The organism is Salinisphaera aquimarina, assembly GCF_042643355.1.
GTDB classification, from domain to species: domain Bacteria; phylum Pseudomonadota; class Gammaproteobacteria; order Nevskiales; family Salinisphaeraceae; genus Salinisphaera; species Salinisphaera aquimarina.
In genome coordinates, this window is sequence record NZ_JBHRSS010000001.1 from 455,418 (window position 1) to 512,194 (window position 56,777).

Genomic DNA, 56,777 nt, shown 5'->3' on the forward strand with positions numbered 1-56,777 from the left:
TGCTGCCGAACGCCGGTGGCCGCTAGGCAGGGACCATCGCGCCACGCAGTTTCTTGATCGCCGCCACTTCGAGCTGGCGGATACGCTCCGCGGACACGCTGTACTTGTCGCCCAGTTCCTGCAGGCCGATCTTGCCGTCCTCGCGCAACCAGCGGCTCTCGAGAATATCGCGGCTGCGATCGTCGAGGCTGGTCATCGCACGGGACAGATTGGCGTGCTGATAGGTCTGCCAGTCGCCCGATTCGGCGTCGCTGGCCGGATCATAGCCATCACCCGCGGACAGATAGTCTTCCGGCGCGTAGTTGTCGTCGTCGCCGGAGGCGCCGAGCGCGTTGTACGACGTATCGCCACCGGACAGACGGCGTTCCATCTGCAGCACGGTTTCGGGCTTGACGCCCAGATCGCTGGCGACGGTCTCGACTTCCTTGTTGTTCATCCAGCCCAGGCGTTTCTTGGAACTGCGCAGGTTGAAGAACAGCTTGCGCTGGGCCTTGGTCGTGGCGACCTTGACGATGCGCCAGTTACGCAGGATGAACTCGTGAATCTCGGCGCGAATCCAGTGCACCGCGAACGAGATGAGGCGTACGCCGACGTCGGGGTCGAAGCGCTTGACCGCTTTCATCAGCCCGATGTTGCCTTCCTGGACCAGATCGGCGAGCGGCAGGCCGTAGCCCGAATAGCCGCGCGCGACGTGCACCACGAAGCGCAGGTTCGACAGAATCAGTTTCTGGGCCGCCTGGATGTCTTCTTCGTCCCGCAGCTTGCGTGCGAGTATCTGCTCGGCGTCCACATCCAGCACCGGAATGCTGGAGACCGCCTGCAGATACGACTCGATGCTGCCCGACGCGAGATTGGGCAGATTCATTTTCGCCGGTGAAAGAGAAATATCGTTAGCCATGTTGCAAAGCCTCCTTGGGACTTTTGCCTGATGCCCCCATTCTAACAAAGAACGGAAGGTCAAGCGGCCGTCCAATAGCGATAACCCTAAGACCCGGCCGTGAACGCCAAGTTCCGCCTATCGTTGCGGCATGTTGTTAAATTTAAGCATGAGTCCGTTAGGCGCTGACTATTTCGGCTCGATCGCCGCCAGACGGCGGTTTACGGTGAGCACGCAGCCGGCCCATCCCAGGCCGATACCGACGCCCAGCACCGTGAATACGCCGCCGATGCCCAGCCCGTGCACGGCGAGCGCGCCGTCGTAGGAACGCGTGAGCGTGGTCAGCGGATCGGCCAGCGCCACAAAACAGACGGCCAGCAGCAGCAGCCCCAGCACCGCGCCGATCAAGCCGTACCAGAAACCGCTGTAGAGAAACGGCCGGCGGATGAAGGCATCGCTGGCGCCGAGCAGCTTCATGACCTCGATCTCCTCGCGCCGATTCTCGATATCCAGCCGAATGGTGTTGCCGACGATGAACAGCACCGCCGCCGCCAGCAGCAGGCCGATGACCCAGGCCGCACGTTCGATCAGCGACAGAATCGCATACAGCCGCGATAGCCAGGCCTGATCGAGTTCGGCGCGCGCCACGCCGGGCTGTTGCCGCAGGGTGTCGAGCAGCTGACCGACGGCGGCGCTCGGCAATCCCGGTCGCGGGGTGACCACGACCACCGCCGGCAGCGGATTGTCGGCCAGCGCGTCGAGCGCGGAGCCGAAGCCCGAGGCCTTGCGGAATTCGGCGAGCCCCGCGTCGGCGGACACGAAGTGCGCGCCGTCGACGTCATCGCGTGCGGCGATCCGCCGGGCCAGGGATTCACCGTCATTGCTGTTGAAGTCGTCGTCGAGATACAGCGACGCCTGTACCGCGCGCTGCCAGCTCTGTGACAACGTATCCAGATTGTTGACCAGCACATAGAGCCCGGTCGGCAGGGCCAGGGAAATGCCGATCACCAGGGCCGTCAACAGGCTGGCCAGCCAGCGTCGATGCAGGCGGCCCAGGCTCTCGATCAGGCAACGCGCATGCGAGCCCAGCCAGCCCTGAGTGGGTGACGCGAGCGTCTTCTGTACCGCGCGCGGCGTCGTGGTGCCGGCGGCGGCGCGATCCACGCGCGCCGGCCGTGACAGGCTGTTGTTGTTTTTCTCGCGTGCCACTAGCGCAACTGCCCGTGGTCGAGCGCGATCCGCCGGTGGCCCATGCGTTCGACCAGATCGATGGCGTGGGTCGAGATCATGATGCTCGTGCCGGCCTCGTTGAGGCGCGTGAACAGCCGCATGATATCTGCCGACAGGGCCGGATCGAGGTTGCCGGTGGGCTCATCCGCGAGGATCAGATACGGGCGATCGACCACCGCGCGGGCAATGCCCACGCGCTGCTGCTCGCCGCCGGACAGGGTGATCGGGAACTTGCGCTCGTGCGACAGCAGGCCGACCGTGTCCAGCGCCGCGCGCACACGCCGGGCGATATCCGCATGGCCGACGCCGCGTATCACCAGTGGCAGGGCGACGTTGTCGAATACCGTGCGATCGAACAGCAGGTTGTAGTTCTGGAAGATCAGCCCCAGGCGTTGACGATAGCGCGGAATCTGGCGGCGTTTGACCGACGCCAGATTGGTGCCGTTGATCACGACCTGGCCGCGGGTGGGGCGCTCGATCAGGCCGATCAGCTTCATCAGCGTGGATTTGCCGGCGCCGGAGTGGCCGGTCAGGAAGGCCATCTCGCCGCGGCCCAGGCGCAGGGACACGTTCTCCAGCGCCATCTTGCCGCCCGGATAGCGCTTGACCACATCCTTGAAGGCCACGATATCGGTCGTCGGCTGAGTCATGCGGGTCGGCTCAGCGGCGCGAGAACAGCGCGTCCATGAAGTTCTCGGACTCGAACACGCCCAGATCCTCGACCGCTTCGCCGACGCCGATGAAGCGCAGCGGCAGGCCCAGTTTCTTGGCGATGGCGAATACGATGCCGCCGGCCGCGGTACCGTCGAGCTTGGTCACGGTAATGCCGGTCAGCCCGACCGCCTCGTTGAAGGCGACGGCCTGCTGCAGGGCGTTGCCGCCGGTGGTGGCGTCCACCACCAGCATGATCTCGTGCGGGGCGTTCTCGTCCTGCTTGCCGAGGACGCGTTTGATCTTCTTGAGTTCATCCATGAGATGACCCTGGGTATGCAGGCGCCCGGCGGTATCGGCGATCAGCACATCGATGCCGCGCGCCTTGGCGCGTGCGAGCGCGTCGAACACCACCGACGCCGAGTCGGCACCACTGCCTTGGGAAACCACCGGCACGTTGTTGCGCTCGCCCCAGCCCTGCAGCTGTTCGACCGCCGCGGCGCGGAAGGTATCGCCGGCCGCCAGCATCACCGAGTGACCGGCGTCCTGGAACTTCTTCGCCAGCTTGCCGATGGTCGTGGTCTTGCCCACGCCGTTGACGCCGACCATGAGAATGACGAACGGTGTGTCCTGCTCGGGAATCTCGAGCGGCCGTTCGCAGGGCGCAAGGATGTCGCCCAGATGCGCGCGCAGGGCACTGCCCAGATCCTTGCCGGTACGCAGCCGGCCGCCGTCGAACATGGTCTGCAGACGGTTCATGACCTGGCTGGTGGCATCCACCCCGACATCGGCCAGCAGCAGCTGGGTTTCGAGTTCGTCGAGCGCGTCCTGATCGACGGTTTCGCCGGGCAGCAGCTTGCGCAGGTCGTAGGTCAGCCAGGAGTCGCCCTTGTTCAGGCTCGCCCGCATGCGGGTGAAAAAGCCCGGTTGCTTGAACTTGGACTTCTTGCCCGGCGTGGGGCGCGAATCGGAATCGACGTTGGCCATTGCGATAGAGTGCTGCGGTCAGGAAACGAACACGGGGCGGCGCCCGGCGATGCCGGCCCGCGCCGGAAACAGGCGCGGGGACGCCGCTCAGTCGGGCGCTACTTTAGCATCGACACCGGGCTGTGGGGGCCAGAACAGAAGGCGTGCCGTGCCCGCGCGGCCGACGATGCGATAGCGGGCGCCGGCGGCATCGAGCGTGGTTCTGAGCCGCTCGACCCCGGCGCCGTAATCACGCACGTCGGCGGCGGTGGCCAGCAGGTGAAAGCGCCGGTTGATGGTCTGGCCGTCGACCATGCCCACCCATAGCGGCAGGCTGCGCCGGGCGGTCACGGTATCGGTCGGCCACAGCCGCAGCACCCAGCGCATGTCGGCGTCCGCCGTGCCGTGAATCATGGTGATCACCGGCCGGTGGCCGTCGTGTATGCGCGGGAGCACCGCCAGCGCTCGGATGCTGGTATCGGGCACCATCCACCGCAGCGGCTGGCCGGCGGTCAGCGGCGGCGGCGGTTGCCAGCCGGCGTTGCGCAGCAGCTGTTGCAGCGCCACGGCGCTACCGGCGGCCTGCAGGTTCAGCGGCGCGCTCTCGCGGCCGGCGATATCCTTGATCCGCGCGTCCAGCATTTCATAGCCAACCCGCGTCCAGCCCTGCACCCGTTGTGTGGACGTGCTGTGGCGCGCCTGTGGTACCCGCTGTGCTGCGTTTTCCGGCAACACCGCCATCAGCAGCGCGATCATCATGCAGCCGGCGAGTACCCCCAGTACCGGTTTGCCCTTAACTGGCCGCGGATGCTGACGGTTGTAGCAGAGCACCAGCATGTTGAGCCAGACGAAGGCACTGGTCAGGCCGATCAGCACATCGCTGGCCCAGTCCAGCCCGAGATACAGCCGCGCGAGGGCGATGAGCATGACCCCGGCCACCGTCACCGAATAATAATAGGGCCGGATCGATGCCGGCCGCCGCGACGCGAGGATCACCCCGGCCAGGCCGTAGACGGTGGCGCACAGGATCAGGTCGCGGCCGCCGCCGGCGAGGAACAGCGGGTCCATGTCGGCGTGATAGAAGAACGCCACCGGCGCGGGAATGGCCAGCCACGCGCGCAGAATCAGCGTCGCCAGCGCAGAGAAACCCAGCGCCGCTACCCAGTGGCCGGCGGCACGGCGGTTGCCCATCAACCCGAGCAGGCCGGCGATCACGCCGGCGAACGGCAGATAGATCAGCGGCGAGCCGATCTCGGCGATGACCCGCGCCACCGCGTCCGAAATCGGCGTGTGCAGGCTCTGGACGAGATAGAAGGTCAGCGCATCGAAGCGCATCGGAAACACCGGCCGCTGCCAGCCCCAGACGGTGAGATAGAGCACGCCGGTGACCAGCAGCAGCAGGGCTGCCGATACCGCGAGCGCGGGGATTTCCGGCTGGCGGGGATCGGCCAGCGCCGGGCCGAGCAGGCCCAGGCGGCGATGGCGCCGGCTCCAGGCCATCAGCTGCTCGGCGTAGCGGCGCGCGGCGACCCGGCCGGCGGCGAGCACGAAGCGCGCGGCGACGGTGGTCACCCAGACGATGACCACCACCGCCAGCAGCAGGATGGCCAGGCGCGTGGCGACCTGAGCGGCCAGATCCAGCGATGCACCGAACACGACGCCCGGCAGGATATAGCAGGGCGCCCACACCGCAGTGGCGATGAGGTCCATGATCACGAATCGCTGCGGCGGCAAGCCGGCGGCGCCGGCCACGGTCGGCACGATCGGGCGCAGGGCGCCGATCAGGCGTCCGAGCACGATCGCCTTGCCGCCGTGGCGGGCCAGAAAAGTTTCGCCGCGGGCCACCAGCAGCGGCGCGCGCGAGAAGCCGGGTAGTGCCTGCAGGCGCCCCCGATAGCGCCGGCCCAGCAGATAGCTGGCGGAGTCGCCGATCAGCGTGCCGATGATGGCGGCGACGAAGGTCGGCAGCAGGGGCAGGGCGTTGGCGCCGATGAGGGCGCCGAAGGCGAACATGAACAAGGCGCCCGGTACGAGCAGCCCGAATATGAACAGCGATTCGCCCACCGCGACCGCGAAAACGAGCGCGAGCGCGGCCAGCGGATGGGCACTCACCCAGGCCAGCAGGGCCTCGAGCAGGCTATGCCCCATCGGAGTCTATGGGTGCGCCAGTGTTGCGAAGGCGATATCGGCTGCATCCAGCGTGCGCTCTATCGCGGTGTCGTCGTGTGCGTGCGATATGAAGGCCGCCTCGAAGGCCGAAGGTGCCAGGTATACACCGTTGTCCAGCATCGTGTGGAAGAAACGCCCGAATGCTTCGGTATCACAGGCCGCGACGTCGTCGAAGCGGCTCACCTGTTCGGCGTCGGTGAAGAACATGCCGAACATCGCGCCCACGCGCTGGGTAAGAAAGCCGATGCCGTGTTTCTGCGCGCGTTCGTTGAGACCCGCGAGCAGCTTGTCGAGCTGCGGCGCGATCGCCTTGTGCACCGAACCGTCGCGCAGCTGGCTCAGCGTGGCGATGCCGGCCGCCATGCCCAGCGGGTGGCCCGAGAGCGTGCCGGCCTGATAGACCGGCCCGGTCGGCGCCAGTGTCTCCATGACGTCCCTGGGCCCGCCGACGGCGCCGACCGGCATGCCGCCACCCACGATCTTGCCCAAGGCGGTGACGTCGGGCCGGACCCCGAAATGCGCCTGGGCACAGCCCGGATGCACGCGAAAACCGGTCATCACCTCGTCGAACACCAGCAGCGCGCCGTACTGGTCGCACAGATCGCGCAGGCCTTCGAGAAAACCCGGAACCGGTGGCACACAGTTCATGTTGCCGGCGACCGGCTCCACCATGATGCAGGCGATGTCGTCGCCGTGGGCCTTGAACGCCTCAGCCACCGAGTCGAGATCGTTGTAGGTCGCGACCAGGGTGTCGGCGACCACCGCTTCGGGCACGCCGGGCGAGCCGGGAATACCGAGCGTGAGCGCACCCGAGCCGGCGTTCACCAGCAGGGCGTCGACGTGACCGTGGTAGTTGCCGGCGAACTTGATCACCTTGTTGCGGCCGGTATGCCCACGCGCCAGGCGCAGGGCGGTCATCGCCGCCTCGGTGCCGGAATTGACCATGCGCACCGACTCGATCGAGTCGACCATCGAGCACACCAGCTCGGCGAGTTCCGTCTCCAGGCCGGTGGGCGCACCGAACGACAGCCCCTTGGCGGCCTGTTTCTGGACTGCCTCGACCACCGCCGGGTCGGCGTGGCCCAGAATCATCGGCCCGAAGGAACCGACATAGTCGACGTATTCGTTGCCGTCGACGTCATATATATAGGCGCCCCGGGCGTGGTCGATGAACGCCGGCGTGCCGCCCACGCCGTTGAAGGCGCGCACCGGCGAGTTGACGCCGCCTGGGATGGTCTTCGCGGCGCGCGCGAACCATTCGGCAGAGCGCGGTCCGGGGCGTCGATGGGAAGGCTGTGCGGGCTCACTCATGGGATGCTCCAGCAAATCGTGGCGAATAGTTGAATCAAATCTCGACAACCGATGTCAGCGCGCGGCGAGCGCTATCTGCGCCAGCGTGCGTGCCGCCGCGCCGCTGTCGGCGGCGTGAAACAGGCCGCCCGCGATCGCGATCAGGTCGGCGCCAGCGGCGCAGACCCGCGCCGCATTATGAGTATCGATGCCGCCGATAGCCACGATGGGCGCGCCGAGCGCGCGCGCTTCGCCGAGCACGGTCAACGGCGCCGCCGGTGCGTCCGGCTTGGTGCGCGAATCGAAAAAACGGCCGAAGCTGATATAGCTGGCGCCTTCATTCAGTCCGCGCCGGGCGCGCGCCAGATCGCTGCCGCAGCTGACTCCGATCAGCGCCTCTGCGCCGAGCGCGGCGCGCGCGTCGGCGACGCTGCCGTCGCTGGCGCCCAGGTGAACGCCATCGGCCTCGATGTCGGCGGCCAGGCGCCAGTCGTCGTTGATGATCAGGCGTGCGCCGTGGCTGCGACAGCGCGTCTGCAATGCCTCGACCAGGGCCCGATCCGGCGCGCTGGCGCGCTTGTCGCGATACTGCAGCCAGCAGGCGCCGGCGGCGAGCACGGCATCCACGCGTGCCAGTTCATCGCCGGCCAGGGTGGTGCGGTCGTAGATCGCGTAGAGGCCGCGTGGATGGGCAAACGACGCCTCGGTCACGGCTCGATCCGCGCGGGCAATGGCAGGCGCAATGGGATCTTCTGGCCGCCGCCGGCAGCAAAGGCGGCGTCAAGGGTCTGCCATGTATAGGCCTGTGCGGCCTGCAGCGCATTCTCTAGCGATTGCCCGTTCGCCAGCTGGGCCGCGATGGCGCTGGCCAGCGTACAGCCCGAGCCGTGAAACACGCCGGGCAGGCGCGGCCAGCGGGCGCTGTGCACGCATTCGCCGTTCATATAAAGCCGGTTGAGCACATCGCCTTCGCCTTCGTCGCCGCCGGTGATCAGGGCAGCCCGGGCGCGTCTCGACAATTGTGCCCCGCAGGCATCGATATCGGTTTCGCCGTTGCACAGCAGGCGCGCTTCGGCCGCGTTCGGTGTGATCACCGCGGCGTGCTCGAACAATTGCGCGCTGAGCGCCAGGCCAACGCTGTCATCGGCCAGTTGGCCGCCGCCTGCGGCGCGCAGCACCGGGTCCAGCACCAGCGGCACGTCGGGCATGGACGCGGCCAGTTCGGCAATGAGCGAGACCTGGGCCGGGCTGCCCACCACGCCGATCTTGATTGCGGCAAAAGACATGTCGGCGCAGACCGTGTTCAGGCAACGGCGAAAGAAATCCTGATCGACGGCCTGCGCGGCGTGCACGTTTATCGTGTCCTGACAGGTCAGCAGGGTCACCAGTGTTGCCGCATGGGCGCCGTTCGCGGCGGCCGATTCTATATCGGCCTGAATGCCCGCGCCGCCGCTCGGATCGTGGCCGGCGATTACCAGAATATTGGGTCGGATCATGCGCGCGAGTCTATCACCGGAGGCAACAGGTGCGATGCCTTATGCACAATATAAACAGCAAGTCGCGAACACCCTGCAAAAAATTTTCGACCCCGGTGGATGGATTCGTGGTGAGCGCTGCAAGCTATTGAATTTAAAAGTGTGTGTCGGGATGGTTACAAAATAGCCGGTTTGGCTAAACGACTGAGAATACGTCTGGTCGAGCGTTTCATCCGAAGACTTTCCACACACTTATCCACAGCTTTTGTGAGTTCTCTCGCTTTCGCTTTCCCACTCAAACGTTTAGGTCGCTTTTCTAATCGATTTCCTGCTGCGCCGATCGGGTTATGCACAGTGTCAACCCGCTTGTGGATTGGCAACGATTTTGTTATGACGCTTTGCGTCACCTCTGGCTGCAGCACAACGCATTGAAATAAAATAATAAAACAGAAAACATCGGACGACGGGTCGGGAAAAGCGCTATCGGCGCGACATTTGCCGTATTGCGTCACGCTTTTGTCCCCAATCTTATCCACAGGCCCGGCGTGCCGCGTCTACGCGGTGGATACGGCTGGTGAAAACGCCGTCGTCGCTCAGTTCGATCAGGCGATAGCCGGGAGCGCGGTCTCGATCCTCTGCGAACGCCGCCGAATGCGGCAGAAACTGGCGCATCGTTGCAGGGGTGACCCAGCAGTCGATAGTGCCGATGGAACGCCGCGCGGCCTGATGAGCATGCCCGCAAACCACGGCGCGTACGCGGGGGTAACCGGCCAGCAGCGTGCCCAGCTCGGCGCCATCGCGCAGGCCGATGGCATCGATCCAGGCGCTGTCCATCGGGCAGGGCGGATGATGTACAAACACGACGGCCGGGGCAGCGCCGGCCCGCAGGCGCCGGTCGAGCCGTTCCAGCTGTGCCGGACCCAGGCGGCCGGCGTCGTCGCCAGGGATATGGCTGTCGAGGGCGTGGAGATCCCAGCCACCCAGCGCCAGTTCGTCGTGGACCCGTGCATGGGTCAGCAGCCGCGCCATCAGCGCCGGGTCGTCGTGGTTGCCCGCCATGGCGAGCACCGGCCGGCCGAGTTGCGCCAGCCGACGGTTGAGCCGGTCGTAGCCGGCGCTGGATTCGTCGTCGACCAGATCGCCGCCGAGTACCAGTGCGTCGTAATCGGGATAGCGCGTGATGGCGTGGGTCAGCACCTGCTCGAACGCCTGTTCGACGTGCCAGCCGTGGAGTCGCGCCTCGGGATCGGCGCGCAGATGCGGATCGGTAATATGCAGGAGTCGCACAGGATTGGAACAGCCGGCTTTGGCCGCTATGCTGCCACGATCGCGATTGTCCGACAGCCCGTCTACGGAGGGAACCGATCCAGCCCATGATAGACGCCGAGCTTTTGGCCTACCTGCGCGACGTGAGCCTGCGTGAAACGGCGGTGATGGTCGCCAACCGGCGGGCGACCGCGCGCGGCGACAACGCGCATCTGCAGATCGATCCGGAGCAGGGTCAACTCATGGCGTTGCTGTTGCGCGCGATCGGGGCGCGCCGGGGTATCGAGATCGGCGTGTTTGCCGGCTATTCGGCGCTCTGGCTGGCCCATGCACTGCCGACCGACGGGCATCTGCTGGCGCTGGATATCGATGCGGAGATCACCCGGCGCGCGCAGGCCGACTGGGAGCAAGCAGGGCTCGCGCAGCGCGTGACGCTGAAGATCGGGCCCGCGCTCGCCAGCCTGGACACGGAAATCGCCGAGGGCCGCGCGGGGGCCGACGACTTCGTGTTCATCGATGCCGACAAGGCCGGCTATCTCGACTACTACGAGCGCGCGCTGGTGCTGGTGCGCGCAGGCGGGCTGATCATGGCCGACAACACGCTCTGGCACGGCCGCGTCACCGACCCGGACGACGACAGTACCGATACCCGCGCGATCCGGGCATTCAACAATCATCTATATGAGGACACCCGCGTGGATATCAGCCTGATACCGATCGGCGACGGCCTGACCGTCGCGCGCAAGCGATGAGCGGTGCCCGCATCGGCGACGAGAGCGCGGCCGAGCGCAACAAGAAGCCGATCTTCGACGCGCTGGCGCCTTGGCTGCGGCAGGCCAAAAGCCTGCTCGAGGTCGGCGCCGGTGACGCCACGCACGCGCTCTATGCGGGCGAGCGTCTGCCGCAGCTGGCTTGGCAGACCAGCGAAGCACCGGCGCATCATCGGCGTCTGGTGGCGGCGCTGGCCGATCGCCACGAAACCCGGCTTGCGCCGCCGCTGGCACTGGACGTGCGCCATGCCTGGCCGGATGTCACTTACGACGCCGTCTACGGTGCCAACGTGGCCCACATCATGGACTGGGCGGCCGTGGAGGCGCTGTTCGCCGGCGCGGCGTCCCATCTGTCGACTGCGGGCCTGTTATGTCTCTACGGCCCGTTCAAGCGCCCCGGCGAGAACCTGGCGCCCGGCAATCGGGAATTCGACGCCGCGCTGCGGGCCCGCGATCCGGCCATGGGCCTGCGCGCCGTCGATGCGCTGGACGCGCTCGCCACCAGCGGCCACATGCGGCGGGTCGCCGATATCGCGATGCCGAGCAACAACCGGCTGCTGATCTGGCAGCGCGACTGAACCACGGACGACTGGCTCATTCATGCCACTCGGCCTGCTCGACCTGGCAGGTTTGCGTAAGGGCAGACGTCCATCGCATGCCGCACGCAAAGACGCAATAAGAAATAGACCTGTTAGTACAGGCTTGGTCTTGCGATTCTTCGCGTCTTCGCGTGAAACGGTTTTGCCTGGACGAGCGGCCGAATCAAGGCGGCGCTATCAATTGACCCGGTTGGGCGTCTCGCCGTCGATGAAATGGCCGATATTGGCAGCCACACCGTCGAGCATGCGCTGGCGTGCGCCGCGGCTGCCCCAGGCGGTATGCGGGGTAACGATGAGGTTGGGCACGTCGGGCGCCAGCAACGGATGACCGGCCGGCGGCGGTTCTGCATCCAGCACGTCGAGCGCTGCGCCCGCGATCACGCCGCGGCTCAGGGCGTCGATCAGGGCATCGGCATCGACGATGCCGCCGCGCGCCGTATTGATGAGAAACGCGCTGTCCTTCATGCGGGCGAGCGCGTCGGCGTCGATCAGATTCGCAGTTTCTTCGGTCAGCGGGCAGTGCAGGCTGATCATGTCGGCGCGTTCGAACATCTCGTCGATGGCCACGCGGCCCGCACGCACGGTCCTGGCGCCCGGGCGTTCGGCCACCAGCACGGTCATGCCGAAGGCTTCGGCAAGCCGGCCCACGGCCTGGCCGAGTGCTCCGTGGCCCACCAGGCCCAGGGTCTGTCCCGCCAGTTCCTCGATCGGATAGTCCAGCAGACAGAAGAATTCGCCGGCAGCCCAGTCGCCGCGCTTGACCGCGGCGTCATAGCTTGCCCAGCGGGTCGCGTGCGCGAGCATCAGAGCCAGTACGTGCTGGGAGACCGCCGGGGTGGCATAGCCGGTGACGTTGACCACCGGAATACCGCGCCGCGCGGCAGCCTCGCGGTCCACGTTGTTCACGCCGGTGGCGGCAACGCAGATGAGCTTGAGCGCCTCGGCGCCGGCAATGGCGTCGGCATCCAGCACAACCTTGTTGGTCACCGCGATATCGACGCCCGCGAGTCGCTGGGCGACGTTGCTAGCGTCGCTATTGTGGTGCCAGCGCCAATCGTCGAGCGCGTCTTCCAGGGTGCCCCAGTCGAGCGCGTCGCCCATCGATCCGGCGTCGAGAAAACAGCCCCGCATTTTCGCTCCTTGGTTTTCGATACAATGAGTTATGCGTCAGCTTAAACGACGCCGACTGTCATGTGTCTGATACGTGAACCTATCGCGGTTTCGGGCGTCGAACGAAAGAGTTGCGGAAAGAATTTGTTTCACGTTTTAATAGTGTATGCTACAGGTGTTCGCCAAAGGGGGCGGAACCAGTATTCCGGGTCAACAATCAAGGCTTACTGAAAAATCCATGATTCGTAGAAAAGAACAACAGGATCCGTCGCTGGGTAACCATCTCCCACCGACCTGCCCGTCCGTCGAGGCGCTAGAGTTCGAACTCGCGTTTCTCGTGCGCCGATTGGAAGCGGCACGCCGCAAATTCAACTTCGGCCTCGAACGTGCGCACTATCTTCTGCTGCTTCTGCTGGAGCGCAACGACCGTCAGTCGGTAGGCGCACTGGCCGAGCAGGTCAATCTCGATGCCTCGACGGTGACGCGTCAGGTCGCGGCCATGAAACAGGCCGGGCTCGTCGACAAGCTCGACAATCCCGACGACCGGCGGGGTGGTTTCGTGATGATCAGCGAGGCAGGGCGCGAAGCGGCCGCACAGGTGCGTGATCGCCGTCTGGAACGCGTCGAGCGCGCATTCCACGACTGGAGCGAGGAGGATCGTCAGGATTTCGCGCGTTTGACCGCACGCTACAACGACGCCATGCGCGACGCCCTCAACGAAGACTAGGCTGGCCTTACGGGGGCCGTCCATGATCGTTGAATAGCGTTTGCGTCGTCGGCTCGGCGTGCTGCGGGTTCAGGCGCTCGCGGCGTCCTGTGTCTGCGGTGTGGGCAGTCCGAGTTCCTGCCACAGCCAGCACGTCGCGTCGCTCTTGTTGAGACTGTAGAAATGCAGCCCCGGCGCGCCGCCGGCGAGTAGCTGCTCGCACAGTCGCGCCGCCACGTCGCGGCCGAATTCCCGTACCGATGCCTTGTCGTCGCCGAAGCTCTCCATGGGCTTGGCGATCCAGCGCGGAATCTCGGCGCCGCACATGGCCGAGAAACGGGCAATCTGCGGGTAGTCGATGATCGGCATGATGCCGGGCACGATCGGTATCTCCACGCCGCGGGCGCGTACCGCGTCGACGAAACGAAAATAAGCGTCGGCGTTGTAGAAATACTGGGTCATGGCCGAATCCGCGCCGGCGTCGACCTTGCGCACGAAATTGTCCAGATCGACCTCGGTCGAGGGGGCCTGCGGGTGATACTCGGGATAGGCGCCGACCTCGATATGAAAATCGTCGCCGTGGCGTTCCTTGATGAAGGCCACCAGTTCGTTGGCGTAATTGAATACGCCCGGCTTGTGCATGCCGTCGGGCAGATCGCCCCTGAGTGCGACGATGCGTTGCACGCCGGTCTGCTTGTAGGAGTCCAGCAGTTCGCAGATCGACTCGCGGGTGCCTTCGATACAGGACAGATGCGGTGCTGCGGGCACCGACGTGGTATCGAGAATGCGCTCTACGGTTTCCAGCGTGCCCGAACGCGTGGTGCCGCCGGCACCAAAGGTTACCGAGAAGAACGACGGGCCCAGGGCGGCCAGTTCCGTAATGGCCTGGTCCAGGCGCGCGGCACCCTTCGGGCCTTTCGGCGGGAAGAACTCGATGCTGAAAGCGGTCTGCGATACGTGCGTCATGGATCTCGAAGTCTGCGCTGAATACGGCAATCCGGCCGGCGGTTACTAAAAACCCGGCTCACGCGCTGCGTGGACCGGGTCGTATTGCGTCACCTTTTGAACAAGGCGCCGTCCATCAGTAGCGGTAATGGTCCGGCTTGTACGGGCCTTCGACCGGTACGCCGATGTAGTCGGCCTGCTCGGGGGTCAGCTCGGTCAGGCGTGCGCCAAGCTTGCCCAGATGCAGACGGGCGACCTTCTCGTCGAGGAACTTGGGCAGGACGTAGACCTTGTTCTCGTAGTTGTCCGGACGCTGCCAGAGCTCGATCTGGGCCAGCACCTGGTTGGTGAACGAGGCCGACATCACGAAGCTCGGATGACCGGTGGCGCAGCCCAGGTTCACCAGGCGACCGGCGGCCAGCAGGATGATCTTCTTGCCGTCGGGGAAGGTGATGTGATCCACCTGCGGCTTGATCTCTTCCCACTCGTAGCCCTCGAGCGAAGCGACATCGATCTCGTTGTCGAAATGACCGATGTTGCACACGATCGCCTGGTTCTTCATGCGCTCCAGATGACGATGCTCGACGACGTGGAAGTTGCCGGTGGCGGTGACGAAGATGTCGGCCATCTCGACGGTGCCCGGATCGTCCAGGTTGACCACGCGATAGCCTTCCATGGTCGCCTGCAGGGCGTTGATCGGATCGACCTCGGCCACGCATACGGTCGCCCCCAGGCCTTTCAGCGACTGCACCGAGCCCTTGCCGGTGTCGCCGTAGCCGACCACGATCGCGGTCTTGCCGGCGATCATCACGTCGGTGGCGCGCTTGATGCCGTCGACCAGCGACTCACGACAGCCGTACAGGTTGTCGAACTTGGACTTGGTGACCGAGTCGTTGACGTTGATGGCCGGGAAGGTGAGCGTGCCGTTCTTCTCCATCTGATACAGACGCAGCACACCGGTGGTGGTTTCCTCGGTCACGCCGCCCATGGCGTCCAGGCGGGTCTTGTAATAGCCGGGCTCGTTGGCCAGGCGCTGCTTGATCGCGGCGAACAGCGCTTTTTCCTCGGCGCTGCCGGGGTTGTCCAGCACGGAGGCGTCGGCTTCGGCCTTGGCGCCCAGCGAAATCAGCATGGTGGCGTCGCCGCCGTCATCGAGAATACGGTTGGGCACGCTGCCGTCCGGCCATTCCAGGATGCGGTGGCAGTACTCCCAGTACTCGTCCTGGCTCTCGCCCTTGTAGGCGAACACCGGAATGCCGCGCTCGGCGATGGCGGCCGCGGCGTGATCCTGGGTGGAGTAGATGTTGCAGGACGCCCAGCGCACATCGGCGCCCAGCTCGATCAGGGTCTCGATGAGCACCGCGGTCTGGATGGTCATATGCAGCGAGCCCGCGATCTTCGCGCCGGCCAGCGGCTGCGAATCGGCGAATTCCTCGCGCAGGGCCATCAGGCCCGGCATCTCGGTCTCGGCAATGGCGATCTCGCGACGGCCCCAGCCCGCCAGGCCGAGATCGGCGACGAGATAGTCGTTGTTCATTTTTTCGGCAGGTGCGCTCATGGCGTACTCCTTGAAAAGGTCTTGTATCGATGACGCGCACTTGCGCGCCGATGCCGCGATGTCACGGCAGCGTTGTCTGTGATGAACCGGTTACGCGGCGGCGATCCCGGCCGCGTCGGCCAGCGCATTGGCGCGATCGGTGGCTTCCCACGGCAGATCGACATCGTTGCGCCCGAAATGACCGTAGGCCGCGGTGGCGCGATAGATCGGCTTGGCCAGATCCAGCATCTTGAGGATGCCGTAGGGGCGCAGATCGAAATGATCGCGGATCAACTGAGTGAGCTTGTCGTCGGTGACCTTGCCGGTGCCGAAGGTCTCGACCGAGATCGAGGTCGGCTCGGCGACGCCGATGGCATAGGAAACCTGTACTTCGCACTTGCCGGCCAGACCCGCGGCGACCACGTTCTTGGCCACATAACGCGCGGCATAGGCAGCCGAGCGGTCGACCTTGGAGGGGTCCTTGCCGGAGAACGCACCGCCACCGTGGCGCGCCATGCCGCCGTAGGTGTCGACGATGATCTTGCGGCCGGTCAGGCCGGCGTCGCCCAGCGGGCCGCCGGTGACGAAACGGCCGGTCGGGTTGATATGCACGACCGGATTGTCGGACAGCCAGTCGCCGAGTACGGGCTTGATGATGGATTCCATCACCGCTTCCTGCAGATCCTTCTGCTCGATATCCGGCGAATGCTGGGTCGAGAGTACGACCGCATCGATGGCCACCGGCTTGCCGTTTTCATAGGCGAACGTCACCTGTGATTTGGCGTCCGGGCGCAGCCACGGCAGTTCGCGCGACTTGAACAGCTCGGCCTGCTTGCGCACCAGCCGATGGGCATAGGTGATCGGCGCCGGCATGAGCACTTCGGTCTCGTCGCAGGCATAGCCGAACATCAGGCCCTGGTCGCCGGCGCCCTGTTCTTCGGGACGGGTGCGGTCCACGCCCTGATTGATATCCACGCTCTGCTGGCCGAGCGCGTCGAGCACCGCGCAGGTGTCGGCATCGAAGCCCATGGTGGAATCGGTGTAGCCGATATCGCGCACAACCTGGCGTACCAACGCTTCGGTGTTGATCTGGGCGTTGGAAGTGATTTCGCCAAACACCATGACCATGCCGGTCTTGGTGGCGGTTTCACAGGCCACGCGGGCCATCGGGTCCTGGGCCAGATGCGCGTCGAGCACCGCGTCCGAGACCTGATCGCACAGCTTGTCGGGGTGGCCGGCGGAAACCGACTCGGAAGTAAACAAATAGCGACTCATATTCAATATCCCTCTATCCGGATAGGCGAATGATAGTACACGGCAGGCCGCTGCCGCAAAGAATTTAACGCCGGAGTGCGATGGACGTCTGACAGCGGGTGAACGCGAATGGTTGCGTCGCAACGATGACTGCAATTAATGTGACATCAAACAATGGCACAATAGCTACGGCGAGTGGCAACACCGATATGGCCGTAACCCCGGAGGAATCAATGTTTTCACGCAGGTTATCCAGACAGGCGTCGGCCGTCATCACCGGGGCGGGCAGCGGCATCGGCCGCGCTTTCGCGCTCGAACTCGCCGCTCGTGGTGGGCGCGTGGTGTGCTCCGACATCAATCGTGTGCAGGCGCAGGCCACGGTGGCCCTGATAGAAAAAGCCGGTGGCCGCGCACTGGCGACGGTCTGTGATGTGACAAAACTCGCCGACGTCGAGGCCTTGGCCGCGACGGCCGAATCCTGGTTCGGCGGTCCGGCCGATCTGGTCATCAATAACGCGGGCGTGGGGGCCGGCGGTCACGCCATCGGCGAGATGACAATGGCTGATTGGCAATGGGTGCTGGACATCAACATGTGGGGCGTCATCCACGGCTGCCACGTATTCGCACCAAGACTTCGCGAGGCCGGGCGGGGCGGCATCATCAATGTGGCCTCCACCGCGAGCTTTGCGGCCGCGCCGCGCATGGGCGCCTACAACGCCAGCAAGGCGGCGGTGCTTGCCGTGACCGAAACACTCGCCGCGGAACTGGCGGATACGCCCATCCGCGTCACCGCGCTGTGCCCGACCTTTGTACAGACCAACATCATGAAGGCCGGGCGGATCAGCGCGTCGTCGTCGAAGATCGCCGACAACCTGATGCGCTGGACCGGCGTGCCGGCCGAGAGCGTGGTCAAGAGCGCGCTGGCCGGACTCGATCGCCGTCAGCTCTACGTGTTGCCGCAGTTCGATGCGCGCCTGGTCTGGCGCCTCAAGCGTCTGCTGCCCGCCGGCTATACCAGGGGCGCCGGTTTCATCAACCGGTTTGCCGCAAACGACACGCCCGATCGTGCCCGCGCGTCGGCTTCGGAATAACCAGTAGCAGCAGGAGAACCGCATGGATATCGATCTCGACAAGATGCTCGCCAAGGTCAAGGCCAGCCAGTGGGCGCTGGCCGACATCGACTGGGACGCCCCGGGCGCCGAGCTGATCACCGACGAACAGTGGCCCAAGCTCAAGGCCTTCATGTCCGATCTGATGTGGATCGAGCACGTCGGCGCACGCGGCTTCGCCGCCATGGCGCGCAAGGCCGAAGACCCGACCCTCAAGCAGATGTATACCTATTTCCATGCCGAGGAGCAGCGCCACGCCAACGCCGAGATGGCGCTCATGCGCCGCTGGGGCATGCTCGAGGAAGACGAGATTCCGCTGCCCAACATCAACCTGCGGCTGGTAATCGACTGGTTGGATACCCAGTCCGACAGGATGCCGCTGGAAGTGCTGGGGTCGGTGATCCCGATGCTCGAAGTCGCCCTCGACGGGGCGCTGTGCACCTTCCTGCTCGAGCAGGTCGACGACCCGGTCTGCCACGACGCCTTCAAGCGCATCAACGACGACGAATCCCGCCACCTGGGCGTGGGTTTCCACGTGCTCGAAATGCAGGGCCACGGCAAGGCGTATCGGCTGGGCCTCAACTTCATGGGCACGATCCTCAACCCGCGCCTGATCGTCGGCATTGCGACCTACCTGCCGCTGCTGTCCCGGATGCGCGACAACGTCGCGGCGATGGGGCTGCCGGAAGAAAAACTCTACAAGGCAATGAAGAAGTACGAGCGTATTGGCGGCCGGACCGAGGACGGACGCCGCAATCCGTGGTTCCAGCTGATCAGCCGTCACGGCCGGCTGGTGGTCGATCGCGGCAACAAGCTCTATCACGGGCCGGTCGATGCCATGGTCCGGCTGACAGACTATTATCCGCGTGCGTTGCTGCGACCCGTGCCGACCTGGGTCAAGGAACTCACCTACAAGAGCGCGGCATGAGCGCGGTCAACGGTCACGCTGCGCGCAAGACGCCCGCAACGCGCAAGGCCAGGGTGCTCGATGTCGCCATCATCGGTGCCGGTTTTTCCGGGCTCGGTACGGCCATCCGTCTGCGCGAGCAGGGCATCACCGATATCGCCATCCTCGAGCGCGGCGACGATGTCGGCGGCACCTGGCGGGACAACACCTATCCGGGTGCGGCCTGCGATATTCCCTCCAATCTGTACTCGTTCTCCTTCGCCCAGAACCCACGCTGGTCGCGCGGCTATTCGGGCAGCGCCGAGATCCTCGACTATGTGCATCATCTGGTCGATCGTTTCGAGTTGCGCCCGTTGATGCGTTTCCGGCACAACGTGAAAGGGCTTGAGTTCGACGAGGCCCGCGGGGCCTGGACGATCAGCATCGCCGGCAAGAGGAACGTCCACGCGCGTTGCGTGGTGGCTGCCCAGGGCCCACTCGCGAATCCGTCGCTGCCCGACATTCCCGGTATCGACAGCTTCGGCGGCGAGGTCATCCACAGTGCCCGCTGGGATAACGACTACGATTTCGACGGCAAGCGCGTCGCCGTGATCGGCACCGGCGCCAGTGCGATCCAGATCGTGCCCGAACTGGCCCGGCGTGTGGATTTCCTCAAGGTCTTTCAGCGCACGCCGGCGTGGATACTGCCGCGGCTGGATTATTCAGCCCCTGACTGGAACAAGACCCTGTTCGACAAGTGGCCCGCCAGCCAGACCGCAGTTCGCAACGCGCTGTTCTATGCGCACGAGGCCATGGCCACGGGCGTGATCTGGAATACGCCGGTCACGCGTCTGCTCGAAGGTTTGGCGAAGGCCTTCCTGCGTCATCAGGTGCCGGATGCCTGGGTACGCCGCCAGCTGACGCCGCAGTACCGTATCGGCTGCAAACGCCTGCTCATCTCCAACGATTACTACCCCGCGCTCATGCGCGACAACGTCAAGCTCTATGACTGGCCGATCGACAAGATCTGCGAAAAAGGCATTCGCAGCGCCGAAGGCATCGAACACCAGGTGGACTGCATCGTCTTCGCCACCGGTTTCTCGGTGCCCAAGGCCGCCGCACCGTTTCCGATCACCGGCGCGGGCGGGCGCCAGCTCGACAACGAATGGGCACGGGGTGCGGCGGCCTACAAGAGCGTGAACGTCGCCGGCTACCCGAATCTGTTCATGACCCTCGGCCCCAACGCCGGCCCCGGCCACAATTCCGCGCTGGCCTATATCGAACCGCAGATCGACTACATCGTGCAGGGCATCGGCACGATCCTGGAGTACGACCTGCGCGCGCTGGACGTGCGCGCGGATGCCCAGGCAAAACACAACGCGGAGCTGCAGAAACGCCTGGCCAGAACCAACTGGAATTCCGGCTGTTCGAGCTGGTATCTCACCGAAGACGGGTTCAACGCCACCATGTATCCGGGCTTTGCCACCCAGTACCGCGCGCAGATGAAAGCCTTCGTGAACGCCGACTATCGCGCCATCCGCCACAATGCGGAGTTCTCGAGAACCGTGGACGCGTAACGAAACAATAGTGGGCCCGACGCGCCTCGCTCGGCAGCGAGCGGCTTGAAGCAACTCGTCCAGGGCCCTCGGGAGCACGCCCGGCCGCGACCACGTCGTGCCGCCGGCGGGGACGTTGCCTTGAGTTCGAGGCAGCGTAGCCCCCGAGATATCGAATCCGGATCTATCGAAGTAATGGCGACCGGCTTTTGCCTGAACAGGGGCATGAAAACAAAAAAGCCGGAACACATGCTGTCGCATATGCCCCGGCTTTACCGCACAACAACCCGACCTCAGGGATGAGGTTTAATTGTCTTAGCCAATATTGCGCTTGCGGACGACGTAACCCAGGCCGAACAGGCCGAGGGCGAACAGTGCAAGCGAACCCGGCTCCGGCACGTCCTTGATGGACTGCAAGGTAACGCCGCCGTTGTTGCCGACGAGATACAGGTTGCCGAAGCCGCCGTTGGGCAGCATGAACTCGCTACCGGCGATCAGGAAACTGCCCAGACCCATGTCACCGGCGGTGCCGGTCAGCGAGCCGAACAGTACGGAGTTCTCGTGATTCGGCTGACCGATATAGAAGTCGACGATATCGCCTGCGTCCAGTGAGCCGATGGTGAACAGGATGTTGTTGTCGAAGAAGCCGGCGTTGTCTCGTGCATAGCGAGCGAAATCAACCGACAGGAATTCATTCCTGTCCAGGGTGTTGCGCATGTTGGCATCGACCGAGACACCCACGCCGTATTTCGCCGAGTTGCCGGCAAAGCGACCGTCACCGTTGTACTGAAAGACATCCCGCTCGCGGAAGTTGTTGGTCTGGGCGAACGGCGCGTTGTAACCGAAAGCGCGGACACGCAGGCCGTCGAACGTGGACTGGCTGCCGAAGTTGACATCGGCACCGGCGTCGTTGAAGAAGTCGATCTGCGTCGCAGACGCGCTGCCGGCAAAGGCAAAGCCGGCCACGATGGTGGTCGCGGCAAGGAATGATTTCAGCATAAGGTCCCCAAGGATAAATTGTTATGTAAAGAAGCGTGCTCCCGGCCACGTAAGCAATCGCCGTGCCGGTTTTTAAAAACTATAGAAAACAAAGAACTGAGCTTTTCAGGGGCCGTTGTCGCACCTTGTCCGTAAGGTTTTTCGACAGCAGTGCTGGATTGCAGCCGGCTGTGTACGACCCCGCCGGCTGACGAGGCGCTTGGGGGCGACCATGTCGGTCTGGGTGGCTTTGAGCTCCGGAAGCCGGAACTGCTGATTGTCCCTGCTTAGTCGGCGACTTGGCCTGTGTAAGTATTTCCTACGGGGCCGTTGGCGCGAGGTTGGTGCCGATGGAATGCATGCAGCCGTAGATGGCGTCCAGGCTGGGCGCGGCCACGTGCGTGTTGGTGCTGTCGGACAGCATTCGACTGCGATAGGGTTGGAACAGAATAAAAAACAGAGGTGAACCGCTGGCATTGCGACTGTGGCTCAGGCCCGGCGATGACGGCCGAGCTGCCATGTCGTCTACGACCACTAGCAAAGCGCTTAAGCCCAATCGCTCGAATAATCGTCTCGTCGATATTCAGGCGCGCAATTCGTGTCGGCATAGCACGCGAAGCTGGCATAAACCAATGATTTGTCGGGATTAGCGTAGGCGCTATATCGATTGAGATGTGCGTGCTATACCTACAAATGTCGTCTAGTTGGCGCTAAAAAACACTCGAGTTAGAGAGCGGTTGCGACAAATTTGCGGTAGAAAAAGACGAAAAATAATGATATCTACGAAGCGACAGCGAGCTGGCGCATAACGTAGTTGATGCGACATTACGAAGTCGCTTCGGTTACCGGCCTTTTGCGCCTTTAATCTGTTTGTTTCGACGACAGCGATAACGGAGTCGTGCAGTGTCGTCTAGCGCCCGTTGAAGCGACACCGGAGTGCAGCGACGATCTACGTTGATAGGCAATCAGGCAGTGCTCTGCTGACGTTGACTCTCGGTTATAGCGTCGTTTGACTAAATGGGTTGGGCCGCATATTGACCCGCTCAATGATAAGCATACAATGTATGTATGATCGAATTCGAATGGGACGCAAAGAAGGCGCGAGCTAACGCCAAGAAGCACGGCGTCTCTTTTAGCGAGGCGCAGTCCGTGTTCTATGACGAATACGCTCGCCAGTTCTTTGATGAGGAACACTCTGAATCGGAAGAGCGTTTCATCATGCTCGGGCTGAGCGATCAATCACGAATTCTCGTCGTATGCCACTGCGAGCGATCTCAAGGACAAGCCATTCGCCTGATATCAGCCCGTAAGGCAACTGCTTGTGAGCGCAAGCACTACGAAGGTCCAAAGCCATGAAACAGGAATACGATTTTTCGAAAATGAAGTCTCGTAAGAATCCTTACGCTGCGAAATTAAAGCGGCAAGTGACGATTCGTATGCGAGATGATGTCATCACGTACTTCAAAGGCATGTCCGAAGAGACCGGCATTCCTTATCAGAGCTTGATTAACCTATATCTTAGGGATTGTATGGCTACCGGGCGTCAGCCGGATCTTTCCTGGAAATAATGGCGCCCAACAGGTCGCTGCAGTTGGCCGCCCAAAGCGCTGCCGCGCTTTGGGTACCCTCCGCGCTTCGCGCTCCGGCCGACCATACCCCGGTTTTAGTAGCATTTCGATCCAGAGTCCAAGGGTTCAAGTTGCCGCTTTTGCGGCGATCTGCGCTGCATAGTCAGCGGGTGTCAGCCCGCTCAGTTCTTTCTTCGGACGCTCCTCGTTGTACTCGCGATGCCAGCCTCGGATGATCGAGGCGGCGTGAGCCAAGCTCACGAACCAGTGCTCGTTCAAGCATTCATCTCGAAAACGGCCGTTGAAAGACTCAATATAGGCATTCTGATTCGGCTTGCCGGGTTCGATCTGCTTGAGCTGAACGCCGTTTTCAAGTGCCCAGTTCAGCATCGCCTTGCCGATGAATTCAGGGCCATTATCTGATCGTATGACCGTCGGTAGGCCTCGGGTGAGCGCCAACTCATCCAGCACACGAGAGACCTGCATACCGCTCATCGACCGACCGGGCACCAGCGCGACGCATTCGTGGGTCGCATCATCGACGATGCCCAGGCACTTGATGGCACGACCATCGGCCACCCGATCGAACACAAAATCCATCGACCAGACTTCGTTCGCCACCTTCGGTCGGCCCAACGGCTGACGATCGGCCACCGGCACCTTCTTTCGCCGTCGCCGCCGAACCTGCAGCGCCTGATCGGCATAGAGTCGTTCGACACGCTTGTGATTGACCGCCCAGCCGGCCTGGCGAAGCTTGAGATAGATCATCGGCGCGCCGTAGCGCCGATAACACTGGGCCAGACGCAGGATCTCGGCGCGTAAGCGCGCGTTTCGATCCGGCACCGGCTGATACCGGAACGCGCTCGCGCTCATCGCGGCGACGGCCAGCGAACGTCGTTCGCTGAGTCCGCGCTGGCTCATGAACCGCACCAGCTCGCGCCTGGCTGCTGCGGTTACCATTTTTTCGCAAGGCCTCGCGCGTGACTTCGTTTTCGAGCAGCGACTCGGCAAGTAGCTTTTTGAGGCGGCTATTCTCAGCCTCGAGGACCTTCAATCGCTTGGCGTCCGATACGTCCATGCCTCCGAACTTGTTCCGCCAGGCGTAGTAGCTGCCTTCGGAAAAGCCGTGCCGGCGGCAGAGCTCCTTGACCGGCGTACCCGCTTCCGCCTCTTTGAGAAAACCGATGATCTGTTCTTCGGTGTACCGCTTTTTCATGTCCAATCTCCTTTGGATGATTGGACTCTAGATCAGCGTGCTACTCAATTGCGGGGTATGGTCGCAGCCACGTCTTGCATTGCCATATTTGCAGGCGCGTCTATTCCACGCATGACATCTAGCCGTTCCACAGGGCAGGGCGGCATGCTCTTTCCGGGTCACGACGCTTGCCTATCTGCTTGCCGTCGCGCTGATCTGTACCGCGATCCGATATCAATAGGGCTGAGCTGTCACCTCGGATCAAACAGGCGTGCGCCGGGGCCGGCCCGGGATGCGACGTCGTCGGGATTGCGTAGCGGGCAGATATCCAGCGACAGGCAGCCGCAGCCGATACAGCCGTCGAGTTGATCGCGCAGCTTGGTGAGTTTGTCGATGCGCTCGTCGAGGTCGTCGCGCCAGCGGTCGGATAGACGACGCCAGTCCTTTGCGGTCGGCGAGCGTTTTTCCGGCAGGGCGTCGAGTGCGTCGTGGATCTCGGCCAGTGGAATGCCGATGCGCTGGGCCACCTTGATCACGGAGACCAGACGCAACACGTCGCGTGAGTAACGCCGCTGATTGCCGGCGTTCCGGCGGCTGTGGATCAGGCCGCGGGTTTCATAGAAGCGCAGCGCGGACACGGCCACGCCGCTGCGCTCCGCCACCTCGCCGATCGAAAGCGTCTTGTGGATGGCCTGTGTCTCGCGGCTGCTCATTGCTGATCTCCCGGCTTTGGCAGTGCTTTCGGCTCCATGCCACGGGGCGGATAGCCCATGTCGTGGTGCCGCGCGCGGCCAGACGATTACGTCCCGGACCGCGGATGGGCGTCGATCCGGCCATCCGTTTGGTTCGCCACGACCTGCGTTCTGAACGTTCGAAAAAAATATTGACCCAGCTCTTGACCTAAACAAAGGTTGAGGTCTGATGATGTCGGCGTCAACCTGAAAATGAGCTGGAGCCGACATGTCGATAGCGACCAATATTTGCCTGATTTACGGCAGCGCCCGCGAGGGCCGCTTCTGCGATACCGTCGCCGGATGGGCCCATCACGAACTCGATAGACGAGGTGATTTTCGCGTGAGTATCGTGGACCCGCTGGATGGGCGCAGCTCCGGTGAACGCAACGCCACACTCGCCGAAGCAGACGCCTTCATCGTGGTGACGCCGGAATATAACCATTCCTTTCCCGCGCCGCTGAAGACGATCATCGACGGCGCCAAGAGCGAATGGGAGGCCAAACCCGTGGCCTTCGTGTCCTACGGCGGCATTTCCGGCGGGCTGCGTGCCGTGGAACAGCTACGCACGGTCTTCGCCGAGTTGCATGCGGTAAGCGTGCGCGATCAGGTGAGCATCGCTTTTGCGGGTCGTGCATTCGATGAAGCCGGCCGGCCCAGGGACGCACAGGGCGTGGGCGAGGCGTTCGCGGTGATGCTCGACCGGCTCGTCTGGTGGTCGGATGCCCTGGCGCAGGTTAGGGGCTGTTGCCGTTTCGTGCGAGCGCCACGTTGGAGTCCTCAAATCGTATCAGGCAAGGCGCGAGTCGCCGGTCGTGGTTAGCCACGATCAAGACTTGCAACGCTGCCTGATGCGATTTGAGGCCCAACCCTTCGGGACAAGGGCTGTTTTGCGGCAATACAGCGTTACAGCGCGCTTGCGTAGAATGACTACGCGGCGCTTGCTGCGCCTCGTCTTGCCGCAAAACAGCTCTTGGCGCGGTCTCGTACGAAACGGCAACAGCCCCTAGAGCGCGGCGTCCTTATCGGGAAGCGGCGTGAGAACTCAGCCACAGATTGTCGCAGCCGGAAAGCCGCCCCTCTGGCGTGCGCCGCCCGAACATGCGGTGATCACGGCCGCACGCGATGTGGCACGTTATCGATTCATGGATCGATTCGACGATCAACAGAACGGAGTCTGCTGATGTCAGTTTCCCAGTTATCCGCGGACAGCGACGCGCTGATGGTCGCCGACGCCATCGATCTGCCGGCTTATCTCGAGCGTATCGGTTACCACGGACCGCTCGTGCCGACACCCGAGCTGCTGGCAACGCTGGTCGAACGACATATGGCCGCGATCCCGTTCGAGGCGATCGACGTGCTGCTCGACCGCGGCGTCGACCTGGCGCCGTCGGCGGTCGATACAAAGATGCTCGCGGGCCAACGTGGCGGCTACTGTTTCGAGCACGCCAGCCTGCTGCGGCGGGCACTGCTGGCGATCGGTTTTCCGGTGGAGTCGCATCTCGCCCGGGTCTGGGTCCACGGCGGTCTCGAGGCGCCGGTGCCAGCGGCCACGCACGCGTCGTTGAAGGTGAGCGCCGGCGAACGGTTGTGGCTCGTGGATGTCGGCTTCGGTGGCTTCATGGCGAACCAGCCGCTTGTCTGGCAGCCCGATACGCCGCAACAGACACGCTTTGGCGCGTTCCGGATTACCGAAACGGCCCATGGCTTCATGGTGGAATCGCAGCACCGCGGTCGCTGGTCGCCGCTGTACGAAATCCTGGACTTCGACTGGCAGCCGGTCGATTTCGAGATGGCGAACCACTACGTCGCCGAACATCCCGCGTCGCATTTCCGGCACGAGCTCATGGTTGCGCGCACGCAGGGTGACAGCCGCAGCACGCTCGCCGGCAATCGGCTGAAGATTGCGAGCGTCGATGGCGCCTGCGACGAGCGCAGGCTGGATGCCGACGGCCTGGCCGATGCGCTCGCCACGGTATTCGGCCTGCCGGTCGCGGCCGACTGGCGGCCGCTGCTCGAACGCGTTGCAGCCGGCACGGACTGATCGGTGAGCGCCCAGGCGCCGTACCGCGCTGTTCGATCCTGTGCGCTCGCGCAATACTGAGCAATATTGTCCAAGATATCCGTACCCGCCGGCGTTACCGTGCCTGTAAATCGGGTCGCGACGTCCCGAGGAGCAGGCCATGGAATCGGACAACCAATTTCGTTTCGTCAAGAGCACGCATCTGCCGGAGCTGACCGTGCTGCACGCGGCCATGGACGGTTTCAGCTATGACCGGCACGCGCATGAGGAACACGCCTTCGGCGTGACCCTGACCGGGCGACAGGACTTCTTCAGCAGCGGCGTCCACCACCGCAGCACGCCCGGCCATGTCATCCAGCTCAATCCCGAGGAGGTGCACGACGGCCATTCCGGCGGCGACGAACCGCTGAGCTATGTGATGGTGTATATCCATCCGCGTCATCTCGAACCGTTGATCGCCGAAGCCGCGGGCATCGCGCGGGTCGATGATTTCCGTGTGCGCGAGACCCTGATGCGGGACCCGGTGCTGCGCGGGCACATCACGGAGCTGGCGCGGCTGGTGTCCGGCGGGACGGGTAGCCGGATCGAGCAGGAGCAGGCGCTCTACGGCATCGCTTCCCGCGCCGCCCGGCACGCCGGCCAGTTCGAGCCGGACGCGGTGGCGACCCGGCCCGACGTGCTGCTCCGACGGGCCCGCGATTACATCCACAGCCATGTCGCCAGCGACCTGTCGCTCGAGGAGATCAGCGAGGCGGCGCATCTGTCCAAGTATCACTTTCTGCGCCTGTTTCGACGCCAGTTCGGCATGACGCCATATCGATATGTGCTCAATTGCCGGATCAACGCCGCGCGCGCGGAGCTGGATACAGGCGCGTCGCTCAGCGACCTGGCGTACCGGTACGGCTTCGCGGACCTGAGCCATTTCAACCGGCGCTTCAAACGGGTCTACGGCATGACACCGAAGCGCTATCAGGAAAGTATCACCCGCTGAATCGGGACACCCCCATGATCGGAATATTCGCGTACGCCATCGGCGTGATGTACACGCCGGGGCCGGTGAATCTGCTCGGCCTGAATACGGGACTGAACGGCCAGTTCCGCGCCTCGACAGGATTTTTCTTCGGCGTCGGGCTGGCGATGCTGATCCTGCTGCTGGCGTTCGGCTGGGCCGGCGCGGCCTGGGTTCGCGGCGACGCGCTGGTCTATATCAGCGCGCTCGGTTGCCTCTATATCGGCTATCTGGCGCTCAAGATCGCGCGCGCCAGCGTGACCATCGATACCAAACGGCAAACCGCGCGGGCGCTGCGTTTCCGGCAGGGCCTGGTGATGCAGTTGCTCAACCCCAAGGGCATCGTCGCCACGTTGCCCATCGCCACTATCCAGTTCCCCGGCGCGGGCATCCACGGCGCCGGTCTGGTGCTGTGGTCCGCGGTGCTCGCCTTGCTCGCGGTCGGCGCGCCCGGCAGTTATTCGCTGGTCGGCGATCTGCTTGGCCGGCGCATCGGCGATCCGAAATACTTTCTCTGGTTCAACCGGGCGATGGCCGTGCTATTGCTCTATGTGGCGGCGGCGATTGCCTATGAGCACGTTTATCTGCCACTGGTGGCCTGAGAAGGCGGGCCTTGGTCGTAATGCCGTTCATTTAAGCGTTGCATAGGCGACGAGCGATATTGAGAGTCCGGTTTTCACGTGATGGAAGCCGAATCTTTTGTATCCTGGCGAGAAAACCCGTGCTGGGGATAGCGGCCGTGCGAGATTTCAGACTTTCTGCCAACGATCGGCCTGAGATCACGCGCTGTAGCGCGACTTCTCTTGGTTCGCTTGCTCCAAACAAGGGCATGTAGACCAATACGCCAAAACGTTAAAGCCATCTGTGCGTCTGAAAAACAATGCTCTACCCGTAGATCGAATCAGCGCGCAGCGCGTAATCCGACCCTAGTCTGTCGAATCCAGCCTCATTGCGATAGGCTCGAACCGGAACATCAAGAACAGCTCGGAGCCGATTGCCGGGAGGGGATTGTGAAACGATTGATACCGATTTTGTATCTGCTGCTAATGCCAAGCGCAATCTGGGCCGCCGAGCCTTGGTACTACGGGGTTTGGACGGTTGTTGGTTCGGATAGCCCGGGTATTAGTGCGATGACGACCGAGGAAGCGAAATCTTGGGACGGTTCGGTCGCGCACTACACGGCCGACATCGCCGAGTTCAGGAAAAATGAATGTAGCGATCCCGTGTATCGGTCGACCGAACAAAGCGCAGCGGAATTTTACGACTACTACAGGTTCGATCCGGCGAAGTTGGGGATCGATGGCAAATCGATTGAGACAATCGAAGTCGGTTGTCCGGATGATTGGATACAGCCTGGATCAAAACTGTTGAAAGTCGATAGCAGGACCGCTTATACGAGCTGGGATGGTGTCTATTTCAAGCTGAATAAACGCTAGCAGCATGGCGGGGTACGTCGACAATAGCCTCGTCAAGGATCGCAGATATCGTAGATCAAGGGGCGGGGTAGGTTGCACTGCGTTTAGGCTTCTTGATGCAAAAATTAAGGGGCATCGCGCATCAGCGTGAAACCCAAGCCGGATCGAAGTAGGCCGCTACCGACAACCCAGCAACCAGATTACCGGGAATGATCCGTGAGTAGGGCTTGTTGAACTTGAGAAATAACCAGCAGATACGGCATCCGGTCGACCACCACGCTGACCTGCTCGTCTTGGGGGCGGCTATGCTTGGGCTTGGGCACACGAGTCTCTAGACTAGGCGGTCTGGACTCCTACAACGAGACACAGCATGTCGCTCACCGATTCCACCATGATGCCGCTGGGCAAGAAAGCGCCGGCTTTCGATCTGCCGGATACCGTATCCGGCGAACAGAAGACGTTTGCCGATATCGCCGGGCCGAAAGCCACGGTGGTGATGTTCATCTGCAACCACTGCCCCTATGTGCTGCACCTGATCGACGAAGTGGTCAAAGTCGCGGAGCACTTTCAGCCGCAGGGCATTGGCTTTGTCGCGATCTCGTCCAACGACATCAGCACGCGGCCCGAGGACGGCCCGGAGCAGATGCAGGTGTTTGCCGAGAGTCGCGGTTTCACCTTCCCTTATCTCTACGACGAGAGCCAGGAAGTCGCCAAGGCTTACGATGCCGTTTGCACGCCTGACTTCTTTGTCTTCGACGCCGACGGCAAGTGTGCCTACCGCGGTCAGTTCGACGAATCGCGGCCGAAGAATGGCGTGGCGGTCACCGGCGCGGAACTGCGCGCTTCGCTCGACGCCATCCTCGAAGGCGACATGATTCCTGGCGACGTGCAGGTGCCCAGCCAAGGCTGCAGCATCAAGTGGAAGGCGGCCTGATCCGTAAGGGCTGAGCAAAGCTGCCGCGCCATGGCGGACAGGCAATATCTCATGCTGCCATGGCGCGGTGGTTGCCGCTGCGGCGAAAACGGCTAAGCGGTTTTGAGCGCCTCGGTCGTGTTCGCCTGACAATATGGCGACTGCCAGCAACGACCCGCCCGCGCGTTCTCGCAAGAGCGCTGATCGATACTGATCAGTTCAGCTGTGCGTGCCGGGGCGCGGGCGATCGCGCGGATATCCGCTGACAGCGCGCCCGAATGGACGCTGACGCCGTGGCGTTCTTCCTTCCGGCCACGTGGACACAGTGGACATACCGGTGGGCGGGTCGAGACCTTCGCCGCCAACGATATCCGTGCCTCACAGTTCCGATGTGTTCGCTCGCTCAGGCCCGCGGTTGCGCCATGCGTCTCCGTCTGGCGGTTGTCCGTCACGGTTGTAGTGTGCGTTGCCCGCCGCGACACTCATCGGTCGTCCTTAAGCGTATTCCCCGCGGGCGCCCGTTTGCTGACGGGTTAATAATTTGCGCGCCATGCATGACGTCGCCGACGGTGCGTCCGGTGTATGGTTGGCATCGATTTCAATGACCTGCCAAGCGTTCGAGGAGAGAACATGCTCGACAAGACCCAGACCTATCCCGACGTCTCGCTGCTGATCAACGGTGAGTGGAAAGCCGCTGAAGGCGGCGACACGCTCGCCGTCATCAACCCCGCCACCGGCGAGACCATCGGCCACCATGCCCGTGCCCGCCAGGCTGATCTGGACGCCGCCTTGGAAGCGGCCGACGCCGGCTTCAAGCAGTGGCGTGCGGTGCCCGCGGTCAAGCGCGCGGCGACGCTGAACAAGGCCGCAGCACTCCTGCGCGAGCGCGCCGACGACATCGCCCGCCTGATGACCATGGAGCAGGGCAAGCCCTTGGCCGAAGCGCGCGGCGAAACGCTGGGCGCGGCCGGTACGCTGGACTGGTTCGCGGAAGAGGCCAAGCGTATCTATGGCCGCGTGATCCCGGCGCGGGCCGCCAACGTTCAGCAGATCGCGAGCAAGCATCCGGTCGGTCCGGTGGCCGCCTTCACGCCGTGGAACTTCCCGCTCAATCAGGCCGTGCGCAAGGTCTCGATCGCGCTCGCCGCCGGTTGCTCGATCATCCTCAAGGGCCCGGAAGAAACGCCGGCCTCGGTGGCCGAACTGATCCGCTGCTATGTCGATGCGGGGGTGCCCGCAGGCGTGGTGAATCTGGTCTTCGGCGTGCCCGCCGAGATCTCCGAATACCTGATCCCGCATCCGGTGATTCGCAAGATCTCTTTCACCGGCTCCACCGCAGTGGGCAAGCAGCTGGCCGCGCTGGCCGGTGCGCATATGAAGCGCAACACGATGGAACTGGGCGGCCATGCGCCGACCATGATCTTCGACGACGCCGACATGAAGACGGCGGTGAAGATGGCGAGCATCGGCAAGTTCATGAACGCCGGTCAGGTCTGTATCGCGCCGACGCGTTTCCTGGTGCAGGAAGGCGTGTACGAGGAGTTCGTCGATCAGTTCGTCAAGGCGGCCGGTTCGATCAAGGTCGGTAACGGCCTGGAAGAGGACACCCGCATGGGCCCGCTGGTGCATGACCGGCGCCCGGGCGCGGTCGGCGACATGATCGACGACGCCAGGAAGCAGGGCGCCGACGTGCGGCTGGGCGGCAAGGCGGCCGACGGTCCCGGCTATTTCTTCGAACCGACGGTGCTGACCAATCTCACCCCCGAGATGAAGATCATGAACGAGGAACCGTTCGGCCCGGTCGCCGTGTTCAACACGTTCAAGGACACCGACGAGGCGATCGCGGAAGCCAATCGCCTGCCTTACGGCCTGGCGGCCTACGCCTTCACCTCGTCGATGAAGACCGCGCATCGGTTGGGTCAGGAAATCGAGGCCGGCATGATCTCGATCAACCATCTGGGTCTGGCCCTGCCGGAGACGCCGTTCGGCGGCGTGAAGGATTCCGGCTACGGCTCGGAAGGCGGCAGCGAGGCGATCGAGTCCTATCTCGAGACGCGTTTCGTGACCACGGCCGCGATCTGATCGCGACTGCGGGCGACCCGCTCGGTAAAAAGCCGCGCAGAGTGACCTGCGCGGCTTTTTCGTTTCCGGGTGGTGGAACGTCAGCCTGGCATCAGGCGCGACATGACTTTCCAGTAGTTGACCGGGATCAGACGCGAGATCACGGAGATGATCTTCGCGTCCACGCCGATAAGGCAGCGCCCCTTCTTCTTGCCCAGATCGTCGAGGATCTTGCGGGCCGCCTGGTCGGGCGTCGTCCGGGCCAGCTTGTCGACGAAATCGCCGGCCGATTTGGATTGGTCGCTGCTGCCGTCGGGGCCGACATAGAAACGCGCCGAATGGGCGATGGCTGTCTTGATGCCGCCCGGATGCACGCACATCACATGCAGGCCGCTGCCCGCGGTTTCATGGCGCAACGCTTCGGTGAAACCGCGTACCGCGAACTTGGTCGCGTTGTAAGTGCCTTGCGTGGGTACGCTGATGATGCCGAATACGCTGGAGACGTTGATCAGCGCGCTGCCGGTGTTTTCCTGCAACAGCGGCAGGAATGTCTTGGTGCCGTGAACCACGCCCCAGAAATTGATCCCCATGATCCACTCGAAATCGTCGTACTCGGTATCGGAGATGGTCTGGGAGTGGGCCACCCCGGCGTTGTTGACCACCAGATCGACCCGCGCATAGTGTTCGACGACCTGATCGCGGAACGCGTCCATCGCGCGGCGATCCGCGACATCCACGTGGGCGGTGAATACCGTCGTATCGCCGCAGGCCGCACGTGTTTGTGCCAGGCCGTCGTCGTCGACGTCGCACAGCGCCAGCCTTGCTCCACGCCTGGCGCACAGCGTGGCGAGGCTGCGGCCGATGCCGGACCCGGCGCCGGTGATGACGACGACTTTACTGTTCAGGTCTTTCATGAGGGTCCTTGTTGGGCCGGGTTCTGCAGCATTGGATCGGTGGGGCGATCGATTGGCGCGACGCTGCCGAATCCGCGTACTTGCGCGCTAACGAGCGGCAAGTTGAAATCTGACATTAGATATTGTCAAAGTTACTTCTGACACCGTTTGATGTCAATATGGGCGCATGAGCAAAGCGTCAGCGACACAACCCGCGGGCAAGGGTCGGGCCTACGGTGGCCGCAGCCTTGAGGAACGTCGGCGCACCCGGCGGGCGCAGTTCGTCGAGGCCGGCATCACGGTGTTCGGCCGCGACGGTTTTCGCGCCGCGACGGTAAAATCGCTGTGTCGCGAGGCCGGGCTGACCGAGCGCTATTTCTACGAGTCGTTCGGCAACGGGGAGGCGCTGTTCGCCGAGGTCTACAAGACGCTGGTCGCGCGCCTGCAGGCCGATGTGGTGGCGGCGATCGACGCCGCGCCCGCGGACCCCGAATCCACGGCGCGAGCCGGCCTGCGGGTGTTCTTCGAGACCATGTATCACCAGCCGGGCGCGGCGCGCATTCTGCTGATCGAGATCTTCGGCATCAGCGGTGAGATCGACAAGCTCTATCGAGGCACCACGCAGAACTTCACCCGCATGCTGCAGGAACTGGTGGGTTCGATCTTTCAACTCGAACGGGCGCGTGGCACGGATCCGGCGATCGTGTCGGCGGGCCTTGTCGGGTCGACCCTGCATATCGCGATGTACTGGACGCTCAGCCGGTATCGCGATCCGCTGGATGTCGTCGTGGAGTCGAGCCTGGCGCTATACGTGGCTGTGGCCCGTCATCTGCATCCGGCTGCGACGACGCCCGACGCGTAGGCCGCACCGTCACGCCAGACCAGGAAAAAGCCGCGGCATGAACCGCGGCTTTTGCGCTGGCGGCGGGGCGGGTCAGTGATGGGTCGCGTAGGCGGCCTCGGCGTCGTCGACCAGCTCGTCGAGCTCGGCCAGCAGATCGGCGTTGTTCTGCTGCCAGGGGTGGAAGCTGTACTTGAAGTAGCTGGCGAACTCCGGAAGCATCCTGCGGATGAAGCCGGGCTTGCCGAACATGAAGTTGGCTAGCTTCACATGGCCGCGCCAGCCCTGCTTGCGGCAGTTTTCGTCGGCTTGCGCCATCTGCCAGTAGAAGCTCATCAGCACCGGCCAGAACAGGGCGGTGGCCAGCGTCATCGCGAAGCTGCGTTCCGCCCAGTTGCGCGGCCCGCGACCGATGCACTTCTCGTAGACGTCGTAGGCGACGGCCTTGTGCTCGACTTCCTCGAGCGCGTGCCAGCGCCACATCCGCTCGAAGTCTTCCTGTGACCCGGCCATCATTTCCGGATAACGCAGCAGCATGTCGCCCATGAGCGCGGTGTAGTGTTCGAGCGCGATGGTTGCGGCCAGCGGCATGGACTTCCAGCTGCTGTTCTTGATCCGCTCGAGCAGATTCCAGGTGAAACGGTCGAGCTTGTGGGCCGGCAGGCCCGCGTTTTCCATCAGTTGGTTGTATTCGATGTGCTCGCGCGAATGCATGGCTTCCTGGCCGATGAACGCGGTCGCCGCCTTGCGTAGATCCGGGTCGGGGATCTCGTCGCGATAGCTGCGCACGGCGTCTATGAACATGCGCTCGCCGGCGGGGAACAGCAGCGACATCGCGTTCATGAACTGGGTGACGTTGGGGCCTTCCTTGTGCCAGTCGCTGATGCGATCCGCCGGCGGCAGGAAGTGCAGATCACGCCGCTCGGGCATGACGTTGACGTGCTCGCTGTGCGGGATAGCGCGCGTCTTGTCTTGCATGTCTGTGGCGTTTTTGCTCATGGCGTTCCTCCGTGCGGGATTGTTGTCGCGGCGCGTGATGCGTGCGCCCAGATGGCTAGTGGTGGCTCGCGTAGGCGGCCTCGGCGTCGCCGACCAGTTCGTCGATTTCGGCCAGCAGTTCGGCGTTGTTCTGTTGCCAGGGATGGAAGCTGTATTTGAAGTAAGCCAGATACTCGGGCAGCAGCTTGCGCAGATAGCCGGGCCTGCCGAGCATGAAGTTGGCGAGCTTCAGGTGGCCGCGCCAGCCGGCCTTGCGGCAGCCCGGGTCGGCCGCGGCCAGACGGCGATAGAACATCATCACGTGAGGCCAGAAAGTGGCTGTGGTGGTGAGCATGATCGCGCTGCGCATGGCGTAGGCCCTGGGCCCGCGACCGACGCATTTTTCGAATACGTCATAGGCCACGGCCTTGTGTTCGACTTCCTCGAGCGCGTGCCAGCGCCACATGCGCTCGTAGTCCTCCTGCGAGCCGCCCATCTGCTCGGGATAGCGCAGCAGGGTGTCGCCCATCAGCGCGGTGAAATGCTCCAGCGCGATAGTCATCAACAGCGGGGTGACCTTCGAGCTGTGCTTCTTCACGTACTCGGTATGCGCCCAGACCTGGGCGTCGAGTTCGCTGGCGGGCAGCCCGGCGGCATCCATCAGCTGGTTGTACTCGGTGTGCTCGCGCGAGTGCATGGCTTCCTGGCCGATGAACGCGGTCGCGGCCTTTCTGAGATCCGGATCGGGAATTTCGTCGCGATAGGCGCGTACGGCATCGATGAACATGCGCTCGCCGGCCGGGAAGAACAGCGACAACGCGTTCATGAACTGGGTCACGTTCGGGCCGGCCTGGTGCCAGTCGCAGATGCGATCGGCGGGTGGCAGAAAATGCAGGTCGCGCTGCTGCGGCATGACCGGGCCGCTGTAGCCGGTGCCGTTGTTATCGAGTTCCGTTGCGGTCTTGCTCATGTCAGCTGTCCTGTGTGGATGCGCTCAGGCCGTGGGCCCTGGACGCGCAGGGGATTGGGCCGCAGGGAGCGTTGGCGACGCCGGTCCGTGGCGGCGAATGAACCGCACGCAGTGCTCGGCGATCGACTGCGGATGCGTGAGCACCGCCCAGTGGGCGGCGTCGATCGGGGTTACGGTCAGGTCCTCGACCCAGCGCTCCAGGCCGTGGGCAAACCCGGGCCCGACGAAGGCGTCGCGCAACGGGGTGATCAGCTGAACCGGGCACTGCGCCGTGCGTGCGCGCGGCTTGAACAGACGCGCGGCGACGTTCGCGCGGTAGAGCTTGATGCCATGAGCGCCGTCTTGCGCCAGCGTCGGGTTGACCGGCAGCGACTGGCCTTCCAGGCGCTTCGAGATCGTCGGCCAGCGTCTGACGAGCACGGTCCGCCAGATCAGGCTAGGCAGCAGCGGGACATGAAACGCGGCGATATACCAGGATCTGCGCGCCTGCTTCTTCAGCGCGGGCCGATCGGTTTGCCATTGGCCGCGCAGCCAATGGCCGACGTGGTCGAGACAGGGACCGGACATCGATGTGAAGCTGGCAATACGATCGGCGAGTCGCGGGTCGGTGACCGCTTCCCAGCTCTGGATCGAGCCCCAGTCATGGGCGATCAGATGCACGGGCGCGTCCGGGCTGGCCCAGTCGATGACGGCTCGCAGATCGGCTTCGAGATAGGCGAGGAGATAGGCCCGCGTTGCCCGTGGACGTGTCGACGCCCCCGCACCGCGCACGTCGTAGCTGACGCAGTGAAACGTCTGCGACAGCACATCGATGACAGGGCCCCAGACGGCATGAGTGTCGGGATAGCCGTGCACGAATACGAGGGTGGGCGCGCTCGAATCGCCGCGGCTGTGGCAGGCCAGCTGCACGCCGTCTCCCCGAATCGAAATCGATTCGTCGGCTGTCGGCGCGTTGTGAAGCGCATGCGTCATTGACATGTTCAATGTAATCGTTACATCAAACAATGTCACAACAGTTTTGTGAGCGCAACTGCAATGTTGCGATGCCGCATCAATGGTCTTTTCAGGCCCTCACGATGCGAGCCGTGGCCTAACGGGCGTCGTGCAGATGCTCCATCAGCAAGGCCAGGCGATCGCCCAGGTGCTGATCGGCGGCCTTGGCCATGGCGCGTGCGACTTCCGGCAATACCGCCATTTCCACAAGTGGCCGGAAGCGCCAGATGAGATCGGCGAGTGCAGGCATGTCCTCCGACGGCGGCAGCTTGCCTTCGCCGTAGCGGTCGAACACATGAATGGCGACCAGTCGCACCATTTCGTCGGCCGCCTGTTCGACGTTGCGTCGCAGATAGGCGACCACGTCGAGCATTTCCTCGAGCGGAATACCGACCTTCACCAGTTCGGCGCCGGCATGCAGCATGCGCGGACTGGGCACGCGATAACGCATGCCTTCGGGCCGGACCACGTCGAGTTCCACGGCTTTCTTGAGCGCGCTGCGCGAGAATTTGCCGCCGAATTTCTTGAGCAACTCCGGCATGGTCACGTAGTCGGGCACTTCGTCCGACCAGGGGCTGGCCACGGCCGTCTCCAGGCCGAGCAGGCTGCCGATGTCGTTGCCGCGTTCCCAGCTTTCGATCAGCTCACCGATATTGGCCAGGGTGTAGCCACGTTCGAGCAGGCGGTTGATGATGCGCAGGCGTGACAGGTGGGCGTCGTTGTAGATGCCCTTGCGGCCGCGGCGTTCGGGCGGCGGCAGCAGGCCGCGATCCTGATAGGCGCGGATATTGCGCACCGTGCTGCCCGTCTCGCGCGCCAGCGCGTCGATGGAGAATTCCGGTGTGGCCGCCTCGGTCTCGGGCTCGGCCGGCGTCTGATCATTGCGGTACGCGCGTTTCATCGTTAGAGGATAGCCCGCTGCCGGCACCGCGTCATCCGTTGACAGCCGCGGGCGACCCGGACAACGGCGTGCCGCCGACGGCTCAAGCGCACTGTTCGGCAAGCTCGGCCCGGCAGGCGGCGATCTCGTCGATGGTGAGCACCGGCATGTCGTGCTGGCGTGCGTAGCGTTCGATATCGGCATTGCCGGCCATCGTGCCGTCGTCGTTCATCAGCTCACAGAGCACCGACGCCGGACGCATGCCGGCGAGAATCGCCAGATCGAGCGAGCCTTCGGTATGGCCGCGGCGTTCGAGCACGCCACCGGCCCGGGCACGCAGCGGAAACACATGGCCCGGACTCACGATCTGGTGATCGCCTTCGAGCGACTCCAGTGCGGCCTTGATCGTGGTCACCCGGTCGATCGCGGATACGCCGGTGGTCACGCCGTGGGCGGCTTCGATGGAGATAGTGAAGCCGGTGCCGTGACGGGCCTGGTTGTCGCTGACCATGGGCGGCAGGCCGAGCGCGCTGACGCTGGCGCCGTCCAGCACCAGGCAGACGATGCCGCTGCCGTTGCGGATCATCTTGATCATGGTGTCGGGTTGCAGATTTTCCGCGGCGGCGACGATGTCCGCTTCGTTTTCGCGGTCGGCGTCGTCGAGCAGCAGTACCGGGAGGCCGGCCTGAAAGGCAGCGATCGCGGCGGCAAGCCTGGGATGGCGATGGGAATCAATCGATGGCATGAAACGTCCTCTTGTAACCGAGTCAACGTTTCAGGGCAGCAGGCGCACAGGCGTTGGCAAACACTAGGCCGGCCGCAGCGGTCGCGCGTCTTCTTTCATCCGGACTATGACCGTCGGCTCTGGAATCGCACCAGATCTGCTGACCTTCGACCGAGACGATCGAAGCGCTCGCGGGCTTGCCGTGAAAAACGGCTTACCGCCGGTGGGGAGTTACACCCCGCCCTGAAGACGGCGCGAGTATAGCCCATCGTGTCTGTATCGAACAGCTATTTCCCGCGTATCGACTCGCCCCTGTGTCGACGACAGCCGATGCTAGTATCTGCCTCCAACGCCACCGAACGATGAGAGCAGGGCGATGACGCCGAGCCTGGAGACCAAGCTGCCCCGCGTGGGCACGACCATTTTCAGTGTGATGAGCCAGCTCGCGCTCGAGCACAATGCGGTGAATCTCGGCCAGGGGTTTCCGGATTTCGCGCCGCCGGCGCGACTGACCCAGGCGCTGACCCGCGCGATGGCGGATGGGCACAACCAGTATCCGCCCGGCATCGGTCTGCCGGCGCTGCGCGAGCAGATCGCGCACAAGACCGAACGCCTTTATGGTCGTGCCACGGACGCGGCCACGGAGGTCACGGTGACGTCAGGGGCAACCGAAGCAATTTTCGCGGCCATCGCGGCGGTCGTGCGCGCCGGCGACGAGGTCCTCGTGCTCGACCCCGCCTACGACTGCTACGAACCCGCCATCGATCTGCAGAACGCGACCGCCGTGCGCGTGCCGTTGACGCTGCCGGACTTTGCGGTGGACTGGCAGCGGGTGCGCGACGCGATCACGGCCCGGACGCGCCTGATCATCGTCAACTCGCCGCACAACCCGACCGGCGCGGTGTTCAGCGCGGCCGATCTCGATGCGCTGGCCGATGCCCTGCGTGACACGAGCGTCTGGGTGCTCGCGGACGAGGTCTACGAACACATGGTCTTCGACGGCGCGGCGCACCAGAGCGTGGCCCGGCACGCCGAACTGGCCGAGCGCAGCTTCATCGTGAGCTCCTTCGGCAAGACCTATCACTGCACCGGCTGGAAAGTGGGGTATTGCATCGCGCCCCCCGCGTTGACCGCCGAATTTCGCAAGGTTCATCAGTACCTGACCTTTGCCACCTTCGGCCCGGCGCAGTGGGCGTTCGCGGATATGCTGGCGGCCGAACCCGAGCATTATCTGCAGTTGCCGGCGTTCTATCAGCACAAGCGGGACGCGTTTCGGGCCATGCTCGCCGAGACCCCGCTCACGCGGCTGGATGTGCCGGGCGGCTATTTTCAGCTGGTCGACTATTCCGCGGTGCGCGATGTCGACGACGTGACTTTCTGCCAGTGGCTGGTACGCGAAGCGGGTGTGGCTGCGGTGCCGTTGAGCCCGTTCTTCGAGACCCCGCCGGACACCCGCCTGCTGCGGCTGTGTTTCGCCAAGAATGATGCGACGCTCACGGCCGGCGTCGAGCGCCTGGCGCAACTGCGGGCATGAAAAAGGCCCGGCTATGCCGGGCCTTGCAGGTCTGCACCGTGCGTTTTTTTACAGGGCGATTTCACCGCCGTCGTCGCGGCTGATTGCCAGTGTCGCCGAACGCGGCGGCACGCCATCGGTGTAGTCCGGAAAGCGACCGCCCGGATGCTGCACGTTGGCGAACAGCGTCTTGGCATCGGCCGACAACTCGCTGCCGGTCATCTCGCAGCCCTGCGGGCCGACCAGGAAGCGCTTGAGGCTGGCCTGATTGTCCGGTGTGATGGTGCGATCGCCGGACAGCGCTGCCGGAATGACGGCCAGCATCTGGTCGTTGGTGGCGTCGGCGACTTCGTTGCCGCCGTTGTCGGTCTGAATCCAGAGCACGCCGCGCCGATCGAACCATAGGCCATCGGGGCCGGCGAATTCGTTGTCGGTGGTCAGGCCGGAGCGGTTGATATTGTCGTCGGCGCTGGCCGGGGCACCGAATACGAAGATGTCCCAGGTGAACGTGGTGGCTGCGGGATCGTTGCCGGCTTCGGTCTGGCGGATGATATGACCGTAGGTGTTGTTGGCGCGCGGGTTGGCGGCATTGACCGCTTCTTCGCCGTCGCTACCCCGGTCGCTGTTGTTGGTGAGCGTGTAGTACACGTCGCCGCTGATCGGGTCCACGGCGGACCACTCGGGGCGATCCATCGGCGTGGCGCCGGCCAGATCGGCCGCGATGCGGGTGTTCACCAGCAGTTCGGCCTGGCTGGCGAAGCGGCCGGCCAGTGTCGCGCTCTTGCTGACATCCAGCGGCAGCCATTTGCCGGTGCCGTCGTCGTCGAAGCGGGCGACATAGAGCGTGCCGCGGTCGAGCATGTCCGGCGCCGGGCTGGCGGCATTCCAGGCGTCTTCGGTGACGAACTTGTAGCAGTATTCGCCACGGGCATCGTCGCCCATGTAGAAGGCGATCTGCTTGCCTTCGGTGATCAGGCTCGGCTCGACGCCTTCATGCCGGAAACGGCCCATCGCGGTGCGTTTTCTGGGCGTGGACGACGGATCGCCGGGGTCGACTTCGACCACCCAGCCGAAGTTGTTGACTTCATTGCGCCAGTCGTCGGTCGCGCCCGAGCCGTTGGCGGTGACGTCGAAACGGGCGAACTCGCCGTTGTCTTCGTCGGTCGCGTCATCGGAGACCGCGGCCCAGAAAAAACCGAAGCCGACGTCGTCGATGCCGTAGCGCGACAGCGCGGGGCTGGTATCGGTGGTGGTGAAATAGCCCTGGATATTTTCCTCGCCGGACAGATAGGTGCCCCAGGGCGTGAAGCCGCGGCCGCAGTTGTTGAGCGTGCCGCGCGTCGCGGTCCCGTCCGGGCTGTAAGGGGTGACCAGATACTCGGAGCCGGCCACCGGGCCAGACATCGCGATATCCGTCATCGCCGTGATGCGGCGGTTGAAGCTTGACATCTGATGCGCCCAGCGCCCGTTGCCGTCGCGGGCGATCTGCACGACCGACATGCCGTGTGCCGCCATTTCGCGACGAATCTGCTCGGGGTCGTTGGGCATGCCGTCGCCGTCGACGCTGCGGCCCGCGGGCAGCAGGTTCTCGCGGGTGATGTTTTCGTGGTTGACGACCAGAATACCCTGATTGGGGCTGTCGTCGGCCTGAAACAGGTACATGCCGTCGTGGTGCATGCCGGTTTGGCCGGCCTGATCGGCCGCGGTATTGGTGGCCGGGTCGAATGCGGCGGCGCCGGCGACGATGGGCGTCCCCCAGGCCAGCAGGGTGTCCACGCTGTAGCCGTCCGGGACGACCACCTGATCGGCCAGTGAGCGGGGCACGGAGTCGAACGACAACGTCTGCGAGGAGGCCGGCGGCGTGGTGCCGGTTCCGGCGTTGTGGTCGCCATCGTCGGAGTCGTTGTTGTCGTCCGAGCAGCCGGCCAGACCTGCGCCTGCAAGAATTGTGGTGGCGGCGAGACCGAGGCCGCCGCGCAATGTGGCGCGTCGGCTCAGGCGCGATTCCAGCAGTCGCGACATGCTCGGCGAATCGCTCTGCGAGCGCACGGGTTCGTTGCTTTTGACTTCGGCTTCGTCGATCTCGATGCGAGGCAGGCGAAAGCGCGGACGGTTATGGGTCATGAATGGTCTCCCTGGTTCGATTGGTCTATGGCCAACGTTGGCAGCGACAAACCCTAGAGACCCGCTGTTACGAGACGGTGAAAAACCGACTCATATGACGGTTTTTTATTATTCCTGTTACTTGTTGCGTGCGGTGGAGCGCTGTAAAAAAGCCCCGGCCGGAGCCGGGGCTTCGTCTGCTTCAGAGAAACATCAACGAACCGGGTCGAAGTGGCGCATCGGTCGCACGATGATCCATTCTCTAGCGGTCGCCGACGTGCCGCACTTTATGTGTCGCTGCTGGACGCCGGCGCGGCACTGCTCTGTTTGAAGTAGCCATTCGTGCCGGCCGGGAAGAAGCCGCCTTGATTGGCTTCGTCGGCGGTGAGATAGACCACGTTCAGCACATCGTCCGGGGTGCGTCCATAGGCGACGCCGTTATCGTCCAGCGGCACGATATTCGATGCCTGGCCGGTCGCGCCCATTGGCACGTCGTCTGTCGGCGCAATGCCCTGATCCTTGTCGGCCGCCCCACCGTCGTCGAAGCTGTCTCGGGCGTTGGAAATGGTCTGCACCGTATTGAACAGATCCTGATTGCCGCTACGACGCGCCTGGGAATAGAGAATGGTACGAATCAGTCCGGAGTGATAGGACTCGGCCGCGAGGAAGCCTGCGGCCACCGACAGGATGTTGGGGTCCTGAATCAGCGGTGCGGCGCCCTTGTACGCCGTGACGCCGACGTCTTCGAAGATGAATGCGGCGAGCAGGAAGTTGGTCGGGTTGGCGGTGTAGTCGAAATCCGCGCCCAGAGCTGCCCTGAACGCCGTATCGAGCGCAATCTGCGGTTCGGCGACGGCGGCCGATCCCAATGCGCCGCGCAAGGTCTTGACGTGATCGTATTCGTCGACCGCGATCTCGTTGGCGTATTCACGGACGATGGTGCCGAACATGGCATCGTCGGGGTCGGCGAAGTTGACCATCGCACCGCCGGATACGGTGCCCTGCATACCTGTGCCGGTGGTCATCTCGCGCGGGATACCCGAACCAGTGGCCGCGTACAGATAGAACTCGGCTTCGAGATACTCGAGATTCAACGCGAAATTGAGAATGTCGATGTCAGTGAACGGATTGGTGTCGCCATCCTGTGCCATCGCGGCATTGTCGTAATCGCTGTTGCACGCCGCCAGCAGCGTGCTGCCGATCAGACCGGCGGAAAACATGCCGGTATTGGTCAGAAAGCGGCGACGCGCGTTGTTGATCTTGCCGGGGGTCAGAATGCGGCTCGCTGCCTGCCCAATCAGATCATCGTCTTTCACTTCGTCGGTCATAGCGGGATCCCTCTGCTTGTTAATGTGCGTTACATTTTTATTTCGCAACGAATTACGGGTTACGGACAGCCATCTCCAGGGCCTGGCGCGTGAGCAGACCACCACAAAGTGGCGAGCACGTCGCAGGGGCGTATCAAGGATGTTGCGCTGCGGTAACCCCAAATACCGTCGAAGCCTGACGCTAGCACAGCTGGATCTTTTTATGTTTTCTATTTCAGTGTTTTAGCCGCACGGTGCGTGTCGATACTCTTGTAATCGAGGAATCCGATATTGGGATAAAAATCCCAAGATACTGAAAGAGCATAATTTTTAACCATGTCTTTGCATAAGAAATAATTATAAAAATATGTTGATCGTAAAGAAATAAAAATGCTTAAACTGGTTGTCCGGTAACCATTTCCAACACAAGTCGGCTGTTCGGGAGTGATCGGCGTTCCGGCTGTTGCTGCCGTCGAACGAGCCCTGGCCATGTTGCCCGCTACAACGCTTTAATAGACAATGGCCGGCCTTTGTCAAGCTGCGCCAGAGGTTTATCCATGCCCGCACGCCGCGATCTCGCCAACGCCATCCGAATTCTGGCCATGGACGCTGTCCAACAAGCCACTTGCGGCCATCCGGGCATGCCCATGGGCATGGCGGATATAGCTGAAGTCCTGTTCAACGATCATCTGAAGATGAATCCGGGCAATCCGGACTGGGCCGACCGCGACCGTTTCCTGTTGTCCAACGGGCATGGGTCGATGCTGCAGTACGCGGCCCTGCATCTGGCCGGCTACGATCTGTCGATCGATGATCTGCGTGATTTTCGCCAACTCCATTCGAAGACCCCGGGTCATCCGGAGAACTTCATGACGCCGGGGGTCGAGACGACTACCGGGCCGCTGGGTCAGGGGCTGGCCAACGCGGTAGGCATGGCGCTGGCCGAGGCGGCGCTCGGCGCCCGCTTCAATCACGACGACGCCCGAATCGTCGATCACCGCACCTGGTGTTTCGTGGGCGACGGCTGCCTGATGGAAGGCATTTCCCACGAAGCCTGCTCGCTGGCGGGCACGCTGGGCCTGGGCAAGCTGGTCGTGTTCTACGACGACAACGGCATCTCGATCGACGGCGAGACCGAGGGCTGGTTCACCGACGATAGCGCGTCGCGCTTCGAAGCCTATGGTTGGCAGGTGATACGCAACGTCGATGGCCACGATGCCGAAGAGATCAAGACGGCGATCGATACCGCCAAGAAGGAAACCCGCAAACCCACGCTGATCTGCTGCAAGACGGTGATCGGCTGGGGCTCGCCCAATATGCAGGGCACGGCGGGAGCGCACGGTGCGGCGTTGGGCGACGATGAAATCGCGGCGGCACGCGCCGAGATCGGCTGGAAAGACACGACGCGTTTCGCCGTGCCCGACGATATCTACGCCGGCTGGAACAAGCGCGAGGCGGGTGCGGCCGCGGAGAAGGCCTGGCAGGGTGCGTTTGCCGACTACGAACAAAAACATCCGCAGGACGCCGCCGAATTCAAGCGTCGCCTTGCCGGTGAGATGCCGCAGAACTGGTCGGCCCTGTGTCGTCAGTTCATCGAAAAGACCCAGTCCGATGGCAAGCGCACCGCCACGCGCAAGGCATCGAAAGCAGCGATCGGCGCCTATGCGGCGGCGCTGCCCGAGTTGCTGGGCGGTTCGGCCGATCTGTCCGGTTCCAACGGAACCGATTTCGACGGTCATCGTGCGATCACCGCGCTCGACTACAGCGGCAACTATGTCTATTACGGCGTGCGTGAATTCGGCATGACCGCCATCACCAACGGCCTGAGTCTGCACGGCGGCTTCACGCCGTTCGGTGCCACCTTCCTGACCTTCTCGGACTATGCCCGCAATGCGGTCCGCATGGCCGCGCTCATGCGTTCGCGCAATATTCTGGTCTATACCCACGACTCCATCGGCCTGGGTGAAGACGGCCCGACCCATCAGGCGGTCGAGCATGTCGCGAGCCTGCGGCTGATTCCCAACCTGCATGTCTGGCGCCCCGGCGACGATGTGGAAACGGCGGTGGCCTGGCAGGCGGCGATCGAGCGCGCGAACGGGCCCACGGCACTGGTGCTGTCGCGCCAGGATATGGACCATCAGACGCGTGACGCCGACCAGATCGCGGCGATCGCCCAGGGTGGCTATGTGCTGCGCGAGCCCGAAGGCGAGGCACAAGCGCTGGTCATCGGCACCGGCTCGGAGCTGGAGCTGGCCGTGGCCGCGGCCGAACGGCTGAACGCCGAGGGCATCGGTGTGCGGGTCGTGTCCATGCCTTGCCTGGAGGTCTTCAACGCCCAGAGTGCGGCGTATCGCGAATCGGTGTTGCCGGCCGGCATTACCGCGCGTGTCGCGGTCGAGGCCGGCGTCTCGGACAGCTGGTATCGATTTGTCGGTGCGGCCGGTCAGGTGATCGGTGTCGACGATTTCGGCATGTCGGCTCCGGCCGAACAGGTTTACGAGGCGTTCGGTGTCACCGCAAACGCGGTGGTCGAGGCGCTCAAGTCGCAGGTGCGGGGCTAGTTCAGTCGCCCGGCACGGGTTTATCAGTCAACGAAGAGGTAGTTATGGCAGTCAAAGTCGGTATCAATGGTTATGGTCGTATCGGTCGCAACGTGCTGCGCGCACTCTATGAGGCCGGTCGCACGAACGAGATCCAGATCGTGGCGATCAACGATCTCGGCAACGCCGAGACCAACGCGCATCTGACCCAGTACGACACCGCGCACGGCCGTTTTCCGGGCGAAGTCTCGGTAGAAGGCGACAACCTCGTCGTCAACGGCGACAAGATCAAGGTGCTGGCCGAGCGCAACCCCGCCGATCTGCCCTGGGGCGATCTGGGCGTGGATATCGTGCTCGAATGTACGGGCCTGTTCGCCAGCGAGGAGAAAGCGAGCGCGCATCTGAAAGGCGGCGCCAAGAAGGTGCTGATTTCCGCGCCCGCCGGCAAGATGAAAACGATCGTCTACGGCGTCAATCACGACACGATCAACGCCGACGACAAGATCATCTCCAATGCGTCCTGCACCACCAACTGCCTGGCTCCGCTGGTCAAGCCGCTGCACGATGCCTTCGGTCTGGAATACGGGCTGATGAACACGATTCACTCGTACACCAACGATCAGGTGTTGTCGGATGTGTATCACTCGGATCTGCGTCGTGCCCGCAGTGCCACCCAGAGCATGATCCCGACCAAGACCGGGGCCGCCGCGGCCGTGGGCCTGGTGATGCCGGAGCTCGACGGCAAGCTCGACGGCTTTGCCGTGCGCGTGCCGACCATCAACGTGTCGATGGTCGATCTGACCGCGCAGGTCTCCAAGGACACCACGGTGGAAGAGGTCAACGCCGTGCTCAAGAAGGCCGCCGATGGCCCGCTCAAGGGCGTGCTCGCCTACAGCGAAGCGCCGTTGGTGTCGCAGGACTTCAACCACGATCCGGTCTCCTCGACCGTCGACGCGGAACTGACCAAGGTTATCGGCGGCAAGATGATCAAGGTCTGCTCCTGGTACGACAACGAATGGGGTTTCTCCAACCGCATGCTCGATACCGCGCTGGTGCTCGCCAAGGCCTGATCGTCGAGTCCGTAAAGCAACAACAAGACCGAGGAATGCGACCATGACCGCCATGCTGAAAATGGAAGACGTCGATCTGGCCGGCAAGCGCGTGCTGATCCGTCAGGATCTGAACGTGCCGTTTGCCAACGGCGAGGTCAGTTCCGCGGGGCGTATCAAGGCGTCGGTGCCGACCATCAAGGCGGCGCTGGAAGCGGGTGCCCGGGTGATGGTCATGTCGCATCTCGGTCGGCCTAAGGAAGGCGAGCCGGACAGCGAGCACAGTCTCGCCCCGGTCGCCCGCTATCTGTCGGAGTTGCTGCGCATGGATGTGCCGCTCGTGACCGACTGGCTCGACGGCGTCGAGGTCGGCGAGGGCGAAATCGTCATGTGCGAGAACGTGCGCTTCAACGTCGGCGAGAAAGCCAATGACGAGGCGCTGGCGAAGAAGATGGCGGCCCTGTGCGACGTGTTCGTGATGGACGCCTTCGGAACCGCTCATCGCGCCCAGGCCTCGACCGAGGGCGTGGCACGGTTCGCGCCTGTCGCCTGCGCCGGACCGTTGCTGGCCGCCGAGGTCGAGGCGTTGACCGCCGCGCTCGGCGACCCGGCGCGCCCGCTGGTCGTGATCGTCGGGGGTTCCAAGGTATCGTCCAAGCTGGAGCTACTTGAGAGTCTGGCGAACGTTGCTGATCAGCTGATCGTGGGCGGCGGCATCGCCAACACCTTTCTCGCGGCCGCCGGCCATAACGTCGGGGCGTCGCTCTACGAACCCGATCTGCTGGGCGCTGCGCGCCTGATCGATCGTGAAATTCGTAATCGGGGCGGCGAGATTCCGTTGCCCACCGATGTCATCGCGGCGACCGAAGTCTCGCCCGAGGCGCATCCGGAAGTACGGCCGGTCTCCGAAGTCGAGAGCGACGAGATGATTCTCGACGTGGGACCGGACAGTCGCGATCGTATCGCCCGAATTCTGCAGGACGCCGGTACCATCGTCTGGAACGGCCCGCTGGGTGTGTTCGAGATCGATCAGTTCGGCGGTGGCACGCATGTGCTGGCCCGTGCGATCGCCCGCAGCGAGGCGTTTTCGATCGCCGGTGGCGGCGATACTCTGGCGGCCATCGAAAAATATCGCATCGAAGACGATGTATCCTACATTTCTACCGGCGGCGGTGCCTTTCTGGAATTCCTGGAAGGCAAGACGTTGCCGGCCATTGCCGTTCTCGAGGAACGCGCGAAGGGCTGATCCGCCCCGCGCGCGCACCGCGGCCCGATTTTCACTGCAACGATAAGCCTATGACCATCCAATTCGCCGGCAGCGAACGCTATGTCGCCACCGATGATCTCAAGCTTGCGGTCAATGCCGCGGCCACTTTGCAGCGTCCGCTGCTGATCAAGGGCGAGCCGGGCACCGGCAAGACCATGCTGGCCGAGGAAGTTGCCGCCGCGCTTAACAAACCGTTCTACCAGTGGCATATCAAGTCCACGACCAAGGCCCAGCAGGGTCTGTACGAATACGACGCCGTGTCGCGTCTGCGCGATTCGCAGCTCGGTGAGCAGAAGGTCCACGACATCGGCAACTACATCGTGCCCGGGCCGCTGTGGGAGTGCTTCACCGCGGATCAGCAGCCGGTGCTGCTGATCGACGAGATCGACAAGGCCGATATCGAGTTCCCCAACGATCTGCTGCGTGAAATCGATCGTATGGCGTTCGACGTCTACGAAACCCGCCAGACCATCGAGGCGCGTTTCCGGCCGATCATCATCATCACGTCCAACAACGAGAAGGAACTGCCGGACGCCTTCCTGCGCCGCTGCTTCTTCCACTTCATCTCGTTTCCGGACAAGGACACGATGCGCGAGATCGTCGACGTGCATTTTCCGGACATCAAGAAGAACCTGCTGTCCGACGCCATGGATCTGTTCTTCGACGTGCGCGACGTGCCCGGTATCAAGAAGAAGCCGTCGACCTCGGAGCTGCTGGACTGGCTCAAGCTGCTGCTGGCCGAGGACATCCCGGCCGAGGCGCTGCATTCCAAGAACGCTCGCGATGCACTGCCGCCGCTGCACGGCGCGCTCCTCAAGAATGAGCAGGACGTGCATCTGTTCGAGCGTCTGGCATTCATGACGCGACGCTGATGTGGTATCCGGCTAACTCCCGCGTAGGTCGGATTAGCCGTAGGCGTAATCCGACATCCTGCCGCGAACCCGTTTGTCGGCTTAGGGCCTTGCGGCCTAAGCCGACCTACGTGTGTGGTTTCCAATCGTAGCGCCGCGAATACGCCATGCTGATTGAATTCTTCTACGAACTACGTGACGCCGGGCTCAAGCCGTCGGTGACCGAATACCTGACGCTGCTGGAAGCGCTCAATGCGCACGTCGGCGGCATGAGTGTCACCAATTTCTATTACCTGTCGCGCGCGACGATGATCAAGGACGAGGCCAAGTTCGATCGCTTCGATCAGGTGTTCGGGCATTATTTCGACGGCATCCAGGCCGCGACCCAGGATCTGACCACCGATATCCCGGATGAATGGCTCGAGAAGATGAAACAGCTCGAGTTGAGCGACGAGCAGAAAGCTCAGATCGAGGCCATGGGCGGCTGGGACAAGCTCATGGAGACGCTCAAGAAACGCCTGGAAGAGCAGGGTGAGCGTCACGAGGGCGGCAGCAAGTGGATCGGCACGGCTGGCACATCGCCGTTCGGCGCCTACGGCTTCAATCCGGAAGGCATCCGGATCGGCCAGGATGGCTCGCGTCATCGCCGGGCGGTCAAGGTCTGGGACAAACGCGAATTCGCCAACCTCGACGGCGGCCAGGAAATCGGTACGCGCAACATCAAGATGGCGCTGCGCAAACTGCGCCGCTTCGCCCGTCAGGGCGCCGAGGATGAGCTGGATCTGGACAACACCATCCGCTCGACCGCGCGTAACGCCGGCCATCTCGATCTGAAGATGCGTCCGGAACGTCGTAATGCGGTCAAGCTGCTGATCTTCTTCGATGTCGGCGGTTCCATGGACGACCATGTGGCCACCTGCGAAAGCCTGTTTTCGGCGGCGCGCGCCGAGTTCAAGCACATGGAGTACTTCTATTTCCACAATTTCCCCTACGAGGGACTGTGGAAGGACAATCGTCGCCGGCGCAGCGAGCAGCACCCGACCTGGGATGTCTGTCATACCTACACCACCGACTACAAGGCAATATTTGTCGGCGACGCGACAATGAGCCCATACGAGATCGCGTATCCCGGCGGCAGCGTCGAGCACTGGAACGCAGAGGCCGGGGCGGTGTGGCTGGATCGTCTGCTCGAGAGTTTTCCGGACGCCGTGTGGCTGAATCCGGAACCGCGAGAGCGCTGGGATTACACCCCCTCGATCAAGATGACACGCGAACTGATGGGCAATCGCATGTACGAAATGACGCTGGATGGTCTCGAGGCCGCGATCGGGAAGCTTGCCCACTAGGAGGCTGTCGGACTCAGCATGAGTCTACTGCGCAGGCGGGACAGCGGCATGGATCCCCCCGATCTTTCGTTACGTCGCACCACGATGCGCCTCAAGATCACGACAATTGCTGCTCACTGTCCCACCAGGCTCGCTACGAACCCCCGAATCCGACAGCCTCCTAGCGGCTGTCGATTGTTGCTTCGTTAGGGCAGCGGTCTATTGACGCTGTTAGGCTCGCGCTATCCTGTGCTTGCCCTGTATCGCGGTACCGATGTCCATGACGGCTTCGTCAGCCACCACCCCTGTTTCACTGCGCACGCCGTGGCGGATGCCGTCGATGGCCGGCCTGCGGCTTGCCGCGAGCATCGGTCTGTCCGGGCTGGGGTGCCTGCTGCTGGCGATGATGGCCGCCAATGCATGGGTGGTGAGTGCGACCCGGGACCATATCTTCGACGATATCGACCGCCTGGGCGCGCACGATGTGGGCGTGGTGCTGGGAACCAGCCCCTATACGCGCTACGGCAATCGCAATCTGTTGTTCACGCATCGAATGATCGCCGCGGCGGAATTGTATGCGGCGGGTCGGGTGCGGCATCTGCTGGTATCGGGCGCCAATCCGGACAGCACCTACAACGAGCCGCGCAAGATGTATCAGGCGTTGCGGCGGCTGGGCGTGCCCGATGCCGCGCTCACGCTCGACTTTGCCGGCTTTCGCACGCTGGATTCGATCGTGCGGGCCAAGCGTATATTCGGGCTCGACAACTATGTGATCGTGTCACAGCGTTACCATGACTACAGGGCGCTGTTCATCGCGCGCTACAACGGTATTCACGCCGTGGCGTACAGCCGGCCGGAGGAGGATCGCAGGCAGCCGCTGCGCGCCGAGGCCCGCGAGTATCTCGCCCGGGTCAAGGCGGTGGTGGATCTGTTTCTGTTGTCCACGCGGCCCCGGTTTCTAGGACCGCCGAGGCCGATCGAGATCGAACCCGTCGAGCCCTTCGATTTCCTGATCCGATCGGAGCTGATCGATCCGGACGGCATGCTCTACGGCAAACCGCCATCGCCGAAAGAGGCCGGCGATGCGGCGGGTCCGGATGGCGATACGCAGGCCGCCCAGCCGGATTAGGGGATTAGTCGGTCGGCTCGAAGTTCGAGCAGCCGGTGGTCTGAACGGTCGTCGAATGCAGCGATTCGCTGCCCAGCGAACTGGTATCGAAAATACCGCTGAGCAAAGCGTCGACGATCGGTTGCCAATCGCGCTTGGCATTGTAGATATCGGGGTGGCGCAGTACGCATTCGTAGTTGCCGGACATGAACGCCATGATCATGTCGGTGGCATCCTGCGGCGCCAGCGGCTCGTACAACTGCTTCTGTGCCGCGATTTCGCTGCACAGCGACAGCATGACGGCGCGCGCGTCCTCGAACATGGCGCCCATGAGTGCATCTGCAGGGTGCCCCTGTTCGGTGATTTCGCAGCGATGTAGGATGATGTGGCAAACACGTCTGTGTTGGGCATCGGTGGCCAGCCGGTGCAGTCCGTGCAGCATCATCTCGCGCAACAGCCGCAGCGGCTCGTTGCCGGGTATGTGCTGGCTCAGGCATTGCCTGAGATCACGTAGTGGAAGGTGGGTGCGTGACAGCATGGCTTCGAGCAGTGCCCGTTTGTGGGCGAAATGCCAGTAGATGGCGCCGCGGGTCACGTCGGCGCGCGCGGCAATACGCTCCAGCGACGTCTGGGAAACACCGCGTGCCTGCATTTCGATCTCTGCGGCGTCGAGTATCCGCTCGCGCGTCTGTGCCGACTCGAACTTTGTTTTGCGTGCCATAAGAACGTCATTCGCCCCTGTTACAAGCCGCGATCATAGCGCAAAAATAACTTACATACATACGAGAATGTATGTATCATGTCGTTCACTCTAGCAGCAAAATTCCGGATTGGGGATACATCCTATGCACGACCTGTATTCAATGCCCGCGGGTCGGGCGTTCGGACTGCGTGTGGTATGCGCTCTGGCCGTGATGCTGGCGCTGACCGCGTGTGGCAGCAGTAGCGGGGAGCAGCAGCAGCCACAGCAACCGCCGCCCATACCGGTGGACGTGACCACCGTGCAGCCGCATACCGTCGACGTTTACGCGGAGTATCCGGGCCGCGTCGAGGGCAAGCGCACCGTGCAGGTGCTGGCGCGCGTGGAAGGCATCCTGGAAAAGCGTCACTACACCGAAGGCCAGGTTGTCAAGGAAGGGCAGTTGCTCTACTCGATCGATCCGAAACCCTTCCAGGCGACGGTCAACCAGCGCAAGGCCGAACTCGCCAGCGCGAACGCCAGCCTGAACCAGGCACAGCGCCAGTACAATCGTGTCCAGCACCTCTACAAGGTCAATGCCGTCAGCGCAGCCGAGCGCGACCAGGCGCTGTCCGATCTGGAAACCTCGCGTGCCGCGGTTCAGCAGGCGAAAGCCAACCTCGACAGCGCCCAGATCGATCTGGGCTATACCAAGGTCAACGCACCGCTGACGGGCGCGACCAGTCTGCGCGAGATCGACGAAGGATCACTGGTGTCCAACGGCACCCAGTTGACCACGATCACCCAGCTCGATCCGGTGTACGTGCTGTTCGCGTTGCCCGAGGACGATGCCATCGCCCGCGGCAAGGCGTTGTCGGAAATGGGATCGGAGTCGAGTGACGAGGCCACGCGCGAAGCCACGATCATCCTGCCGAACGGGCAGCCGTTCCCGGTCAAGGGTGTGGTCGATTTCACCCAGAGCACGATCAATCCGGACACCGGTACGGTGCAGCTGCGCGCGGTCGTGAAGAACACCAACAACGCGCTGATGCCCGGCCGTTATGTGCGGGCGCGTGTACGTCTCGAGACGCGCAAGAACGCGCTGGTGGTCCCCAATATCGCGATCTCGGACGGTCGTCAGAGCACCCAGGTCTATGTCGTGAAGAACGGCAAGGCCGAGGCGGTCGACGTCGAACTGGGGCCGGACGTGGAAGGCGGGCGCCTGATCAACAAGGGCCTGTCGGCGAACGACAAGGTGATCATTTCCGGGCTGGGGCAGGTCAAGCCGGACGCGCCGGTGCAGATCAAGCAGGCCCAGAACGAGGGGTCGGCCCCTGCGGGCGCGGGCGATGCCACGGATGCGGCCGACACCGGGTCGACGTCGCAGGGTGGCCGCTCGGCGGTCGCGGATATCGACGATTCGACGCTGCGCCTGAAGCTGCATGAGTTGGCCGCTGACGCACCCCTCGGCGAGATACCCAGCCGTGCCTACGCTGCTGCCTCTGTCCAGAGTCGTTAGTCATGCTGTCAAAATTCTTCATCGACAGACCGGTCTTCGCGACGGTTATCGCGATCGTGATCACGATCGCCGGCATCATCTCGATGCGCACGCTGCCGATCTCGCAGTATCCCGACGTCGTGCCGCCGGAAGTCGTGGTGAGTGCGAACTATCCGGGCGCCAGCGCCGAGGATATCGCCGATACCGTGGCCGCGCCCCTGGAGCAGCAGATCAACGGCGTCGAGGACATGCTCTACATGACCTCGACCTCGTCGGACTCCGGCACGCTGCAGATCTCGGTGACCTTTGCCATCGGCACGGATCCGGATCAGGCGACCATCGACGTCAACAACCGCGTGCAGTCGGCGTTGTCGCAGTTGCCGGATACGGTGCGTGCCACCGGCGTGACCGTGCGCAAGCGTTCCACCAGCATTCTGCAGGTGATCACGCTCTACTCGCCGGATCAGAGCTTTGACACGACCTATATCAGCAACTATGCGCTGGTTAACATCATCGACGCGATCAAGCGTATCGACGGCGTGGGTGATGCAAGGCTGTTCTCGACCGAAGACTACTCGATGCGCATCTGGCTCGATCCGAGCAAGATGGCGCGCTATCGGCTGACGCCGGCCGACGTCCAGGCCGCGATCCGGGAGCAGAACTCGCAGTTCGCCGCCGGCAGTTTCGGGGCCACCCCCAACGGCGACAGCAAGACCGCGTTCACGTACACCGCTTCCACGGAAGGGCGTTTCACCAACGTCGATCAGTTCAAGAACATCATCCTGCGCACGCAGGAGAATGGCCAGGTGCTGCGCCTGAGCGATGTCGCCCGGGTCGAACTGGGCGCGCAGAGTTACGCCACCAGCCACAGTTTCAACGGCAAACCGGCGGTGCCCGCGGCGATCTATCTGTCGCCGGGCGCGAATGCGCTGGCCACGGCCGAGCGTATCCGCGCACGTATGGACGAACTCGGGCAGACGCTGCCCAAGGGGCTGGCCTACGATATTCCGTTCGATACCACGAAATTCGTGGAGGCATCGATCGAGTCAGTGATCGAGACCTTCATCGAGGCGATCGTGCTGGTCGTGATCGTGGTATTCCTGTTCCTGCAGAACTGGCGCGCGACGCTTATTCCGTTGCTGGCAATACCGGTGGCGTTGATCGGCAGTTTCGCGGGCATGCTCGCACTCGGGTTCTCGATCAACCTGTTGACGCTGTTCGGGCTGATTCTGGCCATCGGCATCGTGGTCGATGACGCGATTATCGTGATCGAGAATATCGAACGCAACATGACCGAGGAGGGATTGCCACCACGACAGGCGGCGATCAAGGCCATGGAGGAGGTCACCGTTCCGGTGATCGCGGTCGTGCTGGTGCTCAATGCGGTATTCATACCGGTGGGTTTTCTCGGCGGACTGTCCGGCGAGATGTATCGGCAGTTCGCGATCACCATTGCGGTATCGGTCACGATTTCCGGTTTCGTGGCGTTGACGCTCACGCCGGCGTTGTGCGCCCTGTTCCTCAAGCCGAGCAAGGAAAAACGCGCCTTGCCGTTTCGATTGTTCAACAAGGGCTTTGCCAAGGCTACCGGCGCATATCTGTGGGGCGTGAATCTGCTGCTCAAGCGCGTGATTCTGGGCCTGGTTCTGTTCGTCGGCGTGCTCGTGGCCATCTGGCTGGTGTCCGCACGGGTGCCGTCCGGGCTGCTGCCGCAGGAGGATCAGGGGTATATCTTCGCGATCTATCGCCTGCCGCCGGCGGCCTCGCTGCAACGCACGAGCGATGTCAGCCATGAACTCTACGAGAAGGTTCACGCCAGCATGCCGGGCGTGGGTGGTGTGGTCAGCGTGCCGGGCTACGATTTTCTCGCGGGCGCCCAGCGTACCTATGCCGGTATCGCGTTCCTGACGCTCAAGGACTGGGGCGATCGCGGCGGCGAAGGCCAGGATTCGTTCTCGCTGGTCAATCAGACGTTCGGCATCGGCGCGCAGATTCCCGATGCCCAGATCATCGCCTTCAATCCGCCGCCGATCATCGGTCTGTCGACCACCGGCGGTTTCGAAGCCTATCTGCAGAATACCCAGGGTGGTGACTACAACTCACTCCAGCAAGCGGCAAACAAGCTGGTCGCGGCGGCCAGTAAACGCCCGGAACTGACCCAGGTGCGCACCACGCTGACCACCGACGTACCGCGTTACAAGATCAAGGTCGATCGCGAGAAGACCAAGGCGCTGGGTGTGCCCATCGGCGATCTGTTCGCCGCACTCCAGTCGACTTTCGGCCAGCTCTACGTGAATCAGTTCTCGCTGCTGGGCCGGAACTGGCAGGTCAACGTGCAGTCGGACGCGCCGTATCGCCAGAAGCCGGAGGACTTGGGCAAGGTGTATGTGCGCTCCGATTCCACCAACGAGATGATTCCGGTCAGCTCTCTGGTGAGCACCGAACGCACGACGGCCGCCGACGTGGTCGAGCGCTTCAATATCTTCCCCGCGGCCAAGATCATGGGGTCGCCGGCGCCCGGCTACAGTACCGGTCAGGCGAACGCCGCGATCAAGGAGGTCGTGCGGGACGCGCTGGGGTCGGGCTATCGCTTCGAATTCACCGGTACGGCATATCAGGAAGAACGCGCCGGCAGCTCGGGCAGCATTGCCTTCGCGCTCGGCGTGGTGATGGTGTTCCTGATTCTCGCGGCCCAGTTCGAGAAGTGGACATTGCCGCTGGCGGTGATCACCGCGGTGCCGTTCGCGGCCCTGGGCGCCTATGTCGCCGTGTGGCTGCGAGGTATCGACAACAGTCTGTACTTCTCGGTCGGACTGCTGGTGCTCATTGGCCTGGCGGCGAAGAACGCGATTCTGATCGTGGAATTTGCGGTGATGGGTCGCGAGGAAGGCAAATCACCGGCGGCGGCCGCGTACGAGGCGGCGAAGCTGCGTTTCCGGCCGATCGTGATGACGTCGCTGGCATTCATC

The 56,777-nt window shown here is 63.3% G+C and carries 51 protein-coding genes and 1 riboswitch (1 of these 52 only partly in view); of the genes, 25 read left to right on the forward strand and 26 right to left on the reverse strand.

Annotation, left to right across the window (positions count from 1 at the left end; all coding sequences use genetic code 11):
* Positions 1-22: 22 nt before the first annotated feature.
* From rpoH to ACFOSU_RS02165, 9 genes are all read right to left on the reverse strand, one after another.
* Positions 23-898: an RNA polymerase sigma factor RpoH gene (gene rpoH / locus ACFOSU_RS02125; RefSeq protein ID WP_380685981.1), complete on the reverse strand. Its 876-nt coding sequence runs from the start codon at positions 896-898 to the stop codon at positions 23-25.
* Between the two features lie 168 nt (positions 899-1,066).
* Positions 1,067-2,086 carry a permease-like cell division protein FtsX gene (gene ftsX, locus ACFOSU_RS02130; protein WP_380685983.1) on the reverse strand — a complete coding sequence of 340 codons (1,020 nt, stop codon included), beginning with the start codon at positions 2,084-2,086 and terminating at the stop codon, positions 1,067-1,069.
* Positions 2,086-2,757, reverse strand: coding sequence for a cell division ATP-binding protein FtsE (ftsE, locus tag ACFOSU_RS02135; RefSeq protein ID WP_380685985.1), 672 nt, complete (start codon positions 2,755-2,757; stop codon positions 2,086-2,088). Before ftsE ends, ftsX begins: the two co-directional genes overlap by 1 nt.
* Before the next feature lie 10 nt (positions 2,758-2,767).
* A complete protein-coding gene (ftsY, locus tag ACFOSU_RS02140; RefSeq protein WP_380685987.1) occupies positions 2,768-3,745 on the reverse strand; it encodes a signal recognition particle-docking protein FtsY in 978 nt (325 codons plus the stop codon).
* A gap of 87 nt (positions 3,746-3,832) precedes the next feature.
* A complete protein-coding gene (locus ACFOSU_RS02145; protein WP_380685990.1) occupies positions 3,833-5,872 on the reverse strand; it encodes a VTT domain-containing protein in 2,040 nt (679 codons plus the stop codon).
* A gap of 6 nt (positions 5,873-5,878) precedes the next feature.
* Positions 5,879-7,204, reverse strand: coding sequence for a glutamate-1-semialdehyde 2,1-aminomutase (hemL, locus tag ACFOSU_RS02150; RefSeq protein ID WP_380685992.1), 1,326 nt, complete (start codon positions 7,202-7,204; stop codon positions 5,879-5,881).
* Positions 7,205-7,258: 54 nt separating this feature from the next.
* Positions 7,259-7,894 (reverse strand): thiamine phosphate synthase, encoded by a 636-nt coding sequence (gene thiE, locus ACFOSU_RS02155; protein WP_380685994.1) that lies wholly within the window; start codon positions 7,892-7,894, stop codon positions 7,259-7,261.
* A complete protein-coding gene (thiD, locus tag ACFOSU_RS02160; protein WP_380685996.1) occupies positions 7,891-8,679 on the reverse strand; it encodes a bifunctional hydroxymethylpyrimidine kinase/phosphomethylpyrimidine kinase in 789 nt (262 codons plus the stop codon). Before thiD ends, thiE begins: the two co-directional genes overlap by 4 nt.
* Positions 8,680-9,186: 507 nt before the next feature.
* Positions 9,187-9,945, reverse strand: a complete 759-nt coding sequence (locus ACFOSU_RS02165) for a metallophosphoesterase (protein WP_380685998.1) — start codon at positions 9,943-9,945, stop codon at positions 9,187-9,189.
* A gap of 86 nt (positions 9,946-10,031) precedes the next feature.
* Here ACFOSU_RS02165 and ACFOSU_RS02170 point away from each other — a divergent pair, with 86 nt between their 5' ends.
* Entirely contained in the window at positions 10,032-10,676 is a 645-nt protein-coding gene (locus ACFOSU_RS02170; RefSeq protein WP_380686000.1) for an O-methyltransferase, read from the forward strand.
* Positions 10,673-11,272, forward strand: a complete 600-nt coding sequence (locus ACFOSU_RS02175) for a DUF938 domain-containing protein (protein ID WP_380686002.1) — start codon at positions 10,673-10,675, stop codon at positions 11,270-11,272. The genes ACFOSU_RS02170 and ACFOSU_RS02175 overlap by 4 nt, the downstream gene beginning before the upstream one ends.
* 198 nt (positions 11,273-11,470) lie before the next feature.
* Here the strand turns inward: ACFOSU_RS02175 and ACFOSU_RS02180 are convergent, their stop codons facing one another.
* The gene (locus ACFOSU_RS02180; protein WP_380686004.1) at positions 11,471-12,424 is read right to left on the reverse strand and encodes an NAD(P)-dependent oxidoreductase; all 954 of its coding nucleotides are present in this window, start codon (positions 12,422-12,424) and stop codon (positions 11,471-11,473) included.
* A 217-nt stretch (positions 12,425-12,641) separates the two neighbouring features.
* On the opposite strand from ACFOSU_RS02180, the gene ACFOSU_RS02185 reads away from it, so the two are divergent.
* Positions 12,642-13,130, forward strand: coding sequence for a MarR family winged helix-turn-helix transcriptional regulator (locus ACFOSU_RS02185; RefSeq protein ID WP_380686006.1), 489 nt, complete (start codon positions 12,642-12,644; stop codon positions 13,128-13,130).
* Between the two features lie 69 nt (positions 13,131-13,199).
* Here ACFOSU_RS02185 and metF read toward each other — a convergent pair whose 3' ends face one another.
* The 3 genes from metF to metK form a co-directional block, all read right to left on the reverse strand.
* Entirely contained in the window at positions 13,200-14,075 is an 876-nt protein-coding gene (gene metF / locus ACFOSU_RS02190; protein ID WP_380686008.1) for a methylenetetrahydrofolate reductase [NAD(P)H], read from the reverse strand.
* A gap of 115 nt (positions 14,076-14,190) precedes the next feature.
* The gene (ahcY, locus tag ACFOSU_RS02195; protein ID WP_380686010.1) at positions 14,191-15,612 is read right to left on the reverse strand and encodes an adenosylhomocysteinase; all 1,422 of its coding nucleotides are present in this window, start codon (positions 15,610-15,612) and stop codon (positions 14,191-14,193) included.
* Positions 15,613-15,702: 90 nt separating this feature from the next.
* Positions 15,703-16,866: a methionine adenosyltransferase gene (metK, locus tag ACFOSU_RS02200; protein ID WP_380686012.1), complete on the reverse strand. Its 1,164-nt coding sequence runs from the start codon at positions 16,864-16,866 to the stop codon at positions 15,703-15,705.
* 212 nt (positions 16,867-17,078) lie between these two features.
* Here metK and ACFOSU_RS02205 point away from each other — a divergent pair, with 212 nt between their 5' ends.
* The 3 genes from ACFOSU_RS02205 to ACFOSU_RS02215 are packed head-to-tail and all read left to right on the forward strand — an operon-like array spanning position 17,079 to position 20,417.
* Entirely contained in the window at positions 17,079-17,936 is an 858-nt protein-coding gene (locus ACFOSU_RS02205) for an SDR family NAD(P)-dependent oxidoreductase (RefSeq protein ID WP_380686014.1), read from the forward strand.
* A gap of 22 nt (positions 17,937-17,958) precedes the next feature.
* On the forward strand, positions 17,959-18,882 hold the full coding sequence (locus ACFOSU_RS02210; RefSeq protein ID WP_380686016.1) for a ferritin-like domain-containing protein: 924 nt from the start codon (positions 17,959-17,961) through the stop codon (positions 18,880-18,882).
* A complete protein-coding gene (locus ACFOSU_RS02215; RefSeq protein WP_380686018.1) occupies positions 18,879-20,417 on the forward strand; it encodes a flavin-containing monooxygenase in 1,539 nt (512 codons plus the stop codon). Before ACFOSU_RS02210 ends, ACFOSU_RS02215 begins: the two co-directional genes overlap by 4 nt.
* Positions 20,418-20,711: 294 nt before the next feature.
* On the opposite strand, the gene ACFOSU_RS02220 is transcribed toward ACFOSU_RS02215, so the two are convergent.
* Together ACFOSU_RS02220 and ACFOSU_RS02225 are read right to left on the reverse strand one after the other, a co-directional pair.
* Entirely contained in the window at positions 20,712-21,395 is a 684-nt protein-coding gene (locus ACFOSU_RS02220; protein WP_380686020.1) for a PEP-CTERM sorting domain-containing protein, read from the reverse strand.
* Between the two features lie 298 nt (positions 21,396-21,693).
* Positions 21,694-21,894 (reverse strand): hypothetical protein, encoded by a 201-nt coding sequence (locus ACFOSU_RS02225; RefSeq protein WP_380686022.1) that lies wholly within the window; start codon positions 21,892-21,894, stop codon positions 21,694-21,696.
* A 548-nt stretch (positions 21,895-22,442) separates the two neighbouring features.
* Here ACFOSU_RS02225 and ACFOSU_RS02230 point away from each other — a divergent pair.
* Entirely contained in the window at positions 22,443-22,730 is a 288-nt protein-coding gene (locus tag ACFOSU_RS02230) for a BrnT family toxin (protein ID WP_380686024.1), read from the forward strand.
* Positions 22,727-22,942, forward strand: coding sequence for a BrnA antitoxin family protein (locus tag ACFOSU_RS02235; RefSeq protein WP_380686026.1), 216 nt, complete (start codon positions 22,727-22,729; stop codon positions 22,940-22,942). Before ACFOSU_RS02230 ends, ACFOSU_RS02235 begins: the two co-directional genes overlap by 4 nt.
* Before the next feature lie 126 nt (positions 22,943-23,068).
* On the opposite strand, the gene ACFOSU_RS02240 is transcribed toward ACFOSU_RS02235, so the two are convergent.
* Positions 23,069-24,158, reverse strand: a protein-coding gene (locus ACFOSU_RS02240; RefSeq protein ID WP_380686445.1) for an IS3 family transposase whose coding sequence is annotated in 2 segments (ribosomal slippage) — positions 23,069-23,906 and positions 23,905-24,158 — 1,092 coding nt in all. Because the reading frame shifts where the segments join, the coding sequence is not laid out codon by codon here.
* A 230-nt stretch (positions 24,159-24,388) separates the two neighbouring features.
* Positions 24,389-24,850, reverse strand: coding sequence for a redox-sensitive transcriptional activator SoxR (gene soxR, locus ACFOSU_RS02245; protein ID WP_380686028.1), 462 nt, complete (start codon positions 24,848-24,850; stop codon positions 24,389-24,391).
* Between the two features lie 247 nt (positions 24,851-25,097).
* Between soxR and ACFOSU_RS02250 the strand changes: the two genes are divergently transcribed.
* The 7 genes from ACFOSU_RS02250 (at position 25,098) to ACFOSU_RS02280 (ending at position 32,310) form a co-directional block, all read left to right on the forward strand.
* Positions 25,098-25,691, forward strand: a complete 594-nt coding sequence (locus tag ACFOSU_RS02250; RefSeq protein WP_380686030.1) for an NADPH-dependent FMN reductase — start codon at positions 25,098-25,100, stop codon at positions 25,689-25,691.
* A gap of 360 nt (positions 25,692-26,051) precedes the next feature.
* Positions 26,052-26,912, forward strand: a complete 861-nt coding sequence (locus ACFOSU_RS02255) for an arylamine N-acetyltransferase family protein (RefSeq protein WP_380686032.1) — start codon at positions 26,052-26,054, stop codon at positions 26,910-26,912.
* A gap of 139 nt (positions 26,913-27,051) precedes the next feature.
* Positions 27,052-27,882, forward strand: a complete 831-nt coding sequence (locus ACFOSU_RS02260) for a helix-turn-helix transcriptional regulator (protein WP_380686034.1) — start codon at positions 27,052-27,054, stop codon at positions 27,880-27,882.
* Between the two features lie 14 nt (positions 27,883-27,896).
* The gene (locus ACFOSU_RS02265; RefSeq protein WP_380686036.1) at positions 27,897-28,502 is read left to right on the forward strand and encodes a LysE family translocator; all 606 of its coding nucleotides are present in this window, start codon (positions 27,897-27,899) and stop codon (positions 28,500-28,502) included.
* 408 nt (positions 28,503-28,910) lie between these two features.
* On the forward strand, positions 28,911-29,336 hold the full coding sequence (locus tag ACFOSU_RS02270; RefSeq protein ID WP_380686038.1) for a hypothetical protein: 426 nt from the start codon (positions 28,911-28,913) through the stop codon (positions 29,334-29,336).
* A gap of 349 nt (positions 29,337-29,685) precedes the next feature.
* The gene (locus tag ACFOSU_RS02275; RefSeq protein WP_380686040.1) at positions 29,686-30,249 is read left to right on the forward strand and encodes a thioredoxin family protein; all 564 of its coding nucleotides are present in this window, start codon (positions 29,686-29,688) and stop codon (positions 30,247-30,249) included.
* 609 nt (positions 30,250-30,858) lie between these two features.
* Entirely contained in the window at positions 30,859-32,310 is a 1,452-nt protein-coding gene (locus ACFOSU_RS02280) for an NAD-dependent succinate-semialdehyde dehydrogenase (RefSeq protein WP_380686042.1), read from the forward strand.
* Positions 32,311-32,390: 80 nt separating this feature from the next.
* Here the strand turns inward: ACFOSU_RS02280 and ACFOSU_RS02285 are convergent, their stop codons facing one another.
* Positions 32,391-33,203, reverse strand: a complete 813-nt coding sequence (locus ACFOSU_RS02285) for an SDR family NAD(P)-dependent oxidoreductase (RefSeq protein WP_380686044.1) — start codon at positions 33,201-33,203, stop codon at positions 32,391-32,393.
* Between the two features lie 166 nt (positions 33,204-33,369).
* On the opposite strand from ACFOSU_RS02285, the gene ACFOSU_RS02290 reads away from it, so the two are divergent.
* Positions 33,370-34,044 carry a TetR/AcrR family transcriptional regulator gene (locus ACFOSU_RS02290; protein ID WP_380686046.1) on the forward strand — a complete coding sequence of 225 codons (675 nt, stop codon included), beginning with the start codon at positions 33,370-33,372 and terminating at the stop codon, positions 34,042-34,044.
* A gap of 72 nt (positions 34,045-34,116) precedes the next feature.
* Here ACFOSU_RS02290 and ACFOSU_RS02295 read toward each other — a convergent pair whose 3' ends face one another.
* The 5 genes from ACFOSU_RS02295 to ribB form a co-directional block, all read right to left on the reverse strand.
* A complete protein-coding gene (locus tag ACFOSU_RS02295; RefSeq protein WP_380686048.1) occupies positions 34,117-35,022 on the reverse strand; it encodes a metal-dependent hydrolase in 906 nt (301 codons plus the stop codon).
* A gap of 55 nt (positions 35,023-35,077) precedes the next feature.
* Complete coding sequence (locus tag ACFOSU_RS02300; protein WP_380686050.1) at positions 35,078-35,971, reverse strand: metal-dependent hydrolase; 894 nt, start codon at positions 35,969-35,971, stop codon at positions 35,078-35,080.
* Positions 35,972-35,995: 24 nt separating this feature from the next.
* Positions 35,996-36,943 (reverse strand): alpha/beta fold hydrolase, encoded by a 948-nt coding sequence (locus ACFOSU_RS02305; RefSeq protein ID WP_380686051.1) that lies wholly within the window; start codon positions 36,941-36,943, stop codon positions 35,996-35,998.
* A gap of 118 nt (positions 36,944-37,061) precedes the next feature.
* Positions 37,062-37,865 (reverse strand): MerR family transcriptional regulator, encoded by an 804-nt coding sequence (locus ACFOSU_RS02310; RefSeq protein ID WP_380686053.1) that lies wholly within the window; start codon positions 37,863-37,865, stop codon positions 37,062-37,064.
* Between the two features lie 82 nt (positions 37,866-37,947).
* Positions 37,948-38,589: a 3,4-dihydroxy-2-butanone-4-phosphate synthase gene (gene ribB / locus ACFOSU_RS02315; protein ID WP_380686055.1), complete on the reverse strand. Its 642-nt coding sequence runs from the start codon at positions 38,587-38,589 to the stop codon at positions 37,948-37,950.
* 83 nt (positions 38,590-38,672) lie between these two features.
* Positions 38,673-38,823: riboswitch (FMN riboswitch) on the reverse strand.
* A gap of 121 nt (positions 38,824-38,944) precedes the next feature.
* On the opposite strand from ribB, the gene ACFOSU_RS02320 reads away from it, so the two are divergent.
* Positions 38,945-40,102 (forward strand): methionine aminotransferase, encoded by a 1,158-nt coding sequence (locus ACFOSU_RS02320; RefSeq protein ID WP_380686057.1) that lies wholly within the window; start codon positions 38,945-38,947, stop codon positions 40,100-40,102.
* Positions 40,103-40,150: 48 nt separating this feature from the next.
* Here ACFOSU_RS02320 and ACFOSU_RS02325 read toward each other — a convergent pair whose 3' ends face one another.
* Complete coding sequence (locus tag ACFOSU_RS02325) at positions 40,151-42,103, reverse strand: PhoX family protein (protein ID WP_380686447.1); 1,953 nt, start codon at positions 42,101-42,103, stop codon at positions 40,151-40,153.
* 368 nt (positions 42,104-42,471) lie between these two features.
* Positions 42,472-43,512 carry a ferritin-like domain-containing protein gene (locus ACFOSU_RS02330; protein WP_380686060.1) on the reverse strand — a complete coding sequence of 347 codons (1,041 nt, stop codon included), beginning with the start codon at positions 43,510-43,512 and terminating at the stop codon, positions 42,472-42,474.
* A 536-nt stretch (positions 43,513-44,048) separates the two neighbouring features.
* Between ACFOSU_RS02330 and tkt the strand changes: the two genes are divergently transcribed.
* From tkt to ACFOSU_RS02360, 6 genes are all read left to right on the forward strand, one after another.
* Positions 44,049-46,052: a transketolase gene (gene tkt, locus ACFOSU_RS02335; protein ID WP_380686063.1), complete on the forward strand. Its 2,004-nt coding sequence runs from the start codon at positions 44,049-44,051 to the stop codon at positions 46,050-46,052.
* A gap of 44 nt (positions 46,053-46,096) precedes the next feature.
* Complete coding sequence (gene gap, locus ACFOSU_RS02340; protein WP_380686065.1) at positions 46,097-47,101, forward strand: type I glyceraldehyde-3-phosphate dehydrogenase; 1,005 nt, start codon at positions 46,097-46,099, stop codon at positions 47,099-47,101.
* 43 nt (positions 47,102-47,144) lie between these two features.
* Positions 47,145-48,326, forward strand: a complete 1,182-nt coding sequence (locus ACFOSU_RS02345) for a phosphoglycerate kinase (protein ID WP_380686067.1) — start codon at positions 47,145-47,147, stop codon at positions 48,324-48,326.
* A gap of 50 nt (positions 48,327-48,376) precedes the next feature.
* Complete coding sequence (locus ACFOSU_RS02350) at positions 48,377-49,219, forward strand: AAA family ATPase (protein ID WP_380686069.1); 843 nt, start codon at positions 48,377-48,379, stop codon at positions 49,217-49,219.
* Positions 49,220-49,365: 146 nt separating this feature from the next.
* On the forward strand, positions 49,366-50,544 hold the full coding sequence (locus tag ACFOSU_RS02355; protein WP_380686071.1) for a vWA domain-containing protein: 1,179 nt from the start codon (positions 49,366-49,368) through the stop codon (positions 50,542-50,544).
* 259 nt (positions 50,545-50,803) lie between these two features.
* Complete coding sequence (locus ACFOSU_RS02360) at positions 50,804-51,652, forward strand: SanA/YdcF family protein (protein WP_380686073.1); 849 nt, start codon at positions 50,804-50,806, stop codon at positions 51,650-51,652.
* Positions 51,653-51,656: 4 nt separating this feature from the next.
* Here the strand turns inward: ACFOSU_RS02360 and ACFOSU_RS02365 are convergent, their stop codons facing one another.
* Positions 51,657-52,352: a TetR family transcriptional regulator gene (locus tag ACFOSU_RS02365; RefSeq protein ID WP_380686075.1), complete on the reverse strand. Its 696-nt coding sequence runs from the start codon at positions 52,350-52,352 to the stop codon at positions 51,657-51,659.
* 124 nt (positions 52,353-52,476) lie between these two features.
* Here ACFOSU_RS02365 and ACFOSU_RS02370 point away from each other — a divergent pair, with 124 nt between their 5' ends.
* A complete protein-coding gene (locus ACFOSU_RS02370; RefSeq protein ID WP_380686077.1) occupies positions 52,477-53,829 on the forward strand; it encodes an efflux RND transporter periplasmic adaptor subunit in 1,353 nt (450 codons plus the stop codon).
* A 2-nt stretch (positions 53,830-53,831) separates the two neighbouring features.
* Positions 53,832-56,777 carry the 5' portion of an efflux RND transporter permease subunit gene (locus ACFOSU_RS02375; protein WP_380686079.1) on the forward strand. Its footprint extends 207 nt past the window's final position, so only the first 2,946 of its 3,153 coding nucleotides appear in the window; the start codon lies at positions 53,832-53,834; the stop codon falls past the right edge of the window.

Coding starts and splice junctions, on each gene's coding strand:
- rpoH (WP_380685981.1), bottom strand. CDS start 898: ATGGCTAACGATATTTCTCTTTCACCGGCGAAAATGAATCTGCCCAAT.
- ftsE (WP_380685985.1), bottom strand. CDS start 2,757: ATGACTCAGCCGACGACCGATATCGTGGCCTTCAAGGATGTGGTCAAG.
- ftsY (WP_380685987.1), bottom strand. CDS start 3,745: ATGGCCAACGTCGATTCCGATTCGCGCCCCACGCCGGGCAAGAAGTCC.
- ACFOSU_RS02145 (WP_380685990.1), bottom strand. CDS start 5,872: ATGGGGCATAGCCTGCTCGAGGCCCTGCTGGCCTGGGTGAGTGCCCAT.
- hemL (WP_380685992.1), bottom strand. CDS start 7,204: ATGAGTGAGCCCGCACAGCCTTCCCATCGACGCCCCGGACCGCGCTCT.
- thiD (WP_380685996.1), bottom strand. CDS start 8,679: ATGATCCGACCCAATATTCTGGTAATCGCCGGCCACGATCCGAGCGGC.
- ACFOSU_RS02170 (WP_380686000.1), top strand. CDS start 10,032: ATGATAGACGCCGAGCTTTTGGCCTACCTGCGCGACGTGAGCCTGCGT.
- ACFOSU_RS02175 (WP_380686002.1), top strand. CDS start 10,673: ATGAGCGGTGCCCGCATCGGCGACGAGAGCGCGGCCGAGCGCAACAAG.
- ACFOSU_RS02180 (WP_380686004.1), bottom strand. CDS start 12,424: ATGCGGGGCTGTTTTCTCGACGCCGGATCGATGGGCGACGCGCTCGAC.
- ACFOSU_RS02185 (WP_380686006.1), top strand. CDS start 12,642: ATGATTCGTAGAAAAGAACAACAGGATCCGTCGCTGGGTAACCATCTC.
- metF (WP_380686008.1), bottom strand. CDS start 14,075: ATGACGCACGTATCGCAGACCGCTTTCAGCATCGAGTTCTTCCCGCCG.
- ahcY (WP_380686010.1), bottom strand. CDS start 15,612: ATGAGCGCACCTGCCGAAAAAATGAACAACGACTATCTCGTCGCCGAT.
- metK (WP_380686012.1), bottom strand. CDS start 16,866: ATGAGTCGCTATTTGTTTACTTCCGAGTCGGTTTCCGCCGGCCACCCC.
- ACFOSU_RS02205 (WP_380686014.1), top strand. CDS start 17,079: ATGTTTTCACGCAGGTTATCCAGACAGGCGTCGGCCGTCATCACCGGG.
- ACFOSU_RS02210 (WP_380686016.1), top strand. CDS start 17,959: ATGGATATCGATCTCGACAAGATGCTCGCCAAGGTCAAGGCCAGCCAG.
- ACFOSU_RS02215 (WP_380686018.1), top strand. CDS start 18,879: ATGAGCGCGGTCAACGGTCACGCTGCGCGCAAGACGCCCGCAACGCGC.
- ACFOSU_RS02220 (WP_380686020.1), bottom strand. CDS start 21,395: ATGCTGAAATCATTCCTTGCCGCGACCACCATCGTGGCCGGCTTTGCC.
- ACFOSU_RS02225 (WP_380686022.1), bottom strand. CDS start 21,894: ATGGCAGCTCGGCCGTCATCGCCGGGCCTGAGCCACAGTCGCAATGCC.
- ACFOSU_RS02230 (WP_380686024.1), top strand. CDS start 22,443: ATGATCGAATTCGAATGGGACGCAAAGAAGGCGCGAGCTAACGCCAAG.
- ACFOSU_RS02235 (WP_380686026.1), top strand. CDS start 22,727: ATGAAACAGGAATACGATTTTTCGAAAATGAAGTCTCGTAAGAATCCT.
- soxR (WP_380686028.1), bottom strand. CDS start 24,850: ATGAGCAGCCGCGAGACACAGGCCATCCACAAGACGCTTTCGATCGGC.
- ACFOSU_RS02250 (WP_380686030.1), top strand. CDS start 25,098: ATGTCGATAGCGACCAATATTTGCCTGATTTACGGCAGCGCCCGCGAG.
- ACFOSU_RS02255 (WP_380686032.1), top strand. CDS start 26,052: ATGTCAGTTTCCCAGTTATCCGCGGACAGCGACGCGCTGATGGTCGCC.
- ACFOSU_RS02260 (WP_380686034.1), top strand. CDS start 27,052: ATGGAATCGGACAACCAATTTCGTTTCGTCAAGAGCACGCATCTGCCG.
- ACFOSU_RS02265 (WP_380686036.1), top strand. CDS start 27,897: ATGATCGGAATATTCGCGTACGCCATCGGCGTGATGTACACGCCGGGG.
- ACFOSU_RS02275 (WP_380686040.1), top strand. CDS start 29,686: ATGTCGCTCACCGATTCCACCATGATGCCGCTGGGCAAGAAAGCGCCG.
- ACFOSU_RS02280 (WP_380686042.1), top strand. CDS start 30,859: ATGCTCGACAAGACCCAGACCTATCCCGACGTCTCGCTGCTGATCAAC.
- ACFOSU_RS02285 (WP_380686044.1), bottom strand. CDS start 33,203: ATGAAAGACCTGAACAGTAAAGTCGTCGTCATCACCGGCGCCGGGTCC.
- ACFOSU_RS02290 (WP_380686046.1), top strand. CDS start 33,370: ATGAGCAAAGCGTCAGCGACACAACCCGCGGGCAAGGGTCGGGCCTAC.
- ACFOSU_RS02295 (WP_380686048.1), bottom strand. CDS start 35,022: ATGAGCAAAAACGCCACAGACATGCAAGACAAGACGCGCGCTATCCCG.
- ACFOSU_RS02300 (WP_380686050.1), bottom strand. CDS start 35,971: ATGAGCAAGACCGCAACGGAACTCGATAACAACGGCACCGGCTACAGC.
- ACFOSU_RS02305 (WP_380686051.1), bottom strand. CDS start 36,943: ATGACGCATGCGCTTCACAACGCGCCGACAGCCGACGAATCGATTTCG.
- ACFOSU_RS02310 (WP_380686053.1), bottom strand. CDS start 37,865: ATGAAACGCGCGTACCGCAATGATCAGACGCCGGCCGAGCCCGAGACC.
- ribB (WP_380686055.1), bottom strand. CDS start 38,589: ATGCCATCGATTGATTCCCATCGCCATCCCAGGCTTGCCGCCGCGATC.
- ACFOSU_RS02320 (WP_380686057.1), top strand. CDS start 38,945: ATGACGCCGAGCCTGGAGACCAAGCTGCCCCGCGTGGGCACGACCATT.
- ACFOSU_RS02325 (WP_380686447.1), bottom strand. CDS start 42,103: ATGTCGCGACTGCTGGAATCGCGCCTGAGCCGACGCGCCACATTGCGC.
- ACFOSU_RS02330 (WP_380686060.1), bottom strand. CDS start 43,512: ATGACCGACGAAGTGAAAGACGATGATCTGATTGGGCAGGCAGCGAGC.
- tkt (WP_380686063.1), top strand. CDS start 44,049: ATGCCCGCACGCCGCGATCTCGCCAACGCCATCCGAATTCTGGCCATG.
- gap (WP_380686065.1), top strand. CDS start 46,097: ATGGCAGTCAAAGTCGGTATCAATGGTTATGGTCGTATCGGTCGCAAC.
- ACFOSU_RS02345 (WP_380686067.1), top strand. CDS start 47,145: ATGACCGCCATGCTGAAAATGGAAGACGTCGATCTGGCCGGCAAGCGC.
- ACFOSU_RS02350 (WP_380686069.1), top strand. CDS start 48,377: ATGACCATCCAATTCGCCGGCAGCGAACGCTATGTCGCCACCGATGAT.
- ACFOSU_RS02355 (WP_380686071.1), top strand. CDS start 49,366: ATGCTGATTGAATTCTTCTACGAACTACGTGACGCCGGGCTCAAGCCG.
- ACFOSU_RS02360 (WP_380686073.1), top strand. CDS start 50,804: ATGACGGCTTCGTCAGCCACCACCCCTGTTTCACTGCGCACGCCGTGG.
- ACFOSU_RS02365 (WP_380686075.1), bottom strand. CDS start 52,352: ATGGCACGCAAAACAAAGTTCGAGTCGGCACAGACGCGCGAGCGGATA.
- ACFOSU_RS02370 (WP_380686077.1), top strand. CDS start 52,477: ATGCACGACCTGTATTCAATGCCCGCGGGTCGGGCGTTCGGACTGCGT.